The following is a 57671-nucleotide window of genomic DNA, read 5'->3' as shown; positions in this document are numbered from 1 at the left end:
GATCCTCAATTAATAACCAGCCTCCTACCCGATTGAGGGATAGGTTTTTTTCCCAAAATCTCAAAGCTCAGCATCAGGTGAAGTCGGATCTTGTAATCCGATAAATCCAAACCGAATATTTCAGTAATTCGTTTGAGCTGGTACAAAAAAGTGGCTCGCTGAAGATATATGATTCGAATCGTTTTTGCAATACTCATATTATTCTCCAGATAGACCTTCAAAACCTCACAATCTCTTTATTTGATAACAGGTCAAATAAAAGGTGATCAAAATCCTGAGGATGAGTATTATATTGTTGATTATCATGATCACGCAAGCATAACTCACTGTAAAAGGAAAGGGTTTGGATCAGTAAAAAGTCGCTGTTTTTGATAGGCCGGTCCGTTTCACTAATACAGATCCGCGCCACATAGATATCTTGAATACGGAGATTATTAAGTAGAATCCGATATCCAAAAGCGTCTTTTGAAAAAATGGTGGGCTCATAGGATTTAATGGTTTCAATAAACTCGGAATCGATTTTTAACGCATTTATATCATCAATACTCATGTGTTTTTCAGTGTCTGATGTTTCAAAGAGCATGAGATGATCCGGCTTTTCTTTTTCAGCATAGCAAATGAGCCTCAAATCCGAGGTATAGACGGAAATGGGATTCTCAAAAACAATGAGGCTGGCCTCACATAAAGCCTTAATGCTTATTTTCTGGTAGAAAATGGATTGAAGGGTTTCATCCCATTGCGTAAATTTCTGAAAGATCGTCTCAATTGCATTAAAAAGGCTGATCAGTGAGGTCTCTGTATTTAAATAAAGAAGGTTGACATTGTTTTTCAAATAAGATTCCGGTGGAGTGCCAATACAGATGATGCTGTAATGCGCATCAGCATTCAGTGTTTTGGGAAGATCGCTGGCATAGGATAAATACAATTGATCCGTTTTTAAATCCATACCGGGATTGAATAATAAAATCCCTTTTAAGGAACCCTCCAGCACGGGATCAACAAACTGAGATTTAAAGGAAAATTCCGTTAAATAATCTGCGATCACATATAAATTTAATTTCATACTTGGTCTCCTAATCTGTAATGATTCTAAAATCTTTACAAGCTACACCCCCATTACACCCCGGGAAAATGTTCTGAGAATGTATGTCGGGGAAAAACCTTCAGAGAAGTGATTGCAACCCATTCTAAAAAATTGGTAGACGCCGCTCCTCCTTTTAGCGACAATATTTCTAACAAATGTGTGTACAATGGCCGATCTGGTGATTATTCCTGCAATTGGCGGCATATATCGAGCTTTTGATAATACAATGCTGGTGAATATGATTATCACTGGTCCAGTTTTGTGGTCAGTGCCATTTGCTGTGCCCTGCTTGGCGCCGCCTGGGGAAATGCCTATTCATTCTATTACCTCCGGGCGACCATTGTTGTTTCCAAAAGCTTTACCGGCACTGCCATCGGTGCGTTAAGGCCACCTGTGGGATCGCAATCTTTCTTTCCGCTTTTATATCGACTTATATACAAGCGCTAAAAGGAGGAATGGATATCATCGGAATTTTACCGGTTCTTGCTCTGGCTTCTTTTGTTGGTGGAGTCTTGTCGATTATTTTAATGCTGAGAAGTCGAAGAGATGAAGCACTTCTGCCTCAGGAGCAATAATTAAGAGAAAAATCAAATATTGATACAATGAAGGTCGCCTTGTGATAAGGTGGCCTTTTTTCTTTGTTGAGAGAAATGGTTGTTCTTGGTATTTTCAGTATTTTAGATATGGCCCACTACGATATTGTTATTGACAGATAACAGTAACAGACATATAATTATAACGCAAATGGGTTGCATTTGCAATTGATAAATCTATGCTATAGGTTTTATTAAACGAAGTAATTACTGTATGAGGGAGAAATGCAATGACAAAAATAGATATTATTTCAGGCTTTTTAGGAGCAGGCAAAACTACCCTGATAAAAAAGCTGTTGGAAGAAGCTTTTGTGGGAGAAAAAGTCGTACTTATTGAAAATGAATTTGGAGAAATAGGAATTGATGGAGCAATCCTGAAAGATTATGGCATTGAAATTAAGGAAATGAATTCCGGGTGCATATGCTGTACGATTGCCGGTGATTTTAGTTTAGCATTAAAAGAGATGTTAGTACTTTATCATCCGGACCGAATCATTATTGAACCATCAGGAGTGGGTAAGCTTTCTGATGTTATAAATGGATGTAAAAAATTTTTAAAGGAAGGTTTTGTTGAATTAAACATGTGCATTACAGTAGTAGATGCCATGAAATATAAAGTTTACTTAAAGAATTTTGCCGAGTTTTATGCGAATCAACTAACAAATTCGAAAACCATTATTTTAAGTAGAAGTCAAAATGTGTCTGAGGAAGTATTGGAAAGCTTACTAAAAGATATGAAACAATACAATCCGTGGGCTCACATAGTAACTACCGATTGGCAAAAAGTAGATGGAAACAAGATAAGGAAAATTGCAGAAAGCTCGAATACTCCAGATAGTTTTAATGCATTACTAAACCAACATGAGCATGTGCATGGAATACATCATCATGCAGATGATGTATTCCATGTCTGGGGACGAGAAACAGCAAAAGCTTTTGAACGCAGCAAAGTTGATGCGATCTTAAAGCAGCTTGATCAGATGGAAGGACATGTTCTACGGGCGAAAGGGATAATAAGAGTGGAGCAGAATCAATGGATTCAGTTTGATTATGTTCCCGAAGAAGCCGTGGTCAGAGAAACGACACCGGATTTTACAGGACGTATTTGTGTTATCGGAGAGCAGATTAGTGATACGCAGCTTTCTGAATTATTTGATTTGTAAGAGGTAGATGTGGCAACTTATGTAGACATCATTACAGGATTTTTGGAAAGCGGAAAAACCACATTTATTAAAGAAGTATTGAATAGCCGTGAAGCTGAAGCATTTAATAAAATAGTGCTGCTTATCTGTGAAGAAGGTTTTACTGATTATGACGAAGAGTTATTAGAGAAAAAGAATGTAAAAAGTATCATCTTAGAGAATGATTCTGATCTAAACGATGAATTATTTAAGCAGATATTCACTAAATTTAATCCGGACTACATAATAGTTGAATATAATGGTACGTGGGATATTTCCAAACTTTTAGGACTGAAAACACCATTCGAATACAAATTTAGAAATATAGCTTTTATAAGTGAAGCTGGAACTTTTAGAAATCAGTTAAATAATATGATATCGCTGATGCACCCTCATATTCAAAATAGTAATCTTGTGATTTTTAACAGATATAAGAAAATCAAACCAGCGATTCAAAAAAAACTGATTCGTGATATAAAAAATATTAATCCAAGAATACAAACTATTTTTTTAAAAGAATTTGAATCAGATAAAATAATAAAAGAACGTTTTTGGGCAGGCGGTAAACAGGGAAATATCTTTTTAAATTTAAAGGTATTTATTTTTGTGGCTTTAAGTTTATTTCTGATTTTAATTACCAATGATTTTGATGTATATAGCGCTATACAATCCACGGTGACTGTATTTTTAAGTATTCTGATGCAGGCAACGCCTTTTATATTGTTAGGAGCATTTATTTCAGCTGGAATTCAGATATTTGCGTCTACCGGATGGATTATGAATCAAATCGCTAAGGGAAGCTGGAGTTCTTTTTTAATTGCTGCAGCAGCAGGCTTTTTTTTGCCGATATGCGACTGTGGTATGGTTCCGATCATATCGGGGCTATTAAAAAAAGATACGCCGTTACCCCAAACTATTACTTTCTGGTTAGCTTCGTCGGCGGTCAGTCCGATTGTTATCTTAGCCATGCTCTATGCATTTCCGGAGAAACCTTATCTGGCTGCAATTAGGGTAGTTGCCGGAGTAGTGATAGGAATTGTGGGGGGGATTATATTAAAGCTCATTCAGCTTGAAAATCATGATGTTCTTAAAGAACATCGGCAATTTCAAAATATCGGCAACGACATTTTAACGTTAAAGTATGAAGGAACAAAAGGAAAAATCGAAGCAGTTTTCGCTGGAGCAAAAGTGGAATTTTTCAGGGTATCGGAATATGTCATCATCGGAGCCTTGATATCGGCGATTTTGCAGACGATTTTACCCCAGACAATGAAAAACTTTATTGGCGGCAATATTATACTTCAATTTCTGGTTATGATACTGGCGGCCATGCTTATGTCCACCTGTTCGACTTCCAATGCATTTATTGGGAGAAGTTTTTCTAATAATTTTTCAGCGGTACCGATTTTAGCTTTTATCGTAATGGGTCCGATGCTGGATTTAAAAAACATGGTAATGCTTTCAGAAATTCTAAAAGAAGGTTTTCTGATCTTTCTTGCATGCCTGGTAATAATTGAGAGTGCCATTGTGTTTGGTGCTTTAGCATTTTTCTTATAAGGAGGCATCTGTGGGTAGAAAAATAAATAAAGAAGCGGTTATCCAATTTTTTATTCTAATAAGTATGGCATGTTTACTAATCTATGTCATGCTTAGTAGAAAAGTTAACTATTATGTGCATCCTAGGTTTTATATCGGATTATGGATTTCTATTGTCATACTGATTCTATTCGCAATAAGTTTAATATCAAAAATTAAAAAAGCAAGACATAATGTTAATAGTCGACACTATTTAATCTTTATCATCCCATTAATGGCGGCACTTATATTTCCGCCGGCAGGAGTGAGCGGTAAGGATATGAACATGGCTGAAAGCAGCCTCTCAGCGTCAACGAGTGAAAAGCAGGCAGATGAAAACATTGATCCTGAAAGTTCCACAGAAACCGCAACAGAGGAATCCGTTGTGAGAGAAGATGCATCTAAAAAATATGAGCAATATGAGGTAGCTGGAGTCATTGTTATTGGGGATGATATTTTTTCTGATTGGTTTTTTGATGTTTATGATCATATTGATAATTTTGTTGGAAAGAAGTATCAATATTTAGCACAAGTGTATTCGATGAAGGATTTTAAAGCGGATCAGTTTTTGGCAGGTAGGCATTTTATGGTATGCTGCGCTGCGGATTTGGCTGGCTATGGGATGGTTTGCGAAAGCGATATACGAAGCAAATTGACAGATGATGAGTGGATTACCGTTACAGGTACAATAACTGCTTATCAATACAATGGTTATGCTGTGCCGATGCTTACAGATGTAACCATAACAGAAGCAGAAACACCTGAAGTTGAATATATTTACTTTAATAATTATTAAAGTCAACTTTTAAAAATCGATTTTGGAGAAGAAACACTTGTAATAAAATAATTGACAGCAGCTTCGATTTGAATTGAAGTCAATCAAGTTATTGACATATGTTCGCTATAAAGATACAATGGTTATGGACATATGACAAAAATAAATAACTAAGGGTTTGTTTGAGTAATATATTGATGAAAAGAATTGTCGGAATTTAAAAATTTCGAGCTAAAGGAGTAAATATGGCTGTTAGAAACATCAGAAATTATAAAGATATAACAAATATTTTAAGAAAAAAATCGAGAACAGTGAACGAAATTGATGAAAAAATCATAAGGATGTTTGAAGATATGACAGAAACGATGTATTTAAATAAGGGTATAGGTTTGGCTGCCCCTCAAGTAGGTATATTAAAGAGACTTGTTGTGATTGATATTGGAACTGGTTTGTTAAAACTTGTGAATCCTGTTATTGTTCAAACAATTGGCGAAAAAGTGGAAGAAGAGGGCTGTCTAAGTATTCCAGGCATATTTGGTGATGTAATACGACCTCAAAAAGTTTGTATAAGAGCACAAAATGAGCGGGGGAAACTAATTGAACTGGAAGGGATTGATTTTTTGGCGCGTGTTTTTTGCCATGAAATAGATCATCTGGATGGTACATTATTTATTGATAAAATGGTAAGTAAGGTTACGAATTAAAAAATGCAGAAATAAGGGAGAAAATTGTGGTTCATACCTATTCATTAAACGGATATAATATAGCAGTAGACGGAAATAGCGGTTCGGTCCATTTACTTGATGATTTAACATACGAAATATTGCAGGATGAAAAAGAGTTGCCGGTGATTGACCTGGTAGTTGATCAGTTGCAAAATAAATACGACCAAAAAGAAATTATAGAAGCATTTGACGAAATAAAAAGATTGAAATCAACGGGTTTTTTGTTTAGTTCGATTGAAGAAATTGAAAATGCTTCAATAACAGAAAATATAAATACGAATCTGAAAGCATTGTGTTTACATGTATCACATGATTGTAATTTAAGATGTGAATACTGTTTTGCCTCGGAAGGGGATTATAACAGCGGCAGAGAACTAATGAAACTGGAAGTTGCCATTCAGGCAGTTGATTATTTAGTTGCAAATTCTGGTGGCAGAAAAATAATAGAAATTGATTTTTTTGGCGGAGAACCATTAATGAATTTCGATGTTGTTGAAGCGGTTGTAAAGTACGGAAGAAAAATTGAAAAAGAAAAAAACAAGCAGTTTTATTTTACAATTACAACGAATGGAACTTTATTAAACAAGCATCGCATCGAATTTATAAATGAACATATGGATAATGTCGTGATCAGCATTGATGGCAGAAAAGAAATCCATGATGTGGTTCGTCATGATTGTAACGGCAAAGGATCTTATGAACGAATCGTACCATTGGCCCAGGAGCTTATTGCCGGAAGAAATGGAAAGAGTTATTTTGTTCGAGGAACATTTACCGCTAAAAACAAAGATTTTTCCAATGATGTGATGCATCTTGCCGATTTAGGGTTTAAAGAAATTTCAGTGGAACCAGTTGTTGGCTCTGGCGGTGATTTGTATTTTACAGACCAGGATATACCAGAGATATTGAAAGAATATGAAAATCTATCGGTGAAATATATGGAACGGCTTAAATCAGATGACCAATTGCGGTTTTATCATTTTAACATTGATTTGGAAGAGGGTCCTTGTTTATTTAAACGCGTTACAGCATGCGGAGCCGGCTATGAATATAATGCCGTATCTCCGGAAGGAAAATTATACCCTTGTCATCAGTTTGTTGGCCATGATGAATTTATTATCGGGGATGTATATTCAGGAATTTCAAATGTAAATTTATGTGATACATTGAAAGAAAACACAATATTTAAAAAAGAAAAATGTCGCGATTGTTGGGCAAAATTATATTGTTCAGGGGGCTGTCATGCAAATGCATTTTTTACAAGCGGAAATATCCGGGAACCGAATGAAGTAAGTTGTATGCTTCAAAAGAAAAGGGTTGAATGTGCATTAATGATAAATGTATGGCAGTCAGAGCGATCAATTAAAGAGTTATAGAGGGAGCTTGGATATGAAAATATTTTTAGATTGTTTGCCATGTATGTTACGTCAGGTAAATGAAGCTGCTGGTATGGCTACTGAAAATGAAGCTATTCATCAAAAGATTATGGATGAAGCAATTGCGACACTATCAAAATATCGTGACTACAGCTGTGTACCGGAAATGTGTGGGGCCATGCATCGAATTGTCAAAGTTCACTCGGGTATCGATGATCCTTATGGCGAAATTAAAAACCATGATATTTCAGAGTCACTTAAACTTGAACCGACGATCCGACATTTTGCATCTCAGGATCTTGATCTTTTACTTGGTGTATTAAAAGTATCAGCTACCGGAAATATAATGGATTCTGGTGTCTATAATAATCTGGAGATTGAATCTTGTTTAAAGGAGGAAGTGGAAAAACCCTTTGCAATCTGTGAGCTGGATTTATTTAAGAAAGATCTTCAAAATGCAAAATTAATTTTAATGATCGGTGACAATGCCGGAGAAGTTGTTTTTGACAAGCTGTTAGCAGAATACTTAGCTCGGAATTATCACGTGATTTATGCCGTAAGGGGAGCTGCGATTATTAATGATGCTGTTATGGAGGATGCTCTTAAAACAGGCATAAATGACTATGCTCAGATAATTTCAATGGGATGTGATACGCCAGGTGCTGTTTTAGACTTATGCTCTCAGGTATTTATCGATATTTTTAATCAAGCAGATATTGTGATCAGCAAAGGACAGGGGAATTTTGAAGCATTATCAGATCAGCAACGGGAGATTTATTTTCTATTAAAAGCAAAATGTCATCATATTGCAAAGACACTTGATGTAGAAGTCAATGATTATGTATTTAAGAAAAGCATCGGTAAATATAAATAATTGTTTTGAAAAAAACAAAACTTATTGGGATGTTAAACCAAAATAAGCGATGTTTGTGCAGCAAGTTATTCTAAATGGTGAAATGTTTTATTATAGCCAATCTTAAAAACATTTAAGATTGGCTATTTTTAATGCATCATTTTTAGCCGCCAAATGTACGAACAATAGAATGTGTATGCTACAGTTTAAATTGACTCAACATAGTTTATCAAATAATGTTAAATATATGTAAATTATTATTAAAGAATGTCGATATAATAGATAAGGGCGGTAATTTTACTAAAAATGTATAGTAAAATTTGTGACGTTGAGAGATTACTGAGTAAAGAAATGAGGAATTTTGAGAATAATTAGTTAAAGTTTGTTTTATATTCAACATATAAAGGAGAAGAAATTGAAGAGTGAAAAGAGTTTATTGTCAAAGATTTTTATGTCGATTGTTTTACCCGTTGCGGTAATTTTTATTGTCATAGCGGGTGCGTCGATGTATGTTATAAATCAGAACATTGACCAGTTTTCAAGTATTCAGAACAATCTGTTTTTGATTTACGGACTCGGTTTAGCTGTAATCATTGGTGTAATTATTTTCGGTATGAAAAAAACTTCAAACAAAATTACCAGTCTTGCCGAGATTGCCAATCGCCTTGCAATTGGGGACATTGAGGGAGAGTTCAAGTCTGAGCAGTCCCGGGATCAAATGGGCGAATTAAGCGTTGCCTTAATGAATATAGCTGAAAATATCCAAAGTCAATCAAATGCAGCAAAAAAGCTGTCTGATGGGGATTTGTCGATTGAAATTAATCCGGTATCAAAAAAAGACATTATGGGGAATAGCTTATTAGAAATTCAGCGGTCCATGGGAAAAGTCACTGATTATCTGGTGTCGATGCCGGAGCTGGTGGAAAAAGAAAATCACATGAATGCAAATCCGGCAAAAGACCTGAATGGTGATTTCAAAAAAGCGGTTAAAAACGTCAGTCAGGCCATTGAAAGGGTAGCAGACAAGAGAGATTTCTTTCAGGCAATTCTTGATGCCATGCCTTATCGAATTACTGTCGTGGACACCAAATTAAAGTGGACCTTCATTAACAAAACCCTCCAAGACCTAAGGGCTGCAACGGGAAGAGAGGGAGGTCGGGAAGATATCTACGGATTGGATTGCTGTAATTCAAATCTGGATATGTGTAAAAATGAGGACTGTGGTGTAAAAGCATACAGAAAAACCGGCAGAATCGAATATCCCTTTGAATATCGGGGCGGACACTACCGGATGGACACCACTCCAATTCTCGATAAAAAAGGCGAAACCATTGGGTATGTGGAGACTTCGTTTAATACTACAGCAACCATGAGTGTTAGTAAATATTCAGAAATAGAAATAAAAAGACTTGCAGATAATCTGGGCCGCCTGGCAGTAGGAAATTTAGATTTCAATATGGATATTCAGGAGCCTGATGAATATACTGCTGAAGTAAATAGTCAGTTCACGGCCATCGAAAAAAATCTCCGGGAAGTGAAAAATTCCATTGACAATCTGATTGAGGATGCTATTATTCTTACCACCGCTGGCATGCAGGGCGATCTGGATGTGCGGGCAGATGATACCAAGTTTGCCGGATCATGGCAGGAACTGATCAGTGGCATGAACGGTATTCTGGGAGTCATGGCAAAACCACTTGAAGAGGTTTCGTCCGTTATGGAGTCAATTTCCAACGGAAATCTCGACGTAACCGTTAACGGTTATTATCAGGGCAGCTTTGAAGCATTAAAACAAGCTGTCAATACCATGGGGAGCCGATTCAAGAAGATTATTGCCGAAATATCGATGATTACAGGAGAAATTGGTAATGGGAATCTCAACATTGAAAATGTCAGCGCCTTCGGCGGCGATTTCAATGATATTTCCAATGCCCTCAATACAATCATTTTGACATTAAATGACCTCTTGGGGGACATCAACAACGCCGCAGAACAGGTCAACGTTGGCGCCAATCAGATCTCCTACAGTAGCCAGGCCCTGGCTCAGGGCTCGACGGAACAAGCCAGCTCGATCCAGGAGCTGACGGCGTCGATTACCGAAATTGCCGAACAGACAAAGGGCAATGCCGTTGATGCCAATAAAGCCAGAGAATTGGCAACAGACGTGATGGGCAATGCCGAAAGAGGCAATCAACAGATGACCGAAATGCAGCAGTCGATGGCGGCCATCAACAAGTCCTCTGTAGATATTTCAAAAATCATTAAAGTCATCGATGATATCGCTTTTCAGACCAACATACTGGCTCTTAATGCCGCGGTGGAAGCCGCCCGGGCCGGCCAGCATGGTAAAGGCTTTGCAGTGGTGGCTGAGGAAGTCAGAAACCTGGCAGCCCGCAGCGCCGATGCCGCCAAAGAGACAACCGGGCTAATTGAAGGCTCCATCATCAAAGTTCAGGAAGGGACAAAGATTGCGAATGAAACCGCCGGTGCCCTGAATGAGATGGTCGATGGGATTGGGGAAGTTGCCAGTTTGATCGGCAATATTGCCAATGCCTCAAACGAACAAGCGACCGGCATTGCCCAAATCAACCTGGGGGTTGAACAGGTTGCCCAGGTTGTTCAGCAGAACTCGGCAACTGCGGAACAAAGCGCTGCCGCCAGTGAAGAACTGTCCGGTCAGTCGGTATTATTAAAAGATATGATTGATCAGTTTGCCCTGCGATCAAGATGATGAAAGACAATGGTATAAACTAATATTAAAATTCAATTCAAAATTAGGAGTTGAAATTGATCGAAGAAAAACCGTGCCTCATCCCATGCGGATGAGGCACGGTTTTTTTATAGTTCACTGGCAATAACATCCAAATAAGACCATAGATAAAAGGGAGTTGAAAAATAAAACGAACATGCTATAATGTTAAGTGAAGAAAAAAACACAGTTCTGGTTGGTAGTCCAGACGCAGTGCAATACTGTCAGTAACCTGCCTCCTAAGGTTGTCCGTTCTTTGTAAATATTTCTAGGAGGAATTGAATATGGACAAAGTAACAGGTGAATTGACAGTATTTTTTGAAGATCCTTTTTGGGTTGGTGTTTTTGAATGTAGAGACAGAGGAAAGCTGAAAGTTGCAAAGGTGACCTTTGGTTCCGAGCCCAAAGATGGGGAACTCTATAATTTCATACTTGAAAATTACAACAGGTTGCAATTCAGTCATCCTGTTGATGATGAAAAAATCCAGGAAAAGCGGATTAATCCCAAACGGATACAGCGGGATATTCATCGTCAATTGGAAAAGAAAAGCATTGGAACGAAAGCTCAACAGGCACTTAAGGAAGAGCAGGAGCAGAAAAAAATAACCAGGAAAGATTTTAATCGGCAGAAAACTGAAGAAGAAAAACTGCAACTATTTGAATTGCGACAAGAGAAGAAAAAACGAAAACATCGGGGCCGATAATCAATAATAAATAATAAATAGATAAAAAATATCTAACAAACAAAAAATTAAACAGGCAGGGGATTTCAGCCGGAAAATTTCCGAATCTTAACCAAAAACTGGAGGTGATGATAAGAGATGGAAGAAGAACTCATTGCACCATGTGGAATGAATTGCAGTCTTTGTATTAGCTATCAGGCAATGAAGGAAGAGATTAATAAGAAGGGATTTAAAAAGACCTATTGCCCCGGCTGTCTGCCCCAGGGGAAACATTGTGCGTTGAAAAAAAGCTGCGGTTTAATTGGTAAAGGTCAGATCCGTTTTTGTTTTCAATGCGAAGATTTTCCCTGTAGCCGACTGAAAGCCCTGGATAAACGCTACCGAACCAAATATCATATGAGTATGCAGGAAAACCTCGAATCGATTAAAGACAAAGGGCTGGAAAAGTTTTTGGAAGCGGAAAAGGTGAAGTGGACTTGTCCGGTCTGTGGCCATATAATCTGCTGTCATAATGGGCTTTGTCTGCATTGTGACCTTGAGAAGCTGCGACAAAACAAACAGTATCGTTGGGAAGGCGAGGAAAGTATGGATAAAAAAGCAATCAAATTCGAATCAATAGATGAATATATTAATCAGTTCCCAAACGAGATTCAGGAGAAACTTACCCAACTCCGAGAGACCATCCAATCTGCGGCACCGCAAGCTCAGGAAAAAATAAGCTATCAAATGCCGACTTTTTATTTCCATGGCAATCTAGTTCATTTTGCTGCGTATAAAAATCATATCGGTTTTTATCCGACCCCGGCTGGCATTGAGAAATTTCACAAACAGCTTACCGCCTACAAACATGCGAAAGGATCCATCCAGTTTCCAATGGATGAACCGCTTCCCTTAGATCTAATTGCAGAAATGGTCCGTGCTCGTATTGTGGAAAACGAAAGAAAAGCAAGCTACAAAAAAAACAAAGAGTAGAATAAGAGTTTACAAAAGACGCTTAAATTGAATATAACAAACAAAACACACCAAAGGTCTAAATAGCAGTATTTAGACCTTTGGTGTGTTTTTATATTGGCATACATGTGTAAAATTAATTAAGTTGGATATGAATATAGTAAAAACAATGGAAATGCGTGCTTGGTGGCTGTTAATTGTAGGAGATATTCACTCAAGAAAAAAATGTTAACTTACAAGAAACTCTGTTTATTATGAGTAAAGCGCCAATGGATGGGATCGAGTAAGTCGTAATTAAATAAATCAAGAAAGGTGTACCGGATATGAATTATGAGGATTATTACCGTGTTCCGTTGGAAAAACTGAAAAAGATTTGCAACTATGAAGATGAACTGAGTTTCTGCAAGACATCTTTTGATGTGCCACTGATTGGTACGATTGTCGATCAGGAAAGAGCAGTAACATCAATGGAGTTTGGTCTTAAAATGGATGTGGATGGGTATAATATTTTTGTTGTAGGACCCGCTGGAACAGGTAAAAATGAGTATACCGGAGAAGTCGTTTCACGGGTAGCAGCCGGTCGTAAGGTCCCTAATGACTGGTGTTACCTTCAAAATTTCAGCACCAGGGATAAACCATTGGCTGTATCCTTGCCCTCGGGACGGGGTCTTGAATTTCAGAAAGACATGGAAAAATTAATCGCTGAACTCAGAACTACCATTCGAAAAGCTTTTGAAAGCACTGACTATGAGTTGAAGAAGGACCGGATCTTCACTGCCTATCAAATGAAAATGGAAGAACTGGTTCAGATCATTGGGCAAAAGGCGTTGGCCGAAGGATTCAGCGTGCAGCCGGTTGAAATGAAATTTGTATTCATCCCCCTTCATGAAGGTAAGCCATTTCAACCAGAAGACTACAGTAATCTGACTGATGAGGAACGTCGTAAGTTGAATGAAAAACGATATAGTCTGGTAAAAAACCTGGATAAAATACTTGTCGAAGGGCAAATATCCGAAAAAATAATGACTGCCAAGATTTATGAATTAGCTAGAGATACTGCTTTTTTTGCGGCGACGCCTTTAATTCAGCAATTGAAAGAAAAGTATCGAGACATACCCAAAATCATAGAATATCTTGATATGGTACTCAATGATGTTGCTGAACGCAATAGCATTTTTAATAAACCAGAGCCACTTTCAGGACGGACAACGTCTTTCCAAAAACAAAAAGAGAACGAATCCTCAGTTAAAGGTATTGTAAAAACAGATGAATTGAATTATATTGCGGGCCAGGAAGAAGAGAATCCATTTAACCGATACAGGATAAACTTGTTTGTTAATAATGAAAAACAAATGGGTGCACCGGTGGTGGTTGAGGCCAACCCATATTATTATAATCTTTTTGGAAAGATTGAATATAAAAGCCAGATCTTAGTAATGAATACTGACTTTACTATGGTGAAGCCTGGCGCCATTCACTTTGCTAATGGGGGATATCTGATTTTACAGGCAAAGGATGTCTTGACTGATCCATTTGTATGGAACACCCTGAAGAAGATGCTTAAGTACCGACAGGCAGTTGTGGAAAATATTGGCGAACAATACCGAACAGTGCCAACAGTGACATTAAAGCCGGAACCAATTCCATTAAATATTAAGGTAATACTGATTGGTAGCCCCATATATTATTTGATCTTATCAAGTGATGAAGATTTTAAGGAGCTCTTTAAAGTTAAAGTGGATTTTGATTATGAAATGCCCAGAAATCCGGGAAACCTGCATAAGTACGTGTCATTTATCAGTTCAATTTGTCATAAGGAAGGGCTAAAGCATTTTAGTCAGTCAGGACTGGCTGGAATAATTGAATATGGTTCCCGAGTAGCAGGTGATCAGAATAAACTTTCCACACGCTTTGATGATGTAAAAGAGATCGTCTATGAAGCCATAATCTGGGCGAAAGCTGAAGACTCGGAATATGTGGATATGTCCCATGTTAAAAAAGCCATAACAGAGCGTAAATATCGGTTTAACAAACTAGAAGAAAAAATCCAGGAAGAGATATTACACAAGAAAATTATTATCGATACAGATGGCGCTGCTGTGGGTCAGATAAATGGTCTTTTCATTATGCAAATGGCCGGGTATTCATTTGGGCTGCCGGCACGGATTACAGCGATCACCCATATTGGTGGTAAGGGTGTCATTAATATTGAGAGGGAAACGGAAATGAGCGGCAATATTCACTCAAAGGGTGTATTTACGCTTGCAGGCTATCTTGGCGGAAAACTTGCTCAGAAAAAACCATTGGGATTTACCGCTCAGGTTACATTTGAACAGAATTATGAAGGTGTGGAGGGCGATAGCGCATCCAGTGCCGAACTTTATGCAATCATATCAAGTCTGGCAGGCATAGAAATGAAACAGAGCATTGCCGTGACAGGATCTGTTGATCAACGGGGTGAAATTCAGCCCATCGGCGGCGTTAACGAAAAAATTGAGGGATTCTTCGATATCTGTAATGCAAAAGGCTTGACCGGTGAACAGGGGGTAATCATCCCCTCACGGAATATTGATAATCTAATGCTAAAAGATGAAGTTCTGGATGCGGTTAAAAATGAGCTGTTTCGTATCTATGCCATTAATAATATTGAGGAAGGAATTGAATTATTAAGCGGACTGCCTGCAGGAGAAATAGGCGACGATGGAAATTATTCTCAGGGCAGTGTTTTTTACTATGTAAATAAAAAATTAAAAGGATATCATAGAGCATTACAAGAGGGACATGGAAACCTCATTTAAATAAAGTGCGGTAATCGGTAGTTAAAAATCCAATGTTTGTTTTTTCATAATTCAGCTGCGAAGATTTTTTAGTGGAAATCACCTGTTATCTTTGGCTTTTTTTTATGGTATAATGACTCAAATTAATTATAAAAAGATGAATTAGACCAGAATAAAAAAGGGAGATTTAATGGAAAAAGAAATGATTGAGATTATCGAAAATGATCAGTTTGCCAGACTTATCGGACTGGAACTGGTGAAAGTGGAGTTGGGTTACGCAGAAGTAAGAATGGAAATTAAGGAAAAGCATCTCAATGGCATTGGAATCGTCCAGGGAGGTGCTATTTTTACCCTGGCTGATTTTGCATTTGCAGCGGCAGCAAACGCCGGTGGCAGGGTAACCGTCGGCATTAATGCAAATATCACCTATTCCAAACCCGCCAAGGGGAAATATCTTCTGGCAAAAGCCACAGAAACCTCTTCGAGCAGAAGTCTCTGCAATTATACCGTGGATATTTATGATGAAGACAATGACCTGCTGGTTGCCAAATTCAATGCTACTGGCTTTATTAAAAATTAAAATACAAGCTTGTTCTTACTTCAGCGCAGACAAATCGTGAACTATTCCTTTAGGAAGGTGCGCGGTTTGTTTTTTTGAGTCAAACAAGCTAAAAGTAAAATTAAATAAAAAATAAGTGGATAAAAAAAATAAAACGGTTAAAATGAAAGATGTGTGAATTAATTTTGCGTCGAAGTATCAAAAAAATTTAAAATTTAAGTCTGCAATTATTCCATAAAAAATGAAGGGGGGAAGCATTCATGAAGCGAATCATGACAGAATACTTAAGGCCTTTTTATCGTCGAATGGCTTTTGGGGTGTTTTTTAAATTCACCGGTTCGATCATGGATCTTTTTATTCCCTATATTCTGGCCTATATTATTGATAGTGTCATCCCACTTAACGATAAAAATCAAATTTACTACTGGGGCGGTATGATGGTGATCTGTGCTATTATCGGGATGGTTTTCAACATTGTAGCCAACCGCATGGCTGCCAGAGTGGCCAGCGATGCCACCGAGGTTATCAGACACGATCTTTTTTCCAAAGTTATGGTTTTGTCCAATCATCAGATGGATGCGATTACAAAACCATCGGTGATTTCACGGTTAACAACGGATACCTATAATGTCCACCAGATGATTATTCGTATCCAGCGGCTGGGGGTTCGGGCGCCGATTATGCTGATTGGCGGAATTATTGTAACGATGACTCTGGATCCGGTTTTGGCCATGGTGCTGATCGGGATCATGCCCATTATGGTTGTGATCATCATCCTGGTTTCCAAAAAAAGCATTCCTCTTTTTGGAGGATTTCAACAAGCCATTGATGGTTTTGTCAGATTGGTAAGGGAAGATATCAATGGCATTCGGGTTATTAAGGCCTTGTCTAAAACCGATTATGAGAAAGAACGCTTTGATGCCATCAATGCAGAGGTGGTCAATCGGGAAAAAAAGGCCCGGATGACCGTGGCGGTTATTCAACCGGCTATGAATGTATGCCTGAATCTGGGGCTGGTCTGTGTGGTTGTAGTTGGCGCCTATGGTGTCAACAACGGCACCTCGGAAGTAGGGAAAATTCTGGCCTTTATGACTTACTTTACCATTATTCTTCAGGCTGTTTTGGCCATTTCCAGAATATTCGAGGTTTGGACGAAAGCCACAGCTTCGGCTGACCGCATCGTCAGGGTATTGGATGTTGACGATTCACTGGAAGTTCAGGTGATGGAAGAAAAAACAAAGAAGCCGTTTTATCTGGAGTTTGAGGATGTCACTTTTTCATACAATAAAGAAGAACCGAATCTTTCAAATATTTCTTTCGGTTTAAAAAAAGGGGAAACCCTGGGAATCATTGGTGAAACCGGCTCAGGAAAATCCACCCTGTTAAACCTGCTGCTGCGTCTTTACGATGCAGATGCAGGGACTATTTCCATTGATGGAAGAAATATAAAATCCATCAATCCACGGGAACTGCATAAAAAGTTCGGGGTCGCTTTTCAAAATGACATCATTTTTGAAGCCACCATTAATGAAAATATTAATCTGGGCAGAAACCTGTCTGACGAGGCAATCAAAGAGGCTATTATTAGTGCCGGCGCCAAAGAATTTGTGGATGAAAAATCAGATAAATCCGAAGAACAGCTTACCATCAAAGGTGCCAACCTCAGCGGCGGTCAGAAACAGCGAATTCTCATTGCCAGGGCGCTGGCCTCCCGTCCGGAGATACTGGTTTTGGATGATTCCTCAAGTGCCCTGGACTATAAAACGGATGCTGCATTTCGCAAAGCGATTAAAGAAAACTTTGAAGATACCACCATTATCATTGTGGCCCAGCGGGTGAGCTCCATCAGGCATGCAGATCATATTCTGGTGCTTGAAAATGGAATGGCCATTGGCTATGGCAAGCACAAACATTTAATAAAGACCTGCGAGGTCTACCGAGAAATCAATCACTCCCAAATGGGGGGTGTCCTTTAATGAGACGATCACAAAAATTCGAAAAGCCGAAAAACAGAAAAGGTACTCTTATCCAATTAGGCGGCTATCTAATGCGTTACAAGTGGCGGCTCCTTCTGGCTATTGTGTTAACCATCGGAAGTAATCTCCTTGCACTGGTGGGCCCCTTGCTTTCCGGTTATGCGATTGATGCCATTGAGCTGGGCTTTGGCAAGGTTAATTTTAATCAGGTTTTTTATTACGCCTTTTGGATGGTTATCTTTTATATCACCTCGGCCGGATTGACTTATATTTTGGAAGTATTGATGATAACGGTAAGCCGAAAGGTTACCTATGCGATGCGTAAGGATGTCTTTAATAAGCTGCTGGATCTGCCCATCGGATATTTTGATGTTCATCAGACAGGGGATGTGATCAGTCGGATTACCTACGATATCGATACTATTAACAGCTCTCTTTCCAATGATCTGATACAGGTATCTTCGGCGGTGATCACCGTACTGGGATCTTTTTTGATGATGTTGGCGATATCACCTAAATTGGTCTTAATTTTCGTCTTTACGGTGCCAATTTCCATAGTTATGTCCAAATATCTGGTTAAAAAGACGCGGCCGCTTTTTGGCCGCCGTTCCCGGAAAATGGGCGAACTCAACGGGTTTGTGGAAGAAATGGTATCCGGTCAAAAGACATTGAGAATCTATGACCAGGAAGAAAATACCATCAACAAATTTAATGTCAAGAACAAGGAAGCAGTGGAGGCGTATTACAACGCGGAATACTATGGAAGCATGATCTTTCCGACCATAAATCTTATCAACAACGTCTCTTTGGCATGTATCAGTGTGTTTGGTTCGCTTCTTTATCTGGCAGGAGAAATGACCATTGGACAGATTTCCTCCTTTGTGCTGTATTCAAGAAAGTTCTCCGGGCCGATTAATGAAATGGCCAATATCATGAATGATCTTCAGTCGGCATTGGCTGCCGCTGAGCGGGTATTTGCCTTGTTGGACGAATTGCCGGAGGCAGAGGACACTGAAGAAATGGCTGAACTAAAGACTGTGAAGGGCAATATCATCCTGGAAAATGTTCGGTTCAGTTATGATGCCAATCAGGTGATTATCCGTGATTTAAGTCTCCAGGTGGAAGCGGGAAAACTCGTTGCCATTGTCGGCCCCACCGGGGCCGGAAAAACCACCATTATCAATCTCCTGATGCGTTTTTATGATGTGGAATCCGGGAATATTTATGTGGATGGAAATGAAGTTCACGAACTAACCCGGGACAGTCTCAGAAAAGCATTTGCCATGGTTTTACAGGATACCTGGATTTTTCATGGCAGTATTTATGAAAACCTGACCTATGGAAAAGAAAATGCCACCATGGAAGAAGTAGTGAAGGCGGCAAAAGCAGCCCGCATCCATTCTTTTATTGAACATCTGCCGAATGGTTATGAAACCATTTTAAGTGATGCAGGAACCCCTATTTCCAAGGGGCAGGAACAGCTGTTAACCATTGCCCGGGCCATGCTCATGGATGCGAAAATGCTCATCCTGGATGAAGCTACTTCCAACGTGGACACACGAACCGAAAAAAAGATCCAGGAAGCCATGCGTCATCTCATGAAAAATAAAACCTGCTTCGTCATTGCCCACCGGCTTTCCACCATCCAGAATGCGGACCTTATTCTGGTGGTGGATCGGGGCGACGTGGTGGAAAGAGGAACCCATGAGGTACTGATGGAAAAAGCGGGAATGTACTGGCAACTGTATCAGGCCCAGTTTGATTGAGATAGCCATAGCTACTGAAATAGCGATGAATAAAATCAGGAATCGGAATTTTAACGAATAATTACAGGCATTGACAAGTTCATAAAGATATAGTATCATGTTGAAGATTCGTAAATAGATATCGATTGCAAAGCGAATTGTATAATTGAATCCACTAATTTAACCGTGAAGGTTGATAATCCTGCAGTAGCAGGTATCAGTCTTCGCGTTTTTTTTTGAAAAATTGATGCTGAGTTCGCATCGATAACAATCAGCAAAAATATTTTGATTAATATTGAAAAAGTTAAAAATTCCGATAAATAGCAAGGTGATAAAAATGAGAGAAGAAATATTAAAGCTAAGAGATACGGCATATTGGGAGAGTGTTTGGGATAAATCGAAAACCTACAGAGATCGTTCGGGAAGTGATGGACCGGCTCATAGTGTTGAATTATGGGAAAAACGGGCGGACAAGTTTAAATCCAATGTAAAAGGGGACCGGGGAAAAAAGAGAACCGATGAAGTGATTTCCTGGCTTGAATACCAGGGAGTTTGCCTTGAAAGATTAAAGATTCTGGATATTGGAGCAGGACCGGGGGTTTTTTCTTTTGCTTTTGCAGAAAAAAATGCTGAAGTAACAGCTCTGGAACCCACAACAGCCATGTCATCTTTTATCAAGGAAAGTAATCCAGAATGAAGGAAAAATCGGCGTGACGGTTGTCCAGGTACCCTGGGAAGAAGTTGATATTGAAAAAATGGGCTGGAACGAGGCATTTGATCTGGTCTTTATCTCCATGTGCCCCGGGGTTCACAATGCCAAGCTTTTCAAAAAAGCCATGTCTTGTGCGAAAAAATACGTGTATTTTAGTGGTTGGGCAGGAAGAAGAGATAGTGAAGCCTTTGGTGAACTCTGGAAAGAAATTTATGGCGAAGAACCTCCGGCCTGGAGAAGTGATATTATTTATAATCTGAACTGGCTTTATACCCAAGGATATAATCTTGATTTTAAAGTACAACAGGATGCCAGAACAGACGAATCGGAAATTGAAAATGCAGTGGAAGAGTTTATGTCACGATTGAATTTCTATGGGAAAGACACCACTGGTTTGCATGAAAAGGTGGAGGCATTTGTCACTGCTCGATCGGAAAATGGGATGTTTAAAACAAATGCCATATCCCGACGGGGAAAAATTTTAGTGAAGCTTTGAGCAGCGGTCATCTAAAATTATTCATGGGAGGAATAAAATTAACAAAAGAAAGAAGAAAATGATGAAAATAACAATTTTGTATTTCAGTAAAACCGGTAATACGGAAAAAGCCGCTGCATATATTAAAGAAGGTCTTATGGAAGCAGGTAATTTTGAAATCAGACTGATGAACTTAAATGAACCGTCAACCATGGATAATACCTTTATCAATGAAAGTGATACGGTCATTATGGGAACACCCACCTATGTTGCAAATATGTGCTGGCAATTTAAAAAATGGTTCGACACTGATTGGGACTGCCAACTGGGCGGAAAACTGGGAGCTGTATTTGCCACAGCCAATGCAATGCATGGTGGTGGTGACATTGCATTACAGTCCATGATCACCCATATGCTGGTCAGAGGCATGCTGACCTACTCTTCCGGAGCAGGTTGCGGTCGACCTTATATCCACCTTGGTCCGATTGGGATCGGAGTGAATAATGGTGTAGAAGAACGGAAAGATTTTTTTAATCTGTTTGGAAAACGGATCGGTGAGCAGAGCATCCGTTTGTTCGAAAAATAGGAGATTAGGATCATTCAATAGTAAATATTTGAGTTGAATAAAAAGACGCAGGAACGGTGATACTTAAATAAACCGAATTCTGCGTTTTTTATGAAGCTATCATTGGGATAAAATTCTATGATCTAATGACAGCTGCCTATGAGGCATTTCAATAATATGTTCAGTAAAACATAGTGTTGATGGTTCATTAATTTAAAGGCAAGTATATACAGGTATTGACAAGTTAACAAAGATATAGTATTATATTGAATATTCGTGAACAGATATCGATTGCAAAGCGAATTATATAATTAAATCCACTAATTTAACCGTGAAGGTTGATAATCCTGCAGCAGCAGGTATCAGTTTTTGCGGTTTTTTTAATTGAAAATAATTTTGGAGGGTGAATGATTAAAAAAGAAGTTGGTAACCGGGGAGTAAATTTATATATCTTTTGAATACGATTTTGTGAAAATTTGAAAAGAAATTGAGGAGTAACAATGAATTTAAAATTAAAAAAAATACTGTGTTTTAGTATGACAGCACTGATGATGGTGGGTTTTGTTGGCTGTAGCAACGTTGGAGCGAGTACCAAAACAGCGCAAACAGAACTAAAGATTGCTTATGGTAAGGATACCGGTGCTGTATCAGAAAAGGGAAATGGTGATATGCTTTTAACAATTTTTGCCGGTGAGCGGCTGGTAGAAGTTGTGGATGGCGAGGTGGTACCCAGTATTGCAGAAAGCTGGGAAGTGAAAGATGCTGAAAACTGCATCTCGTTTAAAATCAAAAAAGGCCTGAAGTTTTCTGATGGCACTGATTTAACAGCAAAGGAAGTTAAATTAAAGTTTGATCGGAATATTGCGCTCAAGAGCTTTCAGTGGACTGAACTAGACAGAATTGACAAAATAGAAATACCCGATGACAATACCATTAATTTTTACTATAAAGACGGTATGGATGGATATGTAGCACTTGCTGGTTTTGCCGAATATGGAAATACCATTGTCGGATCGAATTCGTTTCAAACCCCTGGGGATCCCACAACACCAATGGTGGAATTTATTGGATCCGGCCCATGGAAGGTTGAAGAGTATGTTAAAGATCAATATACAACCTTTGTACCCAATGAGAATTATATTGGGGAAGCCGTAAAACTTGAAAAAGTTACGGTCAATATGATAAAAGACGACGAAGCGAGAGTATTGGCGATTCAAGCCGGGGATGTGGATGCCATTGTTGACTACTATCATGGAGGATCAGCTTACACACCAAGAAATTTATTAAGTACCCTGAAAGAGGAAGGATTTCAGATTCTGAAACAGGAAATGCCAATGACAACGGTATTGGCATTTAACTACACCAATAATGAGGCCTGGAAAAATATTAAACTGAGACAGGCCATGAATTACGCCATTAACAAAGATGAAATTGCGGGGTTGTTTGATGGCTGGATTAGTCCAGCAAATGATGCCTATTTTTCAGATTGTTCCCCATTTACAACAGCCTTGGGTAAACAAAGCTACAAGTATGACCCGGAAAAAGCAAAAAGTTTATTAGCTGAATGTGGTTTAGAAGGTTTTTCACCTAAAATGCTCGTTAATAGCGAAAATATTGATGAAGTGAAGATGGCTGAGCTTTTACAGTCCATGCTTAAAGAATCCGGCATCAATCTTCAATTGGATGTGATGGATGCAACAAAGTTCGCCGAAGCAAAAAAAGGTGCGGATTGGGATGTTTACTCTTACTACATTGGGGGCCCGGAACGACGAATTTATTCAAGAAACGAAGGCCGATTCGACAAATCTACTCCTGAATTTGGTGCTTCCGGTTGTTATACCTCAGAGAGTATTGTAACAGCAGTTCAAAGTGCCGTCGATCCATTTGATGAAAATGAGCGAAAAAAAGGGTTTAAAGAATTTTACGCCGCAATCGACGCTGAAGCTGCCTGTGTACCGCTCTACTATGATGCAGTCTTTGTGGTAGCCAACGAAGGTGTGAAAGGAATTGAATTTGTTGGCACAGAACCGGTGTTTGATAATGTTACTTATAAAAAATAATTAAAATTTTGAAACCTCAAATATAAAAAATTCATATTTGAGGTTTCAATAAAAGTGTCAGTAAACTAAGCTTAGAACGAAATTTATCAGAAACATTACACTTGCATTATCAGAAACTCAGGTTTATGACCCTGTAATATGTGGATAAATCATTAAATGAGATTTAAGCTTGCTGACATTTTTATTACATGAGGAGAAAAGTTGATTAAATACATTTTCAGAAGACTGCTATATTTAATTCCGGTTTTGATACTAACATCATTTCTGGCCTATATGCTCGTTTACCTTTCGCCAAGTTCTCCGGCTCAGATCATTCTGCAAGCCCGTTATGCAGGAGAGCCGACCCAGGAACAGATCGTTGAATTTAATGAGGAATACGGATTTGATCAATCGATTTTAGTACAATATACAACCTGGCTGAAAAATGCAATGCAAGGTGATTTAGGAAAATCATTGACGGATGGATCAGATGTGCTGGAAGATTTTATTTACAGTTTCAAAGCAAGTGCAAAATTATATTTTTCCAGTCAGTTACTGGCATTGATCATTGCGCTTCCCATTGGTGTTTATTCGGCATTTAAAGCAAATTCAATATTTGATCGTATCAGCAGGACCTATTCACTGGTGGGAATATCGATTCCGGATTTTTGGTTGGGAATGCTGTTAGTCTATATTTTTTCAATTGGGCTGAATCTATTGCCGTCTTTTGGATATGCCACGCCTAAAAACATAATCCTGCCAATGTTGGCGTTGGGTTTGTCCAGCTCTTTTTCACTGATTCGAATTGTCCGCACCAGCGTATTGGAGGTGCTGCATCTGAATTATATCAGAACAGCACGTTCAAAAGGCCTAAGTGAAAACCAGATTATGATGAAACATGCCCTGAGAAATGCCATGATTCCCATTGTTACGGTAATGGGGATCCATCTGACCCATTTTATCGGTGGCGCAGTGGCAGTCGAATCAATGTTTGCATGGCCGGGTCTTGGTAATTTCTTTGCAAAAGCCGCAGGCAGTCAGGATATTCCGGTAATTCAAGGCTTTGTTTTATTAAGTGCTGTTTTTTTTATTTTTGCAAATCTAATCATCGATATTATTTGTAAACAGCTTGACCCAAGAATTGATTATCAAAATGAAGGCGGCAAAAATAATGGGTAAAAATTTAAAAGTAGGGGCAATCATGATTTCTATTTTGGCAGTCATTGTGTTTATTGGTCCATTGATTGCTCCTTATGATCCTTACCAGGTAAATATGAGTGTTAAATTACAGGGAGTAAGCGCGTCTCATATTATGGGTACTGATCAGTTAGGGAGAGACTTGTTCAGCAGACTGATCTATGCAACAGGCACTTCGGTTAAAATATCATTGATTGTAGTGATCGTATCCATGATCATTGGGTTTGTTTTTGGCAGTATTGCAGCTTTTATAGGCGGGGCTGTGGATGAATTTTTAATGCGTATTATCGACGTCTTTATGGCTTTTCCCACAAAAATTTTCACAATAGCCATTGCGGGTATATTGGGAGCGTCAGCCATTAATATTACAATTGCATTAATTATTACATCATGGGCATCCTATGCTCGAATGGTGAGAGGTTGCGTTCTAACAGCAAAAGAGCTGCCCTTTATTGATGCATCAATTGCTTTGGGTGCAAACCGAGGTTATACCATTATAAGACACGTTTTACCCAGTGTGTTTCAACCGCTTTCGACCTTTGCATTTCAAAGAATCGCCCATACAATGATGGCGATTGTAGGGCTTAGTTTTATTGGACTAGGTGTCCAACCACCGACACCTGAATTGGGTGCTATGATCAATGAATCAAAAAATTTCATGACCACGGCACCGCATCTGTTTATTTTTCCAGGATTATTAATCAGTTATGTTGTGTTCAGTTTCAATATTTTAGATGACAGTCTAAGGGATTACTGGGATCCGAGAATAAAAAGTGAGTTGGTACTATGAAAAAAGAAAAGCTGTTAGAAGTAGAACAATTAAATATAAAATTTACTACCAGCATTGGTGATGTGAATGTCTCTGATGACATAAATTTCTCACTGAACAAAGGTGAGACATTCTGCATTGTCGGAGAGAGTGGCTGCGGTAAAAGTGTGGTGGCGCTGTCACTGACCCGATTGTTACCGGAAAATGCCATTATTAAGGGTTCAATAAAGTTTGAAGGATTCAATATTTCGGAATTGGAAGAAAAAGAATTTTCTGAAATAAGAGGACGAAAGATTGCTACTATTTTTGAACAGCCCATGAGCTGCATTAATCCGGTGATGAGAATTGGTGATCAGATTGCGGAAACCTATCGGGCAAATTTTAACTGCTCAAGGAAAGAAGCTAAACAACAAGCTTTAAAAAAATTGGAAGAAGTAAAATTACCTGCTAATCGATATAATTCATATCCCCATGAACTCAGCGGGGGTATGCAGCAGCGGGTAATGATTGCCATTGCCCTTGCGTGCAATCCCCAGTTATTAATTGCCGATGAGCCGACAACATCCCTTGATGTTACGGTACAATACCAGATATTGGAATTACTCCAAGAACTTAAAGAAAAATATAACATGACAATTCTAATGATCACCCATGATATGGGAGTTGTGCATGATATGGCAGATCGAATTGGGGTCATGTATGCCGGAAATATGATGGAGATTGCAGATCGCGACGAATTTTTTCAGCGCCCGCTTCATCCCTATGCCGTGGAATTATTAAATGTGGTAAGAGATCCCTGTATTTATACGATACCCGGAACGGTCCCTAATTTAATGGAATGGGTACCGGGGTGCCCCTTTGAACCACGGTGTAAAAGATCAACTGAAGCTTGCAAAATAAATAAACCCAAAAACATTGTGATGGGTGAAAGAATAGTGAGATGTTTAAATGTCGTGCCTAATTGAAGCAAACCAATTATCAAAAGTTTTTAAGGACAAGGAGTCCACAGTATTCAAGAAAAAAGAAATTATTGCAGTCGATAATGTTTCTTTAACAATCAACCGAGGCGAAAGTGTCGGGATTGTCGGTGAAAGCGGTTGTGGAAAGTCCATGCTGGGGAAAATGCTGGTGGGATTAACGTTGCCCACAAAAGGCAGTGTGAATTATGATGGGAAAATAATATCCAGGCTTCCTTTCAACGAAATAAAAAAGCTGAGATCAAAATTACAACCCATTTTTCAGGATGCTGATAGTACTCTGAACCCTAAGTTAACGGTGAAAAAGTTATTGGAAGAGCCTTTTGTCATCAATAAAATTTCAAAAGGTGATGCGAATCAAAGAATTGATGAATTGCTCTCCTATGTTAATTTGGGGAAAGAACTTTACGGTCGATACCCTCATGAAATCTCCGGAGGACAAAGACAGCGGCTTGGTTTAGCTCGGGCATTGTCTTTGAATCCGGATTTTATTGTGGCCGACGAGCCGGCAGCATCCTTAGATAGCTCTGTACAGGCACAAATTCTACAGTTATTAAATCGCATGAAATTAAATAGTGGGCTTGGCCTTGTTTATGTATCCCACAATTTAAAAATCGTGAGCATGATGACAGAAAAAGTCAATGTTATGTATCTGGGGAGCTTTGTTGAAACCGGGGATACTAAAGATGTTTTCGAAAATCCGATGCATCCATATACGAAAATGCTCATTGGTTCAGTCTTAACAATCGACGGCGATAAACGAAAATTGGGAAAGGCCAAAGTGTTTGGAGAACCACCTGATCCTAAAAATAGAGCATCAGGATGTACCTTTCATCCAAGATGTGATTGCTGCTCACAGATCTGTAAAGAAGAAAGGCCAATATTGAAAAAAGTTGGAAATAAGAACCGATTTGTTGCCTGTCATAATATGTAAATACCCATAATATCGTTGCCGATGAGGCACAATAAAATAATTATACATCGAAAGGAAAAAACTATGAAAATTGAATTTTTTGATACCACAGACCATATGGTTTATGGTCACGAGGGTTGGCTAGTGCCTGGAACAAACCATGTGCATGAGGGTGATGCCGTTGAGGTCTTTATTAGATGGGGACATAACATGGAAGCTCATGGGCTGGCAAGAAAAGAAGGCTTGACTGCTTGTGTGGTGTTACCGGATGGCAATACCGAGGAGCTTTGTATAGAGGGATATGATGCAGATTGTTACGTTACCCGCTACACACCAGTTCAGAAAGGTTTATACCATTTTATTGGTAAGTACGTAGGATTATATGTCATTGATCAACAAGGAAAGCATCAGAGAGGCACATTAAAAGATTATCCTGACGCACAAAGTGCGACATCCTTCACACAATATTCTCATATGACGATGATGGTAGGTCATAATATCACACTAGATCTCATACCTGAAATGTTAAAGTTACCATTGCGGGTTGAAGCTGATGAGTATACCAAATGGCAGCCTGGAGAAGAAATTGGGTTTCAACTTCTGACCGCAGATGGCTTTTTAGCAGATACCGAAATTGATTTGGCCTTTAAAGATGAATCGGACAAAGCGGTAGTACAAAGCAAATTGAAGACGGATGCAAGAGGAAAACTTTCTGTAAATGCGAAAGAAGCAGGGCAATATCTACTCATAGCTAGAAACCTTGTTCCCGTTGGTGAAGCTGGGCTCTACTCTGATACGAAATATACCAATACGTATTACTTTAATGTAAGAAAAAGAAAAGTAAAAAACTAGATTGAAGAGGAGAAAAAGATGAATAGTATGATAGAAGCGGTTGAAGAACGCTGGGATGTTAACGCCCAAAAGTATGATGACAGACATCAAGTCAATACAACCCCAGAAGATAAGAAATATTGGATGCAAGCATTAGCGGAGAACATTGGATCAGACAAAAATATTGAACTGATGGATGTCGGTGCAGGTACCGGCTTTATTACACTAATGGCAGCGGAATTGGGTTATAAATGTCACGCTGTTGATATCTCAAGCGGGATGTTGGATGTTGCCAGAAGCCATGCAAAAGAAAAAGAGTTTGTTATTGATTTTATAAAAAGCAATGTCGAAAGCATCCCATGCGAAGACTCAAGTATGGATGTGATAATCAATAGACATGTGATGTGGACCCTATTGAATCCTAGAAAAGCCTGTAAGGAGTGGTTTAGGGTTTTAAAACCGGGTGGCAAACTTCTCAGCATCGTAACCATCGGATCGATGGGGAATTCAAGCAATCATTATAGTCAGGATATAGAAGATCAGCTGCCACTAAAAGGTGCTGATGAGAATAAGCTCATCAAAACCCTTATTGAAGCTGGCTTTTCCAATGTTGAAGCCATTAAACTTGAAAAGATCCGTAATATGAGTGATGATAAGTCGTGGTATATCATCAAGGGCGTAAAAGGTGTAACGATGGGAGCATTTCTGGAAAGAATCGAAAATCGTTGGAACACAAACGCTGGCAGATACAATGAGAATCATGGAAAAAATGAAAATATGGAACAATGGACTGCAGAGATAAAAGCGCTTCTAGGAGATGATTTAACAAAAAAAGTGTTGGATGTTGGAACAGGAACAGGATTTGTATCATTGATTGAAGCATCGATTGGTTATCAGACAACCGGATTGGATTTATCAGTTGGAATGTTGGATTTTGCAAAAAAAGATGCTGAAACAAGAGGCCTGGAAATGAATTTTATCAAAAGTTGTGTTGAAGATATACCATATGCTGATGCAAGCTTTGATATTATTACAAATAAATCTCTGATGTGGACTTTAACAGATCCCTTAAAAGCGGTATCAGAATGGCGAAGATTATTGATTCCCGATGGGAAATTATTTTGCTTTGTCCATATCAAAGAAGGACCGGTTCACAGCAGCCATTATGAACAGGACATAGAGGATTCATTGCCTCTGAAAGGCGCACCGGTTTCGGATTTTATTGACCTGATTCAATCCGCAGGGTTTTCAAACGTTAAAGGCATTCCATTAATGAGCCTGCCCCCAATGCACGGCGCAGAGGCAAATGAGAATAATTGCTGGTATGTTTTTATGGGAGAAAAATAAAAGAACTTAATGAACCAATAGGAAAAGGATCTAAAAATAAATTGACATATTAATGTGAATTTGTTGTTATATTAACATATATACAACTATATATATAAAATCATATAAAACTATTTTAAACCGTGAAGGTTGACTGTCCTGTTGTAACAGGACTCAGCTTTTGCGGTTTTTTATATTTAAAATTGAGTTGGAGAAAAGACCTGGTGAAAGGAGGAATTTCTAAAAAATGAATAGTTGGAGGATTATTTGCAATCGGTTATGATAACATTTTCAACTCGTTGCATATTTGGATTTTTATTTGTTATTTAATTAGAAAAATTGAGGAGAAAACTTTATGAAAAAGGGAATAAGAGCATTAGTCTTATTAATGATTGTGGCAGTTTTGGTAACAGGGTTTACAGGGTGTTCAGGTGCCTCTGCAAAGGATGAGACGTCGGATGTTGAGCAAACCCTGGTAGTAGGTGCAGCTAAAGATTTTAAATCGGGAAGTGAGCCAAAAACATTGATCTTTGATTCTTTGACAGATTCGTTGGAAGATATGTCAAGTGGTCCGCGACTTGTAACCGAATGGGAAAAGAATGTGGATTTTACCGAGTATACATTAAAACTTAAAGAAGGAGTAACCTTTTCCAATGGAGAAAAGTTCAATGCAGAAGTAGCAAAATTTAATATCGAATACTGGCCTGTTTACAGAGATTGCGGTTACATCAAAAAACTTAAAAGTATTGAAGTAATTGATGATAATACTTTAAAAGTAAGCTTTAATGGAAGCTATGGGAATTTTATCGATGAATTGTCGAAAATATGGGTAACCCTTCCTAGTGGTGTGGATGCCAAAGGAAACGTTGTTGATTGGACGGGAACGGGTCCTTATGTATTACAAGAGTATCAGGCAGATATGAGTGCTACCCTGGTAAGAAATGAAACCTATTGGAGAACAGATAAAATGCCGGGGATCGTAAAAATTGATTATAAGGTCATTACCGATGAAAACTCCCGGGTCATGGCGGTTAAAAGTGGAGACGTGGATGTAATTGGTTTGACTGAACACTATACCGCTATGCCGTTTGCCGATGTTCCGGATTTACAGGCAAATAAAGATTTACAGGTAAGCATTTGCGAAGATTATGGAACCATTACCACCTACAGTTTAAATTGGGCAAAGGGAGTTTGCGCAGATCAGAATGTAAGAACTGCCATCGCACTGGGTATTGATCGTGATATGCTTACAAGCACTGTTCTTTATGGTGTGGCAGAACCGACATCAAGGTACGTATTACCAACCTATAAATTTTCACAAAAAGAAGAAGCCCTGAAATATGACCTTACCAAAGCAAAAGCAGCACTTGAAACGTCGGGATATAAAGATACTGATGGAGATGGTATTGTGGAAAAAGATGGTCAGAAGCTGACATTAAAAATGGTCGTCAGCGATACCCAAGTCAACAGAAGTGTTGGTGTTTTCTTACAGGATGCACTCAAAAAAATCGGGATTGAAGTTGACCTGCAGGTTTTAGATGCAACAACTACAAAAACTGCTTTAAAAGCTGGAGATTTTGATATGTCCACGTCACATCCATGGACAGGGACAGTTGTTTCATATCTTTACTGGCGTGGGAATTCCAGTGTATATGACGATTATGGTATCGGCTATGGCGTTAACGAAGAAATGAATAATTTAACCGAAACAGTCAGCGTAACTGGAGACGATAAAGTTAGAGAAGAAGAGTTTGACAAAATATGGAAAATTCAAAATGATTTTGTGGCTGGAGTACCTCTTTATTTCTCGCAACGTATATTTGTTGCTCAATCCAATATTGAAGGCTTGAAATTCTGTCCTAATACAGCAGAAGTTGATTTAAGTGATGTAGTGATTAAATAACAAAAAAAAACAATTAAGTCGGCGAAGTTTTTAAATTTTGCCGACTTAAACAAATTTTTTAGAATGAAAATAGAACAGGTTAATATTTAAGATTGGAGATAAAATGAAAAAGATAATTATTAACCGAATGCTGATGATTGTACCGACAGTTATTACCATTGCCTTTCTGGCTTTCAGTATCATGTACTTTTCTCCGGGTAATCCCGCTGAAATTTTAATGCGATATCGCAATCCTGAAGGTGGCACAGATCCGGCGGCATTGGCACATTATGAAGAAATGCTGGGACTTGATGACCCGTTTTTCACCCAATTTGAGAATTGGTTTACCGGGGTCTTAGGTGGAGATTTCGGAGAGTCTTTCAAAACCGGGAATCCGGTGAATGAAGAATTTTTTTATCGCATTGGCTATACGCTAATGCTGTCCTTTACCGGGTTGGCGTTTTCACTCCTTATTGGTATTACACTGGGGTTTCTTTCTGCGGAGTTTAAGGATTCATGGATTGACAATTTCCTAAGATTTACCCAATCAATTAAGATGTCCATTCCAAGCTTCTGGCTGGCACTTTTTTTTATTTATGTTTTTGCTACACAATTAAAATGGTTTAGCGCATTTGGGTACAATAGCCCCAAAGATTTGATTTTGCCGGGACTTGTACTGGGATTGAGTAACTCAAGTAGAATGGTTCGATTGGTTAGAACCTGCATTCTAGAAGAAAAAAGTAGTGGTTATGTTTATACGGCCAGAGTAAAAGGTTTAAGTGAAATACAGATATTTTTCAAACACATTCTGAAAAATATAACCTTACCGATTATTACATTAACAGGAGTTAGTCTTGTCAGTATGATTGGGGGCAGCCTCATCATTGAAAATATTTTTGGTCTGCCAGGAATAGGAACTTATCTGGTTTCGGCCATCGTAGCAAAAGATTATCCGGTTTCTATGGGTTTTCTTTTCGCATATGGAATCATCATTGTTTTAATCAATTTATTCATTGATGTGTTATATCAATTTGTTGATCCAAGAGTGAGGGATGGTGCCAATGCGGAAATTTAAAGTAAAAACGAAAAAACAACAAAAAAATTTAATATGGGTTTGGAGTGGGCTGTTATTTATACTACTCACTCTCATTATATTCTCACCGTATATTTTTCCTGAATCTAATACGATCAATTATTCCTTGCAATTACAAAAACCCAGTATTCTGCATTGGTTTGGTACAGATGAGTTTGGCAGAGATTTATTTTCAAGGGTTTTTAACGGCATGCGGACATCGCTGATGTATTCACTGATCATTGAAGCTATTGCACTGATAATTGGCCTGATAATTGGCTTGTTATCAGGTTACATGGGTGGAAAAGTGGACGGCTTTTTAAACTATATTATGAATGTTTTTCAGGCATTTCCAACTACCATTGCCGCCATTGCCCTTATTGCGGTACTTGGCACCGGTGATACCACGCTGATTATTGCTCTTTCGGTGATGGGATGGGTTGCATACGCACGGATCGTAAGAAGTGAAACACTTATTTTCAAGGAAAGAGATTTTGTATTGGGAGCACGGGCATCCGGGGGAAGCAGTGCTTATATTCTGGGAAAACATATTTTTCCTAATGTTTTATTGCCGATTTTACCCTTGGCGACGCTTATGATAGGCCATGGAATCATGGCTATTGCAAGCCTTAGTTTTCTGGGCTTTGGTGTGCAACCGCCAAATGCGGAAATTGGTCTGATGCTGAAGGACTCAGCCATGTTTATTAACCGGGCACCTTGGCTTTTGGTTGGGCCAGGAATTGTTCTTGCCATGGTAGTGGCACTGATCAATGCATTGGGGGATGCAATAAGGGATAAAATGGATCCGCAAAAACAAATGATAGAAATTTAGAGGTGAAGGATGCAAACTGAGACTGTATTGAAAATCACAAATCTGAATACCTACTTTCAGACACCAGACGGAAATGTTTCGGCAGTATGTGAGCTGGACATTGAAATTAAAAAAGGTGAAATTCTAGGTTTGATCGGTGAAACTGGATGTGGAAAATCGGTTTTGGGAGAATCGGTTTTAAAAGTTCTTCCTTACAATGCCATATCGACAGGGAGTATTGTGTTTGAGGGTGGGGAATTGATGGGGCTTAAACAAAAGCAAATGCGGGAAATACGTGGGAGAAAAATTGCGGTTATTCCTCAGAACCCTTCGGAGGCATTAAACCCACTGGTTAAAAACAAGAAGCAGATTTACGAAGCAATCGACCACAATGGCAAAGCTAAAGGAATGGAAAAAAAGAAGCAATCGATAAGACTTCTACAAAAGATGCATTTTAAGGAACCGGAAAAGGTGCTGGAATCCTATCCCCATCGATTAAGTGGTGGTATGAAACAGCGGGTGTTGGCGGCAATGGGACTTTGTGGCAATCCTAGTCTTCTGATTGCAGACGAGCCTACAAAGGGGTTGGATGCCATTGTTCGAAGCCAGGTTATAGAAACTCTGATGCTGTTTAAAGAAAACACAGGAACTGCGATGATGCTCATCACCCACGATTTAAATTTTGCCACCAAGGTCTGTAATCGGATTGCAGTGATGTATGCAGGAGAATTAATTGAGGTTGGTACCTGTTACGAGATTTTTAAAAATCCCATACATCCCTATCTCATGGGTTTATTTTTAGCCCAACCGGAAAATGGTTTGATACCAATCGATGGTGTAAGCCCAAGTCTGATCAATTTACCACAGGGATGTCGTTTTCATGATCGATGTAAAAAAGCATCAGAAAAATGCAAGAGATTTCATCCGGAGATGAAAAAAACAACATTAACCCATGAAGTGAGGTGCTGGAATCCATGATTGAATTAGATAACATATCCAAATCATATCGCAAAAATATTTTTGGCAATCAGCGAACAGATATTGTAAAAGATATTTCTTTTCGGATAAAGAAAGGCGAAACATTAGGCTTAATTGGGGCAAGTGGCTGCGGCAAGACGACACTGGCAAAAATTGCTACACGCTTGATGAAACCAACCACCGGTCAGATTAAATTTGACGGAAATGATATTACAGAGTTAAGTGAGACGGAAATGCGAAAAATGCGTCGGCATATTCAGGTTATGTTTCAAAATCCCGAATCGGCACTTAATCCCAGAATCAGGATCTATGACAGTATTGCGGAAATTATGCGCATTCATAAAATTCATAAAAAGAATACGGCTGATGAAAAACGAAAAGTAAAAGAATTGATCGAAATTGTGGGGCTACAGGAAGAACACCTGATCCGTTATCCGGGGGAACTCAGTGGCGGACAAGTCCAGCGGGCTGTTTTGGCAAGAGTACTATCGGTTGATCCTAAATTTATCGTAGCGGATGAACCAACATCAATGCTTGATGTATCTGTTCAGGCGCAAATACTCAAGATTCTCAAAGATGCTCAGAAAGAATATCAATTTGCCTGCCTTTTTATCTCACATAATATTGGTGTGGTTAAAGCGGTAAGTGACAGAATTGCGGTGATGAATGAGGGTGTGATCCTGGAAGAAGGTGAAACAAACATCATCGTAGATTTCCCTAAAACAGAGTTCGCAAAAGAACTTATGTATAATTATTATGCAGATTTCTATGTGGATGCAGATTTGGTAGCAAACTAAAATTTTGCAAAGAATAAAAGTATAGATAAAGAGGTGAAAAATTTGTTGTTGATAAATAGAAAATTAATTGAACTTGCCAGACCTTCTGGAAAATGGATTTTTTCAATGGTTTTTGTTAAACTGGCTCTGTTATTTACCGTGATGTATATTTTCAGCATCACAGGAAGCATCCAGGGATTGCTTTATTCGTCAAAACTGACGCCTCAATTGCTGCTAAATGCAGTTTTAGTGATGTCACTGATTGCTCTAGTCAGATTTGTTGGAAACTTAATCGATGGTGAATTGGCTTATAAATGCTCAGCTGATCTTAGAATTGACCTCAGACACAAGATTTATAAAAAAATGTTGGATCTTGGTATTGGATATTCGGAAAGTATGGGAACATCTAATGCGGTAACTGCCAGCGTTGATGGAATAGAGGCTCTTGAAACCTATTTTAGTAAATACTTACCGGCATTGATCTACTGCTTTATCGCACCGTTTATTCTTTTTTCCAGAATGAATGGAGCCGCTCCGGAAGCAGCCTGGGTTCTTCTTACAGCATCTTTGATTGTTCTTCCCATTAATCAGCTGTTCAGAAAAGTTGTCAGGCTCCTCAAAGGGGAATATTGGTCAAAATTTGCCAATCTGAATACTTACTACTATGATAGTCTGGAAGGGCTGAATACCTTTGTCCTTTATGATTCCGATGAAAAAAGACGAGAAGATTTAAGTGAAAAATGCTGGGATTTCAGAAATGTTACAATGAAGGTGCTGCGTTTGAATTTCAATTCGGTGATTATTTCCGAGATGATTATTTACATCAGCAGCGCCATTGCCATTCTTTTTATTTCTCAGAATTTCGTTGCCGGTGGATTTGGTTTCGGACGCGCCATTTTCCTGTTATTATTAGCAGATACCTTTTTTGCCCCGGTGCGAGATCTGATGAGTACCGGTCACTCGGCAATGAATGGTGTAGCAGCGGCAGAGAATGTTTTTGGTTTGCTGAAACTAAAATCCAAAAGAAATAACCTGCCGATTGTAGAAAATGGCGAAAATAAAAAGGAAGATGGATTTATTCTTAAAGATGTTAGTTTTCAGTACAACACTGAACGAAAGATTTTAAACAATATTTCGATGACAATCGAAAAAGGGAAAGTAACAGCCATTGTAGGCCAGTCCGGCTGTGGAAAAAGCACGATTGCCAATCTGTTGATGCGGTTTTATGATGTCCAGGAAGGAAAAGTTTCTATGGAAGGGCAGGATATAAAAACCCAGGATCCACAGAATATTCACGAAAAAGTATGCATTGTTCCGCAAAATACTTATATTTTTACAGGTACTATCTTAGATAATTTAAAAATGGCGAAAACTGACGCCACGGTGAAAGAAATGATGAATGCTCTTGATATGGTTAATCTATCTGGATTTGTCAAGCAGCAACCGGAAGGATTGGACACCAATGTCGGTGAAGGGGGTTGTAAACTGTCAGGCGGTCAAAAACAAAAATTAGGAATTGCCAGAGCTATTCTGATGAATGCCGAGTTTTATATTTTTGATGAGGCAACCTCTAATGTTGATGTGGAAAGTGAAGATGATATTTGGAAGTGTATTGGGAAATTAGCAAGACGCAATACGCTGTTGGTAATTTCACACCGACTTTCTACCATTAAAAAAGCGGATTGTATCTATGTTATGGATCAGGGAGAAATAAAAGAAAAGGGTAACCATGGAGCGTTAATGAAAAAGCGGGGCTTATATTATTTCATGGTTACCGAACAGGAGTCTCTGGAGGGATTATACAAAGGAGGTGAGCTCTGTGTCAGTTAATGAAAAGACGAGAAAAATGAGCGGAGTAAAAATTATGAAGCGGCTTGCTAAAGAAATCAAACCAGTTTCAGGATATATGGGGCTTTGTATTACCGGGGGAATACTGGGACAATTAACGATCCTGGGAACCCTTGTTGCTGGGGTTGGTATTATCTGTTCCTATGCCGGAATTGATATGTTTCTGAGTACTGGCAAATGGGTAGTGGCACTGTTCATCTGTGCATTGCTGAGAGGTCCCAGCCGCTACCTCGAACAGTATTTTGGACATCATGTTGCCTATAAACTGCTGGCAATTATGCGGGTAAATCTCTACGACAATCTAAGAAAACTGTCTCCGGCAAAGATGTTGGATAAGAAAAACGGGGATGTGGTATCAACCGCTATTTCAGATATTGAGTGCATTGAAATTTTCTTTGCCCATACGGTTGCACCGATTGTGATTGCAGTGGTAATAAGCTGTTTATCATTGATTTTATGTGCTGCGATCTGGCCAATGATTGCTCTGGTAATGCTGCCTTTTTACTTGGTCATTGGGGTTGTCATTCCTATTTTTTCGGCCAGGGTAGGCAGAGATACTGGCAGAGATTATCGTTTGTGGTTAGGAGATTTGAAATCATATTTGATCGATAGCCTAAAGGGTATTAAAGAGATTATTGCCTTTGGAAAAGGAACTGAGCGATTGGGAAACATTGACAAGAAAGGTGGCGAGATCAATCAGGTGCTGCATAAATTGATTCGGCATCGAAACTTTGTCATGGCCATGCCTGATTTAGGCAGAACCCTATCACGGGTTGTTATCATGGCTATTTGTTCCTATGGGATGATGATTGGAGAGGTGGGAATCGGTGGTTCAGCTGTTCTCATGGTAGTATTGGCAGCTTCCTTTACCCCAGTTATTGCTATCAGTGGACTATCTGGTAGTCTTCTACAGACTTTTGCAGCAGCAGAGCGGGTGTTTGCCCTGGAAGATGAAAAACCTCAGGTTATTGATCCGGTTAATCCTAAAAAGGGAGTAACGAATTCGGGAGAAATATCTTTCAGCAATATTGGATTTACATACCCCACACGCTCTAATGTAGTGATCAACGGTTTTAATATGACGGCTAAAAAAGGGGATAAAATTGCTTTTATCGGTGAAAGTGGCAGCGGCAAATCAACGGCTTTGCGATTACTATTGCGATACTGGGATCCGGATGAAGGGGAAATTCTTGTCGGGGGGACAAATATCAAGGATGTGTCTTTAAAAGATTGCCGAAACAATTTTGCCATGTTATCACAGGATACTTGGCTGATGAATGACACAATTGAAGAGAATATTAAAATAGGAAATCCCTATGCAACCCACGAAGAAGTTGTGGAAGCCGCTAAGCGAGCCTGTATCCACGATTTTATAGAGAACTTAACGGATGGGTATCAAAGCCATGCCGGTGAAATGGGCTCTCGACTGTCCGGCGGAGAGCGGCAAAGGATTGGAATCGCAAGGGTTTGTCTAAGAAATACACCGATCATGATATTGGATGAACCAACCAGTTCGCTGGATACACTAAACGAGAAGAGTATTTTAAAAACATTATATACAGAATTTAAAGATAGAACAATCATCACAGTTTCTCACCGAGCCTCCACGGTTGCCGGGTGTGATCGAGTTTACAGACTGGATGCGAAATAAGAAGTGATAAGTGAAACATAAATCTAAAAGTTTTGCAAATAAATATTGACATCTAATTGCTGTCATTTATAATAAGAATATAAAAGGCATATGTCAATAATGGATAAAGGAGTGATTAAAATGCCGGAAAGGGATCGAACAGGTCCGGCGGGTCGTGGTTCCGGGAGTGGAAAAGGTCTGGGACGATGCTCAGGAATTAATGCAAAGGGGTTCGGAAAAGGTTGTGGCTGCGGAAGAAGCGCAAAAAAGGTTACTGCAAGTGTACAAGGTTCAGAAATTCACGATGAAAGTATGACTGAAGAAATTAAAGAGAATAAAGAGCCGGAAACAAACAACCAAACTTTTAAAAGTAGAGATTGAGGGTGCGCAAATGAAGATTGTTACGTTGACAGAAAATACATCGGTTTCAGAAAAATATAAAAACGAACATGGATTAAGCTTTTATATTGAAACAGAAACCCATAAATTACTGTTTGATGTTGGGGCAAGTGGATTGTTTGCGGAAAATGCAGAAAAACTGGGGATTGATCTTTCAAAAGTGGATCTGCTTGTCATCAGCCATGGCCATTATGACCATGGTGGCGGTTTAAAAACTTTTCTGGAGATTAATGACAAAGCGTCCATCTATTTAAGCCGTCAATCCTTTGAAAACCATTATTCAGACAGAGGCAACGGTGATAAGGTCTACATCGGTTTGGATCAGGAATTGTTTTCCAATAAGCGATTTGTGTTTTTAGAGAGTGATTTTGTGATTGATGATGAGTTGTGTATCTTTTCCAAGGTGCAGGGAGATAAATACAAATCCACAGCCAATGCAAATCTTCTAATGGAAAAAGAAGGGGTGTTGGTTTGTGATGATTTCAGTCATGAACAAAATCTGATCATCCGGGAAAGGGATCAGGTGGTTTTGCTGGCAGGCTGTGCACACCGGGGCATTGTCAATATACTTGATCATATGGCGTTGAACTATGATATGTTTCCCACCACAGTAATTGGCGGATTCCATCTTTACAATCGATCTCGAAAAAAACCGGAGACAAAAGAATTGATAGAAAACATTGGCAGCGAACTCAAAAAGACTCAGGCTACCTATTATACTTGCCATTGTACTGGGGAAGAGCCGTATCAAATGCTGAAAACCATGCTTGGAGACCATGTAAACTATCTGGCAACAGGCAGCCGGGTTGAAATTTAAAAATAAAAAAAATAAGGTGAAAACAGGATGAATTGTTAGTCAGGAGACTTGCTTTGATATAATAAAAATGCCAGGGATGATTGGTAGCCTGATTAGAATATATTGAGATGGAAAGAGCTTCTTTTATTTATAAAGAAGCTCTTTTTATATTTGCCCAGATTAAACTTCCTTTTTATGGCGGGAATAACCTTCCTGTCATGTAAAATCATTTTAACGGCATCGTTTGAAAAATAATGATACAATCAGGCAGATTAACTGCCTTATGGTTTAATCGATTCTAAATTCAAGAATGCAAAACCTGTGCTATTGGGTATTGCTTTTTCCCATATCATTAATTTTCTCTTCTAAAGTTTTTATATAGCATCTGCAAACATCACTCAAAGTATGCTCGCTGCGCATGATATAACCAGCGTGTAAAATTTGATTGCTATCTGAAAATTCAATAGCTTGAATCTCATTTAATTTTGAATGCATCTTGTCACCATCGCTGTTGGTAAGATCTGGACCAATGCTGAAACAATCGGTACCCCGTACCAGGGCAATTTTTGTACAGCGGTCAATTACATGAATGTTTTTATCCAGAATTTCATTAAATAGAATTTCTTCTGAAAAATGAAGAAGATTGTCATCCCCCTGATCATAAGTAACAAAGGGGTAGGCTTTCAAGTCATTGATGGTTAAAGATTCCTTTTTACCGAGAGGATGCAATTTTCTTAAAAAAACATAGGATTTGATTTTTCCTAGAATGTGAAATGAGAGGTTACTGGTATCCAAAAGCTTTTGCATGGTATGCAGGTAATGATCATTTATGCACATGACGCCGATTTCGCTTCGACGGGTGGCCACATCATGGATGACTTCGTGGGTTGGACATTCCCGAATAGCAATATCATAGCGATCCAAGCCAATTTCATCAATGATTTTAATGAAAGACATGGTGGAAAAGGGAAGGCGCTGAGTGGAAACGGAAAAGCGCATCGGTAGGGATTTCTGATGATGATAACGTCTTTCCAGATATTCGGCCTGCTCAACTATATCCTTGGCATGGTTCAGATAATCCTGCCCTTCATAGGTTAATTCGACCCCTCGACTGTTTCGCTTGAATAATTGAATTCCCAGACTTATTTCGACTTCTTTGATAGCTGTTGACAACGTAGATTGAGAGATATATAAGGATTTAGCCGCAGCTGAAATGGACTGATGTCTTGAAATTTCGATCATGTATTTCATGTTTTGCAGTGAAATCATTGGTTTCCTCCTATTTATTTACACCTATACTATCAAAAAAATTGATAGCTGGCAATTGGAAATTAGAAGAACAGTCTAATTGTCTGACGTCCTTACTTATGATATAATACGTTCAATTGAATAACAAAGTGTAATATGAAAATCGGTTAAAATCCGATGCGGTACCGCCACTGTAAAAGTGAGCCTCTGTAAAATCGATCAACACTGGAAAGAAATTTCTGGGAAGTTGTTACAGAAGGCGATGATCTTAAGCCAGGATGCTTCTACATTTTGTCATAACCAAGCCTAACGGATTATTGGGCAAGGGATTTATTTTTATAATAAAACTCTTCTGTCTAATAATTCAGAAGAGTTTTTTTATTTGGAGGAAAAATGAATATAAAACACAAACGGATCGCATTCTATGGTAAGGGAGGAATTGGTAAATCGACGATTGCCGCCAATGTATCGGCAGTACTGTCAAAAATTGGAAAAAAAGTTCTTCATATTGGATGTGACCCTAAATCGGATTCCACCCGGATTCTTATGAAGCGACGGATTCCAACCGTTTTGAAAACACTCAAGGAAAAAGGAGATGCTCTGAATAAAGAGGATATTATGTTTACTGGTGTTTATGGGGTCACATGCGTTGAAGCAGGCGGCCCGGAACCGGGAATCGGTTGTGCCGGGATGGGCATTTCGGCTGTCATTGAGACCCTTGAAAGGTTGGAAGTATTTGATATGGATTGGGATCTCATTGTCTATGATGTGCTAGGCGATGTGGTCTGCGGCGGTTTTTCAATTCCCATGCGCAAGCAGTGCGTTGATGCGGTATATATTGTTACCTCCTCGGAATTTATGTCTTTGTATGCCGCCAATAATATTCTGAAGGGAATTTCTCACTATGAAACACCGCAGCAAAAATTATTCGGAGGTTTCATTCACAATCGGTGGGCGTCTAAAACCGATAAAGCTGTGGTTGATCATTTTATTCAAATGACGGAAAGTCGCCTGATTGCGTCCATTGAACAAAACCAGGCGATTAAAATGGCAGAATATGAAAGAAACACAATAATTGAGGCAAATCCTCAGGCTCCTATTTCACAGGTGATTGAGACATTAGGAAAGGATTTGTTTCGCGAACCCCTTGCTAGTGACTCCTGTCCTCTTGATGATGAAGCAATGGAAGCTCTCTTTGATTTTGTTTCAGCAAAGAACCAGGAAATCAGCAGATGAGCAGCATCGCCATTGAAACGTCTGTCTATAATCTCGGTGACATGGAAATTGCTAAACGAATTTTTGCGATGCCGGATACTTTAGTGGTGGCTATCGGTCCGCCAACCTGTATCCGCATTTTATATTTTAGGGCTTTGGAATGCGGACAGTTGTCCAAACTCAAGCTCATTCCCATTAGTTCATTGGATTATACCTTTGGAGATTATCTGGAAAAAATCAAAGGAGTTATTGAAGCGGCGTTACAAGAGAATTGCTATCAGGGTATTATTCTTTATGTTTCATGTCCCGATCTGCTCAGCCAAACCGATTTTGACACGATGATCCAGGGACTTGATAATTCGCGGCAGATTCCTGTCGATATTTTCAAACGTGGTCCCCTGGAGAAACGAAAAACCAGCCCATCCCAACGACTCGATAAAATTGCTGCCAGGATCGAGGACTTTGTCAAAACCCGGCAGCTGGTTTTATCAAAAAATGAAGCTGTCTGTGAGTTGCCGCCGCTGGCCGCAGATTATAGCGGAGTACTTTCCTTATTCCCTGAAGATTCAGCCGTTTGTCGGTTTTTGATGACGGGTTCCGGTTGTGCAAACTGTCCCAGTTCCATGGACAAGCTTAATCATAATCCGTTTATTTTTTCCCGATTTGATGACTTGCAGGCGGTTTATGGCTGCACAAATGAGATCGGTGAAGCCATTACAAAGCACTTTCAAATGAATCACCAAACCAAAGAAATAGAATTATTTATATCCATTGGCACTCCCGTTACCTTTATGACCGGGATGAATGATCATTTTTTACAGACATGTGATCTGTTTGAAGTGACCTGTGCAATTGATACCAACGGTTTTCAGACGGCCGAAGAAGGGGTAGCAAAGGCACTGTTGAAAATCGCCAAAGCAACGCTTAAAAAAGTTGAAAACCGTAAAAAACGGATCAATATTATTGGTTATAATCCCTTTTTATTTGGGAAAAGGCAACACTTTCATGAAATTGAAACCTGCCTGACGTCGCTGGGTTATGCGGTGAACTTTCTCGGCTATGAGAGTCTTAATTCTTTTAAAACGGCTGCGGAAGCAGAGTTGAATCTTGTTTTTTCCAGACACGGTCTGAGTTTGGCAAAATGGATGGCAGAGCTGTTTCAAATACCCTATCTTTTTGCGATGCCGATCGGCATTGATGGTTTTAATCAGTGGCTGAGAGACGTTGGTGTGTTGTTAAAAACAGCGATTCCAGAATCGTATTACTTAAATAAAGAGCCGCAGCCATGCCCGGTTTTCCGGGTGCTGCTGCTGGGCGAAAATGAAATCCTGGATCAGCTTGAGATAGTAATCCCAAATGATTTTGGGATTATAACCATCCGGGCAAACAAAATTGCTGATCTGAATTTGCAGCAAATGACCATTACCCATGTCATTGCGGATCCGCTTTATCAAAATAGAATAAACAGTATAACAGAAAAATTTCAATTTATTCCCATGCCCTATCCCAGCCTCAGCGGCAACGCGTTTATCGAGCTGGATTATCAATACATGGGACAAACAGGCTACGCTTATTTAAAGCGTTTCTTTGCAAATAAAGTGACTGCTTAAATTAAAAATAAATTAAATACTGAGGAGTAGAAGAGATGAAAAAAAGAGTGTTACTGGTTATCTGTATCTGTCTGATTATGTGTATCGTCATGGCCGGCTGCGGCAATCAGACCAAGGAGTCGGAAAGTAAAACGGTCGAAAAACTGACATCGGTGGTGGATCAGGGTGGCAATGAGGTTCAATTACCGGAAACCATCACCAAGGTTGCCATTACCCCGATTCCTTGGGCGTCGGCGATGTGGACCATTGACGGTGGCAGCGAGCGGATCGTATCGATTAATCCCAGCGCAATGGCTCAATATAAGGCCAGCTTTATGCCAACCCTTGATCCGGATTTTGCCACTATTTCAACGGCCGAAATTACCAAAGACTTTGCCATCAATGTGGAAGCCTTGATGAACTTAAAGCCGGAAATCGCCTTTATCTGGAACGATCAGACGGCTGAAGCCGAACAATTAAAAGCGGTCGGAATTACCCCGGTGATGCTGAATTATGCGGAAAACCTGGAAGACTTAAAAAAGGATTTGCTGCTGGTTGGTCAGGTGTTGGGTAAAGAAGAAGTAGCTGAAAAACTGACGGATTATCACACCGAGGTAGAAAATTATTTTGTCGACAAAAAAGCGAAACTTGACACCGTGACGAAAAAGAAAGTATTGTATTTGCAGAACAGTAAACTCAGTGTGGCCGGGGCGAAAAACATCAATAATTATCTGTTAGAGTTAACTGGTGGCACCAATGTCGCATCCGGACTCGATAAAAAATGGTCAGAAGTGAATATGGAGCAAATTTTGGAGTGGAATCCGGAAATTATCTATCTGTCAAATTTTGACGAAACAATGCCGGAAGACCTGTATCAGAATAAAATTGAAGGTCAGGATTGGAGCAATATTAATGCGGTTAAAAATCATCGGGTTTATAAAACACCAGTGGGAATCTTGCGTTACGATGCCCCCTGTGTGGAAACACCACTGATGCTCAAGTGGATGGGTAGTATTCAACAACCGGAACTGTTTAAAGATTACGATATCCGTAAAGATCTGAAAGCCTTTTATAAAGAGTTCTTTTCCTATGATTTGACCGATGAAAATATTGATACGATTTTGAAAGTCGATGCCAACAGTTAAGTCGGCGGTGACTGCAAAATCAGAAAGTTGTAGTAAATGTTAAAAAATATAAGTCTTAAAGAAAAGCGCTTGAATTTTTCAGCTTTGCTGGTGCTGTTAGTCGTCATTTTGGGAGCCCTGGTGATTGTTTCATTATGCATGGGACGTTTTCCTATTTCAATACCAGAAGTAATTCAAGTGCTGGCGGCCAGCATTTTTCCGCTGCCACAAGTTGGGGATGCGAATGTGGAAAGCGTCGTTTTGACGCTGCGTTTTCCCCGGGTGGTGGCAGCGATTCTGGTGGGTGGTTCATTGGCTTTGTCGGGGGCGGTGTATCAGGGGGTTTTTCAAAACCCTCTGGTATCACCGGATCTACTGGGGGTATCTTCCGGAGCCTGTGTCGGAGCCGCCATTGCAATTTTAATCGGGATCGGAACCTTCGGTATTCAGATTGGTGCCTTTGCCGGTGGTATTCTGGCGGTGGCGTTGACAACAACGGCTCCGAAGCTGATTAAAAACAGCTCCAATATGATGCTGGTTATGTCGGGGATTATTGTCGGCGGACTGATGAGTTCAATTATGGGGATCATTAAATATATTGCCGATCCGGAAACGGAATTGGCTGAAATAACCTACTGGCAGATGGGCAGTATCGCCAAGGTGTTGCCTAAGAGTATCCTCATGGTGGCACCGGCAATGATTGTTGCAATCGTTATTATCATGGTACTGCGTTGGAAAATCAATGTGTTGTCATTAGGTGAGACGGAAGCCCGAAGTCTGGGAATCAATGTGAAAACCACCCGTCGCATTGTCATTATCTGTGCCACCTTGTTAACGGCCAGTTCAGTTTGTATCAGCGGAACAATCGGCTGGGTTGGTCTGGTGGTGCCACATCTGGGGCGATTGATGGTCGGCCCCAATAATATGAAATTATTGCCGGTTTCTTTCGTTTTGGGAGGAATATTTTTGCTGATTATTGACACCATTGCCAGAACTATCACCAGCGCAGAATTACCGCTGAGTATCTTAACTGGTTTGATAGGCGCACCGTTCTATTTTTATCTGTTAAAAAAAGAGAGGATGAATTTATCATGAAGCTGGAAATCACGGAATTGGGATTCTCTTATCCCAATGGGAAACAGATATTTGGAAACGTCAGTTTTGATGTGGAGAAGGGAGATGTGTTCTCGATTCTGGGTCCAAATGGGGCAGGAAAATCTACGCTGCTTAATTGCATTAGTAATTTAAATGAACCGACTCAGGGTGCAATATTTTTAGATAACGAAAAGATTCAGGAACTTTCACTCAAAATTTTTGCTCAGAAAATTAGTTATGTACCTCAAATTCACAAGCCGACCTATGCATTTACTGTGGAGGAGTTTGTGGCTATGGGAAGAACCCCTTATATGAGGACATTTAGAAAACTGAATAATACGGATGATTATATCATTGGCCAGGCGATGGATCAGGTGAGGATAACACATCTTAGAAAAAAACCATATACTCAAATCAGTGGTGGAGAACGGCAACTTGTGACCATTGCAAGAGCCATTGCTCAGGAACCTGACTTTATTCTTCTGGACGAACCGACAGCTCATCTTGATTTTGGGAATCAAATCAAAACGATGAAGCTCATTAAAAATTTGGCAGAGAAAGGTTATGGCATTATTATGACGACTCATAACCCGGATCAGGTGTTTTTTGTTGGTGGAAGAGTTGGAATATTAAATAAAAAAGGTCAATTTGAAATGGGCGAAGCGAATGAATATTTATCAGAAGATCGATTAGGTTACATTTATAGTGAACCGGTACATATATTCTATTCTCATGCATTAAAACGAAATGTTTGTACATCAGGATGTTGAACAAAAATAATGTTGAAAGGTCGAATTAACGTGCTATAATAATATTAAAGATAAAAACACAGTTCTGGTCGGTAGTCCAGACGCAGTTTTGTACTGTCAGTAACCTGCCTCCTAAGGTTGTCCATTCTTTGTCAGTATTTTTCTAGGAAGAATTGAATATGGACAAAGTAACAGGTAAATTGACGGTATTTTTTGATGACCCTTTTTGGGTTGGCGTTTTTGAAAGCACAGACGGCAAAACGCTGAAAGTTGCAAAGGTAACCTTTGGTTCGGAACTCAAGGATGGGGAAATCTATGATTTTCTGCTTAAAAGTTATAATCGGCTCCAATTCAGCCAGCCCATTGCAGATGGAAAAAAAACCGAAAAAACGAATTAATCCCAAACGGATGCAACGGGATATTCATCGGCAATTGGCAGAGAAAAACATTGGAACCAAAGCACAGCAGGCATTGAAGGAAGAGCAGGAAAATTAAAAGATCACCCGGAAAGCTTTTAATCGGCAGAAAACGGAAGAAGAAAAACAGCGGCAATTTGATCTGCGGCAGGAAAAGAAAAAAAACAACAACAGGGGCACTAGCCAGAGAGTTGTTATGTGATTAAGTTACGGTTTATTAAGCCTAAATGGCTATAATGATGATATAAAATAAATTTTAGTCATAAAGGAGATCTAGAATGAGTACATTAACAATCACCAAAGATAATTTTTATTTGGAAGTCATACATTCCGATAAACCGGTATTATTGGATTTTTGGGCACCCTGGTGCGGTCCTTGTAAAACGGTCTCTCCCATCATAGATGAAATAGCGGATGAGGTTTTCATTTTAAAAGTCGGAAAGATTAACGTGGATGAACAACCGGAATTGGCAGCCGAATTTAAGGTAATGACCATACCAACCCTTGCAGTGATGAAAGGCGGGGTAGTCGTGAAAAAATCAGTGGGAGCAAAATCCAAAGCTGGTATATTGGATATGCTGGCAGAATAGAAAAAAATGAGCAACGGAGAAATCCGTTGCTCATTTTTTTCGGTACGATTAATTTTCTTGGATCGGTTTAATTGAAATAATTCAAAAAGCTTAATCGGGGTTATAAGAGCATCATAAAGGAAACTAAAAAAGATAAAAAAAACAGCAGGTCCGGATGACCGTGCTGTTTTTTTTATATTAGGAATGAAAAGAAAAAGAGGAGATGTTCATCTCTTGATGTTATATTAGCCTGTGAACCTTTAGGTAAACTTTGAATTAGGTAAAGTTTAAGTTAAATTAAGCTAAGTGAGAAAAAAGCTTTAAAATAAATAGGATTGTCCTAAAATCTTATGATAAAATAGGAACGATAAAAACCGGATAGGTAATCACGAAACTACCCTGAATTTTGTTGTCAGTCTATATAAAAACAACTTACGATATGGTTTTATTTTACAATTATCTATAAATACTTAAAAGAATGAGGGAGATTAAATAATAATGAAAAACAACTATTCGGTGCTCTACGCGATATTGGCGGCACTGATTTTTGGGATTAATGCGCCCTTCTCAAAGCTTTTGCTTAATGAGATACACCCTCTTTTTCTGGCAGCCCTTTTATATCTGGGAGCTGGAATAGGCATGACTGCGCTCACAATTTTAAATAAGAAACGGCGATCTGAATCCCGGGAAGCCAAACTCACAAAGAATGAATTACCCTATGTGATTTTGATGATTCTTCTGGATATCGCGGCGCCGATTTTTCTATTGGTGGGGATCAGCATGACAAATTCCAGTACGGCTGCTCTCTTAGGTACCTTTGAAATTGCAGCGACCTCGATCATTGCCATGATCTTTTTTAAAGAAGCTATCGGCAGACGTTTATGGATTGCCATTGGCTTTATATCCCTTGCCAGTATTCTGCTTACTATGACCTCGGCGTCCGCCATCAGTCTCTCTATCGGGGCAATTTTTGTCATTCTCTCCTGTGTCTGCTGGGGCTTTGAGAACAACTGTACCCGTAATTTGTCTATTAAAGATCCGGTGCAGATTGTTATTCTAAAGGGCTTTGGTTCGGGGCTGGGGGCATTGATTATTGCCTTTGCCTGGGGCGAAATATCCGGCTCTATGCTTTATATTATGTTAGCTATGTCGCTAGGCTTTGTAGCTTATGGTTTGAGTATATTTTTCTATGTCAAGGCTCAGCGGGGTTTAGGAGCAGCACGAACCAGCGCTTATTATGCCGCGGCACCCTTTATGGGGGTACTCATATCCTGGTTGGTGTTAAGAGAATCCATCACGCTTTCCTTTCTTGTCGCTCTGGGAATTATGATTCTGGGAACCTGGCTAGCCCTGTCCGAAAATCATGAACATGTTCATACACATCTTGAAGAAACCCATGATCATAGCCATAACCACATTGATAAACACCATCTCCATGATGATCATCCTCCAGTGAGTGGTGAACATTGTCATGAGCATACACATCATGCCACCAAGCACGAACATGGACATCTTCCAGATGTCCACCATCGTCATACACACTAAGCTTTACTATCAAAAACATACGCTTTCGTCGTAAATATTATTTATTGTAGTTTAAGAAAATTCATATATTAACATGATAAATTAATAAGAAAAAGAAAGGGAGATACGATGGAATTTTTAGAATTGGCAAAAAAGAGATATTCGAGCCGAAAATACTCGGCTAAAATAGTTGAGAAAGAAAAACTGGAACTGATTTTAGAGGCTGCTCGGGTAGCTCCATCGGCTCACAATAATCAGGCTTTTAAACTAATTGTCGTTCAGACACCGGAAGGACTGAAGAAAATATCAAAAGCAGGAAATATTTATGGGGCGTCTCTGGCCATTATCGTCTGCGAAGACAAGGAATCAGCATGGACCAATCCCTTTAATAATCGACAATTGGTATCACACGATGCCGTCATTGCCACGGACCATATGATTTTACAGGCAACAGAATTAGGAATCAAAAGCGTTTGGATCGGCTGGTTTGATCCAGCAGTGATAAAAACGGAGTTTAAATTACCGGAAAATCTGGAAGCCATAAATATTTTGGCATTGGGATACAGTGATGATATACCTTCAAAAACCGATCGTCATGCCAAGGCGCGTAAGCCTATTGGGGAATTGGTTGTTTATGAGAAAATGTAATTGTGATTAAAAACCTGTTTTGCTTTAGGAAAAAGAATTTTATAAACCCATGCTTCCACCAGGTATGGGTTTATTTATTGTAGGATCAGATCATAAATATTTATATCAATTCTCATATTTTTGAAATCGAATTTGAATCAAACATTGTCACCATAATCCATAGCATACATTTTAACAACTGCCTTATCCAGAATAAAAGACGGAATCAAAATCAGAAGCTTGGAACCTATTCTATTTTTGGCAATGATATACCTGGACTTTGGATTTTTTATATTCAATAGGTCTGCAATCATCAATGCCGCATGCTCCATATCCATTCCGGCGTTTCCCCCTTCGATGAATGTATCCCGAAAACGGTGAAGGCTTTTTAAATATTTTTTATGAACAAATGAAATGTCCTGAACTTTGGCCTTATTCCAGATTGGTGTTGCAATGGCAGCGGACTCCAAAAGAATGGTTTTAACCCCGAAGGGATTCAGCTCCCGACGAAGGGAGTCGCAAAACCCTTCAAGGGCATATTTTGTGGAGGCGTAAGGGGACAAAAACGGCAGCGCAATTCTGCCGGCCATTGAACCGTGCACAATGATTTTCCCCTGATCTCGTATGAGTTCGGGAATCAGAGCCTGGATGGTCTCAACCACCCCAAAAAAATTAATTTCAAAACACTCTCTAAAAATATCCATGGGAAGATTTTCAATGGAACCACCCAGGGCAACCCCTGCATTTGCAAAAACTGCCTCTAATTTTTCACCGCGATTGCAGATCTCTTTTGCATAGTCACAGAAGCTTCTCACTTCTTCGGGTTTTCGCAGATCCATTTTCCGGGAGTAGACATTGGACTCATTATCAAAGGGGTTTTGATCCAGATAGGATGCTATAACTGTATACCCCATTTGAAGCAGAACAAAAACAAGGCTTTTGCCCACGCCGGAATCACAGCCTGTAATAACAATCAGTCCTCTGGATTTTCTATCCAGAGTTACTTCAATTTTCTTCATAAAATTTCACCTGAATGTATTGATTTTTTCAGAGTACATCTTTCTTTTATTTTATTGTGAATACTATTGATTCTAGTACCCTCAATTAAGCAGTAACAATCAGAGAAGTCTTTAAATTTCTGTTTTTTTAATAAATGAGGGTGTGGGTGTATTGAAAAGCAAAGAGGGTATATCATAAAATAAACCAATAAGAAAATTTGCGTTCGAATACCAGGAATTAATAAGCTGCAGTTTGCTTTAAGAAGGTTAAACGAATTAGGTTGTTGGGGAATTTGCCAGACTATTCCAGAAAGAGGTGAATAAGAGTTGAAAGTTAAATTTTTAGGAGCAGCCATGTCCGTCACAGGATCCTGCCATCTGATCACCACAGATAAATATAAATTTCTATTGGATTGCGGTCTTTTTCAGGGGAGTGAGGCTTTGGAGGAATTGAACTATCAGAGCTTTGACTTCAAACCCGCTGACATTGACTTCATGATTCTAAGCCATGCACATGTTGATCATTGTGGGCGAATACCGCTGCTTGTGAAACAGGGGTTTAAAGGCAAAATCTATTGCACTGGCGCAACAGCATCCATTTCAGATATTATGCTCCAGGATAGTGGCAATATTCATGAAATGGATGCGGTTTGGAAAAACAAACGGACTAAACGATCGGGTCAGCCCCAGGTGCACCCGCTATACACCCAGGCTGATGCGGCCGCCTGTGCACGTTATTTTTATCCTGTCAGCTATGGGCGGTCATTTGAGGTAAATCCCGATATTACCATAAAATTTAATGATGCCGGTCATATCTTAGGTGCCGCCATAACAGAACTCTGGGTCAATGAGGGCCAAGAGGTGATGAAACTTGTTTATTCAGGAGACATAGGCGTCGAAAACCAACGGATGCTGAATGAACCAACCTTGATTGAGAAGACGGACTATCTCATAATGGAGACGACCTATGGGGATCGTACCCATGAAACACATGCGGAAAGCTCAAAACGTTTTATGGATATTATTTTAAAAACAGCCAGTCGGGGAGGGACGGTTGTGGTTCCTTCCTTTGCCCTGGGACGAACCCAGGATCTGATCCATGAGCTGGAATTATTTTATGAAAATCATGGGAGATATCAGAATGATCTGGATAAGATCATGGTATATATCGATAGTCCTCTTGCCACCGATGCAACGGAGATTTTCAGGAGAAATACACATTATTTTAATAAAGAAACCCAGGCGCGTATCTTAAACGGAAATCAACTGCTGAGTTTTAAAAATTTAAAATTCACGAAAAGCATCGATCAATCCAAGGCGTTAAATTATAATGCGTCCCCAAAAGTCATTATTGCATCAAGTGGAATGGCCGATGCCGGGAGAGTCCAGCATCATTTGAAACACAACCTCTGGAAATCAAAATCGAGCATCATTTTTGTTGGATACCAGGCAGATGGAACCCTGGGGAGATCAATTATCAGCGGTGATAAATTCGTGAGAATCCTGCGGGAGCGGGTATGTGTTAATGCGGAGATTTATTTCTTGGAGGGTTTCTCGGCACATGCGGATAAGAATTATCTTTTGAAATGGCTTTCCGGATTCAAAGAGCCGCCGAAAAAAATATTCCTTGTTCATGGGGAAGAAGCTGCAAAGAAAACCTTTGCGGACACGGTGGAAAAGATACTGGGTTACGACTGCCAGGTTGTGGAAGATGTTTCGGAATATAGTCTGGATTATGAAAAAATAGTCAGTATTGATGACGTCAGAAGCCGTATTGGAACCAAAGAGCAGTTAATCAAAATTAAGGACAATCTTGAAAATATGCATGACGAGTTGGACGCTCTCTTAGTTGACACGAAGCTTAATATGAAGGAAACCTTTCCAGCAGAGAAAGTCGAGGATCTTTCAAAACTGACTTCTGAGCTTGAGAAGAATTGTACAAAACTACGGTCTGTAATAACCGGGGAAGAGGTGGAACAGTAACGGTTTTCTTGGCTACTAAAAAAATAATGGTGTCCTTTTACAAAATTGTTATCATGATATACAAATATTATACAAACGTTTACATTTTATCTATTTACTTTCTAAAGAAAGGTGCTATAATTAAGTTAAATCAAAGATCAACTCAATTCTTTCTGAATTCGATGGTTTCGATCATTGAAAAGCAAACAATTCGTAACTCACCAATAAAATTAGAGAAATTACCAAGGTTAGAAGTGAAGATTTAACTAACGGTAAAATATTAAATTTCAAAGGTGATGGAAAAGATCTGAATGAAAAAACAGATTGCTCTGAAATTAGGGATGGAGGAAACCTCATAAGAAAATTAAATGGCGGATATTTAAGAGCATCTATTAATCAATGAAAATCTCTCACGGTTTATAAAAACCATATATGATTGAAAAATCGGAATCGAGAAATAGTCTTGGGTTAAGGATGATAGTTAATAATCTAACGATAGTTTTCAAATGAGTAAAAGAATCTGTAATTTAAAAGTAAGATGCTCCTGAAGTGATGTTAAGTTTGCATTGAAAGTGAAGAAGAAGGTTTTTGGTAAAATCAAAAGAAGGAGTCCAAACGGATGACAACAGAGATTTTGAGCTAAGCCGGTTCTGCAGGAAAATTTGTAGAATCGGTTATAGCTTTTTTTTGAGTGAAATTATCAAGGTGTGAAAACTGTCCTTAAAAAAGCAAGGAAAAAAGAGTATATACAAATTTAAAACCGAAATTTTTCTTTTTCTGTTTGCGTTGACTTAAAGGTTGTAGAAGAGTTGATATAATAAATTAGACAAAAGTGTGAAGGTGTGGTAATCTAAGTATAGAATAGTTGAAATTGTCCAAGAGTATGGGCTAAAACTGTTTGTATAAATAAGAAATAATCTTCTGATTGTTATAAATATCATAACTCCATCTGACTATGGAGTTTTTCGTGTATGTTTTTGCTAAGCGTTTTTCGTACTTTTCAACCGATTTATTAGGTAAAAAAAGTTTTTAAGGCCATGACGCAATCTTCGTCATGGTCTTTTGTAACGACAGGGGGTCAATTAAAAACTTGACTCTCTGTTTTTGTTTTGCGCGGATGCAGTTGCTAAGTGTTTGTATGCACTTGGCAACTGACCGTTACTTAAAGAAACGTATAACGCGTGTTTCTTAGGTTGTATTAAATTTAGGAGAAATTTTAATGGGATTATTGGACGTAATAAATGTATCACACTCTTTTGGCGATAAAGCATTATATGAGGATGCTTCCTTTGAGCTTTACAAGGGTGAACATATGGGAATTGTTGGACGAAACGGCACAGGGAAGACTACACTACTGAATACCCTGATCGGAGATATCATCCCCGATCAGGGTGAAATTCGCTGGCAAAAGGGCATTAAGGTCGGATACCTGGATCAACATGCTAAAATTGACAAAGAAATTTCAGTCTTTGATTATCTGAAAACCGCCTTTTTCGAGCTTTATGAAACCGAAGCTGAACTAAATAAACTTTATGAAAACATGGCCAATGATACCAGCGAAAAAACCTTAAATAAGGCTGCTGACTATCAAAGCCTTTTGGAAAATTCTGGGTTTTATGAAGTGGAAAGCACTATTTTAAAAGTTGCCGATGGCCTGGGTATCACAGCCTTGGGGATGGACAGTATCCTTGAGAAGCTAAGTGGCGGTCAGCGGGCAAAGGTTATTCTGGCCAAGCTGCTGCTGGAAGAACCCAATGTTTTATTGCTGGATGAACCGACAAACTTTCTGGATAAAGAACATGTGGAATGGCTCACCGATTATCTGAAAGCCTATGAGGGAACCTTTCTTGTGATTTCCCATGACTTTGATTTTCTGGATAAGATTACCACCTGTGTTTGTGACATCGAGTTTTGTACTATCAAAAAGTATACCGGAAATATTACCAAGTTCATTGAACTCAAAGGTCTTAGAAGAGAAAGCTATATCCGGGAATTCGAGTCACAGAAAAAAGAAATCAAAAAATTTGAAGACTATATTTCGAAAAATAAAGCCCGGGCATCCACTGCCAGTATGGCGAAAAGCCGGCAAAAACAGTTGGATAAAATTGATCGGATTGCCCCACCGGAATCCGCTCCCAAGCCAAATTTTCGACTTGTTTCGGCACCGACTTCAGCCCAGCGGTCGTTAGCCGTAAAAGATCTGGAAGTTGGCTATGATTATGCGCTCTTGTCTAAACTTAATTTTAAAATCGAATCGGGCCAGAAAATTGTGATTACAGGATTTAATGGTATCGGAAAATCAACCTTGCTTAAAACATTAATACGGCAGATTCCGGCAATCTCCGGAAAATTCAAATTTGCGGATAATCTGAAAATCGGTTATTTTGAACAGGATTTAAATTGGGAATACCCCCTTCAGACACCCATCCAAATCGTATCTGAAGTCTTTCACAAGCTGTCTCAAAGCCAGATCAGAAGAAATTTGGCCCAATGCGGATTAAAGGCGAAAAGTATGATCCAGTCGGTATCCACACTGAGCGGTGGTGAACAGGCCAAGGTTAAAATCTGTATTTTGATGTTGACCCAATGTAACTTTATATTTCTCGATGAGCCTACCAATCACCTCGATGCAGATGCAAAAGATGTTTTAAAAAGTGAACTCATCAACTGGCAGGGGGGGCTGATTATGGTTTCCCATGAAGCCCTGTTTTATGAAGACTGGGCTGATGATATTATCAATATTGAAGGTTAACACCAAATAATTGAGATAATACAACAATTATTACGTTTTTTTGTTCTATTGTAGAAAATTTTGCATTTCTGTGATATAATAACTACTGTAAAAAGCGGATCATTTTTAAGATGAAAATACTTATCTCTACTATATTTAGCGAAAAGATACATTTTAGCAGAAATATCACAATCGCTCATGTGTATTAAATTAGCGTCATTAGATAAAAAATGAATTAAATGGTTATTGTTGTAAAACATAGTAACCAATCAAAAACGCCTACATGCTATAAGTATAGGCGTTTTTTAATGTTTTGTAGCACAAGTAATCATCCTGAATCGGTCACTAAGGGAATACAGGGAAGGAAAATTTATGGCAACGAACAATATTGATGGAATGAAAAAAATAATTGAAGAGAAAAAAAAGCTAAGCGCACAACAAGGTGCCAATGCTGAAAAACCCAATCAAAAAAAAGTAAACCTGCGGAAAGCTTTTAAAACCACAAAACGGGGCGGATTTTTCGATAAATAAAATAAACACAATCATAGTTAAAGAATGCAGCGTGCATTCATTGGATTTTTCACCAATTAAAAAAATTGATTACTATAAAAATTTAAAGGAGATTATATTTGTTATTTGATAATTTAAAAATAATTGAGCCCATTCAACGGGCATTAACGGCAGAAGGATATACAAAAGCGACACCAATCCAGACACAGGCCATTCCAAAGTTGCTTGAAGGAATGGATTTATTAGGATGTGCCCAAACAGGTACTGGGAAAACAGCAGCTTTTGCCATACCCATTTTACAGCGTCTTAATTCTGAACCGAAAAACATGAAAGGCAACCGAGAAATCAAAGCTTTAATAGTTGCGCCAACCAGAGAGCTTGCCATTCAAATCGGAGAAAGTTTTAAATGCTACGGCAAGCATTTAGGCCTTAGAACTTTGGTGATCTTTGGCGGGGTATCCCAACATCCTCAGACAAATTCATTGTCCCGAGGAATTGATATTCTGGTGGCAACTCCAGGCAGATTGCTTGACTTGATTAATCAAAAATATATTCATCTGGATAAAGTGAAATATTTTGTTCTGGATGAAGCGGATCTTATGCTTGATATGGGTATGCTTCAGGATGTCAAAAGAATCCTGAAACATGTTCCAACTGTGAGACAAACCATGTTTTTCTCTGCGACGATGCCTGCTGAAATAGCAAAACTTTCAAACTCCATATTGAAAAATCCGGTAAAAGTAGAAATAACTCCGGTTTCATCTGCGGTTGAGATCATCGAACAAACCATTTATCATGTAAATAAGAGCAATAAGATAAACTTGCTGATTCATTTACTTAAAAACAAATCTATTGTTTCGGCTTTGGTGTTTTCAAGAACCAAGCATGGTGCTGATAAAATAGTTAAAGCTTTGGAAAAAGCCGGACTTCAGGCTCAGGCTATCCATGGAAACAAATCCCAGAAAGCAAGACAGTTGGCTTTAAACAATTTTAAAGAGAAAAAAACCAGGATATTGGTTGCAACAGATATTGCGGCACGGGGCATTGATATCGACGAGTTATCCCATGTAATTAATTTCAACTTACCAGAAGTGCCAGAGACCTATGTGCATCGAATCGGTCGGACCGGACGAGCTGGTCATGGCGGAACTGCGATTTCCTTTTGCGACCAGGAAGAAAAGCCATTATTGCGAGAAATTCAAAAACTGATTTCAAAATCGGTACCAGTGGTTACCGGTCATCCATTCCCCTTGGTAGAAGTACCACTGGAATTAATCGTACCCTCACGAAAGACTTCCGCTCCAAAAATGGGCGCATCTAATAATAGACGAGGTCGGGGAGCAAGTACGGCAAAAAACAATGGCGCAAAAAAAGATAAAGAACGTTACTATGCTAAAAGCAAGCGAAAAGAAAACTAAGAAATATTAAAAGATTTAAAAACATAAATGATTGGAGGTATTCCCATGGGAGATAAAAGTCCAAAGAAAAAAGAGATCAAGAAGAAAAAAGCAGTTAAAAAAACAACGGTTCAAATACAATCATCAGTAGCACCAGAAGATAAACAAAAATAATAAAGTTGCATCAATTAAAAAGATCACAGGAATTCGCATAGAATCCTGTGATCTTTTTTTAATTTTCAATTGATTCAGTGGGGGAAAGTCATAAATAAATACATCCGTATTATAAAAAATTCTGGGCTAACTTATTTTTAATATT

The 57671-nt window shown here is 39.0% G+C and carries 51 protein-coding genes and 1 riboswitch; of the genes, 47 read left to right on the top strand and 4 right to left on the bottom strand.

Annotated elements, in window-relative coordinates; translation table 11 throughout:
* Positions 1–5 precede the first annotated feature (5 nt).
* Positions 6–197, bottom strand: coding sequence for a helix-turn-helix domain-containing protein (locus tag AKG39_RS15780; protein WP_050741371.1), 192 nt, complete (start codon positions 195–197; stop codon positions 6–8).
* 20 nt (positions 198–217) lie between these two features.
* Entirely contained in the window at positions 218–1063 is an 846-nt protein-coding gene (locus AKG39_RS15775) for a hypothetical protein (protein WP_050741370.1), read from the bottom strand.
* A 282-nt stretch (positions 1064–1345) separates the two neighbouring features.
* Between AKG39_RS15775 and AKG39_RS19820 the strand changes: the two genes are divergently transcribed.
* The 33 genes from AKG39_RS19820 (at position 1346) to AKG39_RS15605 (ending at position 39619) form a co-directional block, all read left to right on the top strand.
* Positions 1346–1531, top strand: a complete 186-nt coding sequence (locus tag AKG39_RS19820; RefSeq protein WP_126981291.1) for a hypothetical protein — start codon at positions 1346–1348, stop codon at positions 1529–1531.
* Between the two features lie 376 nt (positions 1532–1907).
* The gene (locus tag AKG39_RS15765; RefSeq protein WP_050741368.1) at positions 1908–2840 is read left to right on the top strand and encodes a CobW family GTP-binding protein; all 933 of its coding nucleotides are present in this window, start codon (positions 1908–1910) and stop codon (positions 2838–2840) included.
* Positions 2841–2849: 9 nt separating this feature from the next.
* Complete coding sequence (locus AKG39_RS15760; RefSeq protein WP_050741367.1) at positions 2850–4415, top strand: permease; 1566 nt, start codon at positions 2850–2852, stop codon at positions 4413–4415.
* A gap of 10 nt (positions 4416–4425) precedes the next feature.
* Entirely contained in the window at positions 4426–5229 is an 804-nt protein-coding gene (locus AKG39_RS15755; protein ID WP_050741366.1) for a TIGR03943 family putative permease subunit, read from the top strand.
* A 224-nt stretch (positions 5230–5453) separates the two neighbouring features.
* Positions 5454–5912: a peptide deformylase gene (gene def / locus AKG39_RS15750; RefSeq protein WP_050741365.1), complete on the top strand. Its 459-nt coding sequence runs from the start codon at positions 5454–5456 to the stop codon at positions 5910–5912.
* A gap of 26 nt (positions 5913–5938) precedes the next feature.
* On the top strand, positions 5939–7309 hold the full coding sequence (scfB, locus tag AKG39_RS15745; RefSeq protein WP_050741364.1) for a thioether cross-link-forming SCIFF peptide maturase: 1371 nt from the start codon (positions 5939–5941) through the stop codon (positions 7307–7309).
* Between the two features lie 13 nt (positions 7310–7322).
* Positions 7323–8183: a damage-control phosphatase ARMT1 family protein gene (locus AKG39_RS15740; protein ID WP_050741363.1), complete on the top strand. Its 861-nt coding sequence runs from the start codon at positions 7323–7325 to the stop codon at positions 8181–8183.
* A 394-nt stretch (positions 8184–8577) separates the two neighbouring features.
* Positions 8578–10893, top strand: coding sequence for a methyl-accepting chemotaxis protein (locus tag AKG39_RS15735; RefSeq protein WP_050741362.1), 2316 nt, complete (start codon positions 8578–8580; stop codon positions 10891–10893).
* A gap of 302 nt (positions 10894–11195) precedes the next feature.
* Complete coding sequence (locus tag AKG39_RS15730) at positions 11196–11615, top strand: YjdF family protein (RefSeq protein ID WP_050741361.1); 420 nt, start codon at positions 11196–11198, stop codon at positions 11613–11615.
* Positions 11616–11732: 117 nt separating this feature from the next.
* Positions 11733–12566 (top strand): DUF1801 domain-containing protein, encoded by an 834-nt coding sequence (locus tag AKG39_RS20805; RefSeq protein ID WP_341408276.1) that lies wholly within the window; start codon positions 11733–11735, stop codon positions 12564–12566.
* 302 nt (positions 12567–12868) lie between these two features.
* A complete protein-coding gene (locus tag AKG39_RS15715) occupies positions 12869–15343 on the top strand; it encodes a Lon protease family protein (RefSeq protein WP_050741360.1) in 2475 nt (824 codons plus the stop codon).
* 169 nt (positions 15344–15512) lie between these two features.
* Positions 15513–15902: a PaaI family thioesterase gene (locus AKG39_RS15710; RefSeq protein ID WP_050741359.1), complete on the top strand. Its 390-nt coding sequence runs from the start codon at positions 15513–15515 to the stop codon at positions 15900–15902.
* 239 nt (positions 15903–16141) lie between these two features.
* On the top strand, positions 16142–17857 hold the full coding sequence (locus tag AKG39_RS15705) for an ABC transporter ATP-binding protein (RefSeq protein WP_050741358.1): 1716 nt from the start codon (positions 16142–16144) through the stop codon (positions 17855–17857).
* Positions 17857–19623: an ABC transporter ATP-binding protein gene (locus AKG39_RS15700; RefSeq protein WP_050741357.1), complete on the top strand. Its 1767-nt coding sequence runs from the start codon at positions 17857–17859 to the stop codon at positions 19621–19623. The genes AKG39_RS15705 and AKG39_RS15700 overlap by 1 nt, the downstream gene beginning before the upstream one ends.
* A gap of 316 nt (positions 19624–19939) precedes the next feature.
* Positions 19940–20299, top strand: a complete 360-nt coding sequence (locus tag AKG39_RS15695; RefSeq protein ID WP_050741356.1) for a class I SAM-dependent methyltransferase — start codon at positions 19940–19942, stop codon at positions 20297–20299.
* A 13-nt stretch (positions 20300–20312) separates the two neighbouring features.
* Positions 20313–20810, top strand: coding sequence for a hypothetical protein (locus AKG39_RS15690; RefSeq protein WP_050741355.1), 498 nt, complete (start codon positions 20313–20315; stop codon positions 20808–20810).
* Between the two features lie 61 nt (positions 20811–20871).
* Positions 20872–21375 carry a flavodoxin family protein gene (locus AKG39_RS15685; RefSeq protein ID WP_050741354.1) on the top strand — a complete coding sequence of 168 codons (504 nt, stop codon included), beginning with the start codon at positions 20872–20874 and terminating at the stop codon, positions 21373–21375.
* A 479-nt stretch (positions 21376–21854) separates the two neighbouring features.
* On the top strand, positions 21855–23414 hold the full coding sequence (locus tag AKG39_RS15680) for an ABC transporter substrate-binding protein (protein ID WP_050741353.1): 1560 nt from the start codon (positions 21855–21857) through the stop codon (positions 23412–23414).
* Positions 23415–23615: 201 nt separating this feature from the next.
* Positions 23616–24572, top strand: a complete 957-nt coding sequence (locus AKG39_RS15675; RefSeq protein WP_242852636.1) for an ABC transporter permease — start codon at positions 23616–23618, stop codon at positions 24570–24572.
* Positions 24565–25380: an ABC transporter permease gene (locus AKG39_RS15670; RefSeq protein WP_050741352.1), complete on the top strand. Its 816-nt coding sequence runs from the start codon at positions 24565–24567 to the stop codon at positions 25378–25380. Before AKG39_RS15675 ends, AKG39_RS15670 begins: the two co-directional genes overlap by 8 nt.
* A complete protein-coding gene (locus tag AKG39_RS15665; protein WP_050741351.1) occupies positions 25377–26324 on the top strand; it encodes an ABC transporter ATP-binding protein in 948 nt (315 codons plus the stop codon). The genes AKG39_RS15670 and AKG39_RS15665 overlap by 4 nt, the downstream gene beginning before the upstream one ends.
* Positions 26308–27270, top strand: coding sequence for an ABC transporter ATP-binding protein (locus tag AKG39_RS15660; RefSeq protein ID WP_050741350.1), 963 nt, complete (start codon positions 26308–26310; stop codon positions 27268–27270). Before AKG39_RS15665 ends, AKG39_RS15660 begins: the two co-directional genes overlap by 17 nt.
* A 63-nt stretch (positions 27271–27333) precedes the next feature.
* Positions 27334–28101: a DUF4198 domain-containing protein gene (locus AKG39_RS15655; RefSeq protein WP_050741349.1), complete on the top strand. Its 768-nt coding sequence runs from the start codon at positions 27334–27336 to the stop codon at positions 28099–28101.
* 18 nt (positions 28102–28119) lie between these two features.
* On the top strand, positions 28120–29427 hold the full coding sequence (locus AKG39_RS15650; RefSeq protein WP_050741348.1) for a class I SAM-dependent methyltransferase: 1308 nt from the start codon (positions 28120–28122) through the stop codon (positions 29425–29427).
* A 334-nt stretch (positions 29428–29761) separates the two neighbouring features.
* Positions 29762–31309, top strand: a complete 1548-nt coding sequence (locus AKG39_RS15645; protein WP_050741347.1) for an ABC transporter substrate-binding protein — start codon at positions 29762–29764, stop codon at positions 31307–31309.
* A 103-nt stretch (positions 31310–31412) separates the two neighbouring features.
* The gene (locus AKG39_RS15640; protein ID WP_050741346.1) at positions 31413–32363 is read left to right on the top strand and encodes an ABC transporter permease; all 951 of its coding nucleotides are present in this window, start codon (positions 31413–31415) and stop codon (positions 32361–32363) included.
* A gap of 124 nt (positions 32364–32487) precedes the next feature.
* Positions 32488–33192, top strand: a complete 705-nt coding sequence (locus AKG39_RS15635) for an ABC transporter permease (RefSeq protein WP_201780289.1) — start codon at positions 32488–32490, stop codon at positions 33190–33192.
* Between the two features lie 9 nt (positions 33193–33201).
* Entirely contained in the window at positions 33202–34149 is a 948-nt protein-coding gene (locus AKG39_RS15630; protein ID WP_050741344.1) for an ABC transporter ATP-binding protein, read from the top strand.
* The gene (locus AKG39_RS15625; protein ID WP_050741343.1) at positions 34146–34946 is read left to right on the top strand and encodes an ABC transporter ATP-binding protein; all 801 of its coding nucleotides are present in this window, start codon (positions 34146–34148) and stop codon (positions 34944–34946) included. The genes AKG39_RS15630 and AKG39_RS15625 overlap by 4 nt, the downstream gene beginning before the upstream one ends.
* A gap of 48 nt (positions 34947–34994) precedes the next feature.
* Complete coding sequence (locus AKG39_RS15620; protein ID WP_126981292.1) at positions 34995–36755, top strand: ABC transporter ATP-binding protein/permease; 1761 nt, start codon at positions 34995–34997, stop codon at positions 36753–36755.
* Positions 36745–38424, top strand: coding sequence for an ABC transporter ATP-binding protein (locus AKG39_RS15615; protein ID WP_083439608.1), 1680 nt, complete (start codon positions 36745–36747; stop codon positions 38422–38424). The genes AKG39_RS15620 and AKG39_RS15615 overlap by 11 nt, the downstream gene beginning before the upstream one ends.
* Positions 38425–38523: 99 nt before the next feature.
* Positions 38524–38784: a DUF5320 domain-containing protein gene (locus tag AKG39_RS15610; RefSeq protein WP_152912178.1), complete on the top strand. Its 261-nt coding sequence runs from the start codon at positions 38524–38526 to the stop codon at positions 38782–38784.
* Positions 38785–38794: 10 nt separating this feature from the next.
* Positions 38795–39619 carry an MBL fold metallo-hydrolase gene (locus AKG39_RS15605; RefSeq protein WP_050741340.1) on the top strand — a complete coding sequence of 275 codons (825 nt, stop codon included), beginning with the start codon at positions 38795–38797 and terminating at the stop codon, positions 39617–39619.
* Positions 39620–39922: 303 nt separating this feature from the next.
* On the opposite strand, the gene AKG39_RS15600 is transcribed toward AKG39_RS15605, so the two are convergent.
* A complete protein-coding gene (locus AKG39_RS15600) occupies positions 39923–40867 on the bottom strand; it encodes a LysR family transcriptional regulator (protein WP_050741339.1) in 945 nt (314 codons plus the stop codon).
* A 90-nt stretch (positions 40868–40957) separates the two neighbouring features.
* Positions 40958–41151, top strand: a riboswitch (cobalamin riboswitch).
* A gap of 88 nt (positions 41152–41239) precedes the next feature.
* Between AKG39_RS15600 and AKG39_RS15595 the strand changes: the two genes are divergently transcribed.
* The 10 genes from AKG39_RS15595 (at position 41240) to AKG39_RS15555 (ending at position 49775) form a co-directional block, all read left to right on the top strand.
* Positions 41240–42082, top strand: a complete 843-nt coding sequence (locus AKG39_RS15595; RefSeq protein WP_050741338.1) for a nucleotide-binding protein — start codon at positions 41240–41242, stop codon at positions 42080–42082.
* The gene (locus tag AKG39_RS15590; protein WP_050741337.1) at positions 42079–43671 is read left to right on the top strand and encodes a nitrogenase component 1; all 1593 of its coding nucleotides are present in this window, start codon (positions 42079–42081) and stop codon (positions 43669–43671) included. Before AKG39_RS15595 ends, AKG39_RS15590 begins: the two co-directional genes overlap by 4 nt.
* Positions 43672–43706: 35 nt before the next feature.
* Entirely contained in the window at positions 43707–44795 is a 1089-nt protein-coding gene (locus AKG39_RS15585) for an ABC transporter substrate-binding protein (protein ID WP_050741336.1), read from the top strand.
* 36 nt (positions 44796–44831) lie between these two features.
* Positions 44832–45869: a FecCD family ABC transporter permease gene (locus AKG39_RS15580; protein ID WP_050741335.1), complete on the top strand. Its 1038-nt coding sequence runs from the start codon at positions 44832–44834 to the stop codon at positions 45867–45869.
* Positions 45866–46639: an ABC transporter ATP-binding protein gene (locus AKG39_RS15575; protein WP_050741334.1), complete on the top strand. Its 774-nt coding sequence runs from the start codon at positions 45866–45868 to the stop codon at positions 46637–46639. The genes AKG39_RS15580 and AKG39_RS15575 overlap by 4 nt, the downstream gene beginning before the upstream one ends.
* A 158-nt stretch (positions 46640–46797) precedes the next feature.
* Positions 46798–47016: a YjdF family protein gene (locus AKG39_RS21010; protein WP_115028338.1), complete on the top strand. Its 219-nt coding sequence runs from the start codon at positions 46798–46800 to the stop codon at positions 47014–47016.
* Positions 46988–47113, top strand: coding sequence for a DUF2992 family protein (locus tag AKG39_RS21005; RefSeq protein WP_160316205.1), 126 nt, complete (start codon positions 46988–46990; stop codon positions 47111–47113). Before AKG39_RS21010 ends, AKG39_RS21005 begins: the two co-directional genes overlap by 29 nt.
* Before the next feature lie 199 nt (positions 47114–47312).
* The gene (gene trxA, locus AKG39_RS15565) at positions 47313–47624 is read left to right on the top strand and encodes a thioredoxin (RefSeq protein WP_050741333.1); all 312 of its coding nucleotides are present in this window, start codon (positions 47313–47315) and stop codon (positions 47622–47624) included.
* 477 nt (positions 47625–48101) lie between these two features.
* Complete coding sequence (locus AKG39_RS15560) at positions 48102–49148, top strand: DMT family transporter (protein WP_050741332.1); 1047 nt, start codon at positions 48102–48104, stop codon at positions 49146–49148.
* Positions 49149–49256: 108 nt separating this feature from the next.
* Complete coding sequence (locus AKG39_RS15555; protein WP_050741331.1) at positions 49257–49775, top strand: nitroreductase family protein; 519 nt, start codon at positions 49257–49259, stop codon at positions 49773–49775.
* Between the two features lie 137 nt (positions 49776–49912).
* Here the strand turns inward: AKG39_RS15555 and AKG39_RS15550 are convergent, their stop codons facing one another.
* Positions 49913–50773 carry an SDR family NAD(P)-dependent oxidoreductase gene (locus tag AKG39_RS15550; RefSeq protein ID WP_050741330.1) on the bottom strand — a complete coding sequence of 287 codons (861 nt, stop codon included), beginning with the start codon at positions 50771–50773 and terminating at the stop codon, positions 49913–49915.
* A 306-nt stretch (positions 50774–51079) separates the two neighbouring features.
* Here AKG39_RS15550 and AKG39_RS15545 point away from each other — a divergent pair, with 306 nt between their 5' ends.
* The 4 genes from AKG39_RS15545 (at position 51080) to AKG39_RS15530 (ending at position 57373) form a co-directional block, all read left to right on the top strand.
* Positions 51080–52735: an MBL fold metallo-hydrolase RNA specificity domain-containing protein gene (locus tag AKG39_RS15545; protein ID WP_050741329.1), complete on the top strand. Its 1656-nt coding sequence runs from the start codon at positions 51080–51082 to the stop codon at positions 52733–52735.
* Between the two features lie 1198 nt (positions 52736–53933).
* Entirely contained in the window at positions 53934–55466 is a 1533-nt protein-coding gene (locus AKG39_RS15535; RefSeq protein WP_050741327.1) for an ABC-F family ATP-binding cassette domain-containing protein, read from the top strand.
* A gap of 375 nt (positions 55467–55841) precedes the next feature.
* Positions 55842–55976 (top strand): hypothetical protein, encoded by a 135-nt coding sequence (locus AKG39_RS20745; protein ID WP_278277950.1) that lies wholly within the window; start codon positions 55842–55844, stop codon positions 55974–55976.
* Positions 55977–56074: 98 nt separating this feature from the next.
* The gene (locus AKG39_RS15530; protein WP_050741326.1) at positions 56075–57373 is read left to right on the top strand and encodes a DEAD/DEAH box helicase; all 1299 of its coding nucleotides are present in this window, start codon (positions 56075–56077) and stop codon (positions 57371–57373) included.
* Positions 57374–57671 lie beyond the last annotated feature (298 nt).

The sequence above is a fragment of the Acetobacterium bakii genome (genome assembly GCF_001263355.1).
In the GTDB taxonomy this organism is placed as follows: Bacteria; Bacillota; Clostridia; order Eubacteriales; family Eubacteriaceae; genus Acetobacterium; species Acetobacterium bakii.
This window is presented reverse-complemented; position numbering and strand designations above follow the sequence as displayed.

What these genes read in the sequence shown, in the direction of transcription:
- AKG39_RS15660 (WP_050741350.1), top strand. Translation starts at nt 26,308, where the DNA reads ATGTCGTGCCTAATTGAAGCAAACCAATTATCAAAAGTTTTTAAGGAC.
- AKG39_RS21010 (WP_115028338.1), top strand. Translation starts at nt 46,798, where the DNA reads ATGGACAAAGTAACAGGTAAATTGACGGTATTTTTTGATGACCCTTTT.
- AKG39_RS15625 (WP_050741343.1), top strand. Translation starts at nt 34,146, where the DNA reads ATGATTGAATTAGATAACATATCCAAATCATATCGCAAAAATATTTTT.
- AKG39_RS15580 (WP_050741335.1), top strand. Translation starts at nt 44,832, where the DNA reads ATGTTAAAAAATATAAGTCTTAAAGAAAAGCGCTTGAATTTTTCAGCT.
- AKG39_RS15775 (WP_050741370.1), bottom strand. Translation starts at nt 1,063, where the DNA reads ATGAAATTAAATTTATATGTGATCGCAGATTATTTAACGGAATTTTCC.
- AKG39_RS20745 (WP_278277950.1), top strand. Translation starts at nt 55,842, where the DNA reads ATGAAAAAAATAATTGAAGAGAAAAAAAAGCTAAGCGCACAACAAGGT.
- AKG39_RS15665 (WP_050741351.1), top strand. Translation starts at nt 25,377, where the DNA reads ATGAAAAAAGAAAAGCTGTTAGAAGTAGAACAATTAAATATAAAATTT.
- AKG39_RS21005 (WP_160316205.1), top strand. Translation starts at nt 46,988, where the DNA reads ATGGAAAAAAAACCGAAAAAACGAATTAATCCCAAACGGATGCAACGG.
- AKG39_RS15730 (WP_050741361.1), top strand. Translation starts at nt 11,196, where the DNA reads ATGGACAAAGTAACAGGTGAATTGACAGTATTTTTTGAAGATCCTTTT.
- AKG39_RS15700 (WP_050741357.1), top strand. Translation starts at nt 17,857, where the DNA reads ATGAGACGATCACAAAAATTCGAAAAGCCGAAAAACAGAAAAGGTACT.
- AKG39_RS15740 (WP_050741363.1), top strand. Translation starts at nt 7,323, where the DNA reads ATGAAAATATTTTTAGATTGTTTGCCATGTATGTTACGTCAGGTAAAT.
- AKG39_RS15695 (WP_050741356.1), top strand. Translation starts at nt 19,940, where the DNA reads ATGAGAGAAGAAATATTAAAGCTAAGAGATACGGCATATTGGGAGAGT.
- AKG39_RS15610 (WP_152912178.1), top strand. Translation starts at nt 38,524, where the DNA reads ATGGATAAAGGAGTGATTAAAATGCCGGAAAGGGATCGAACAGGTCCG.
- AKG39_RS15560 (WP_050741332.1), top strand. Translation starts at nt 48,102, where the DNA reads ATGAAAAACAACTATTCGGTGCTCTACGCGATATTGGCGGCACTGATT.
- AKG39_RS15550 (WP_050741330.1), bottom strand. Translation starts at nt 50,773, where the DNA reads ATGAAGAAAATTGAAGTAACTCTGGATAGAAAATCCAGAGGACTGATT.
- AKG39_RS15655 (WP_050741349.1), top strand. Translation starts at nt 27,334, where the DNA reads ATGAAAATTGAATTTTTTGATACCACAGACCATATGGTTTATGGTCAC.
- AKG39_RS15650 (WP_050741348.1), top strand. Translation starts at nt 28,120, where the DNA reads ATGAATAGTATGATAGAAGCGGTTGAAGAACGCTGGGATGTTAACGCC.
- AKG39_RS15715 (WP_050741360.1), top strand. Translation starts at nt 12,869, where the DNA reads ATGAATTATGAGGATTATTACCGTGTTCCGTTGGAAAAACTGAAAAAG.
- def (WP_050741365.1), top strand. Translation starts at nt 5,454, where the DNA reads ATGGCTGTTAGAAACATCAGAAATTATAAAGATATAACAAATATTTTA.
- AKG39_RS15780 (WP_050741371.1), bottom strand. Translation starts at nt 197, where the DNA reads ATGAGTATTGCAAAAACGATTCGAATCATATATCTTCAGCGAGCCACT.
- AKG39_RS15555 (WP_050741331.1), top strand. Translation starts at nt 49,257, where the DNA reads ATGGAATTTTTAGAATTGGCAAAAAAGAGATATTCGAGCCGAAAATAC.
- trxA (WP_050741333.1), top strand. Translation starts at nt 47,313, where the DNA reads ATGAGTACATTAACAATCACCAAAGATAATTTTTATTTGGAAGTCATA.
- AKG39_RS15680 (WP_050741353.1), top strand. Translation starts at nt 21,855, where the DNA reads ATGAATTTAAAATTAAAAAAAATACTGTGTTTTAGTATGACAGCACTG.
- AKG39_RS15600 (WP_050741339.1), bottom strand. Translation starts at nt 40,867, where the DNA reads ATGATTTCACTGCAAAACATGAAATACATGATCGAAATTTCAAGACAT.
- AKG39_RS15630 (WP_050741344.1), top strand. Translation starts at nt 33,202, where the DNA reads ATGCAAACTGAGACTGTATTGAAAATCACAAATCTGAATACCTACTTT.
- AKG39_RS15685 (WP_050741354.1), top strand. Translation starts at nt 20,872, where the DNA reads ATGAAAATAACAATTTTGTATTTCAGTAAAACCGGTAATACGGAAAAA.
- AKG39_RS15710 (WP_050741359.1), top strand. Translation starts at nt 15,513, where the DNA reads ATGGAAAAAGAAATGATTGAGATTATCGAAAATGATCAGTTTGCCAGA.
- AKG39_RS15590 (WP_050741337.1), top strand. Translation starts at nt 42,079, where the DNA reads ATGAGCAGCATCGCCATTGAAACGTCTGTCTATAATCTCGGTGACATG.
- AKG39_RS15765 (WP_050741368.1), top strand. Translation starts at nt 1,908, where the DNA reads ATGACAAAAATAGATATTATTTCAGGCTTTTTAGGAGCAGGCAAAACT.
- AKG39_RS15585 (WP_050741336.1), top strand. Translation starts at nt 43,707, where the DNA reads ATGAAAAAAAGAGTGTTACTGGTTATCTGTATCTGTCTGATTATGTGT.
- AKG39_RS15595 (WP_050741338.1), top strand. Translation starts at nt 41,240, where the DNA reads ATGAATATAAAACACAAACGGATCGCATTCTATGGTAAGGGAGGAATT.
- AKG39_RS15535 (WP_050741327.1), top strand. Translation starts at nt 53,934, where the DNA reads ATGGGATTATTGGACGTAATAAATGTATCACACTCTTTTGGCGATAAA.
- AKG39_RS15605 (WP_050741340.1), top strand. Translation starts at nt 38,795, where the DNA reads ATGAAGATTGTTACGTTGACAGAAAATACATCGGTTTCAGAAAAATAT.
- AKG39_RS15640 (WP_050741346.1), top strand. Translation starts at nt 31,413, where the DNA reads ATGAAAAAGATAATTATTAACCGAATGCTGATGATTGTACCGACAGTT.
- AKG39_RS15575 (WP_050741334.1), top strand. Translation starts at nt 45,866, where the DNA reads ATGAAGCTGGAAATCACGGAATTGGGATTCTCTTATCCCAATGGGAAA.
- AKG39_RS15705 (WP_050741358.1), top strand. Translation starts at nt 16,142, where the DNA reads ATGAAGCGAATCATGACAGAATACTTAAGGCCTTTTTATCGTCGAATG.
- AKG39_RS15670 (WP_050741352.1), top strand. Translation starts at nt 24,565, where the DNA reads ATGGGTAAAAATTTAAAAGTAGGGGCAATCATGATTTCTATTTTGGCA.
- AKG39_RS20805 (WP_341408276.1), top strand. Translation starts at nt 11,733, where the DNA reads ATGGAAGAAGAACTCATTGCACCATGTGGAATGAATTGCAGTCTTTGT.
- AKG39_RS15645 (WP_050741347.1), top strand. Translation starts at nt 29,762, where the DNA reads ATGAAAAAGGGAATAAGAGCATTAGTCTTATTAATGATTGTGGCAGTT.